This window comes from Glycomyces tenuis DSM 44171, from assembly GCF_000427885.1.
In the GTDB taxonomy this organism is placed as follows: Bacteria; Actinomycetota; Actinomycetes; order Mycobacteriales; family Micromonosporaceae; genus Glycomyces; species Glycomyces tenuis.
In genome coordinates, this window is sequence record NZ_KE386602.1 from 56400 (window position 1) to 114070 (window position 57671).

Sequence of the window (57671 nt, forward strand, 5' to 3'; positions counted from 1 at the left end):
CGCACCTGGCGCGGCTGGCCCGCCTCGAAGTCACCGACGACGAGCTCGACGCCTTCGCCGGGCAGCTCGACGTCATCCTCGAATCGATGAAGACCCTCGGCGAGGTCGACACCGACGGCGTCCAGCCGACCTCGCACGCGGTGCCGCTGGTGAACGTGTTCCGGGAAGACCGGCCCCAGCCCTCGCTGCCCCGCGACGCCGTCCTCGCGGGCGGCCCCGACACCGCCGAGGACCGCTTCCGCGTCCCCCGCATCCTGGACGAGGAGGCCTAGCCCGTGAGCGACCGCATCATCGACAAGTACGCCGTCGAGCTCGCCGCCGACATCCGCGAAGGCCGCCTGTCCGCCGTCGAGGTCACCACCGCGTTCCTCGACCGCATCGCCGCCGTCGACGGCACCGTCAAGGCGTTCCTCCACGTCGACCGCGAAGGCGCGCTCGCCACCGCGGCCGAGGTCGACGCCGCCCGCGCCGCGGGCGAGGAGCTCGGCCCGCTCGCCGGAGTCCCCATCGCCGTCAAGGACGTCGTGGTCACCAAGGGCCTGCCCACCACGGCCGCCTCCAAGATCCTCGAAGGCTGGATCCCGCCCTACGACGCGACCATCGTCGAGCGCCTCAAGGCCGCGAAGATGCCGATCCTCGGCAAGACCAACCTCGACGAGTTCGCCATGGGCTCCTCGACCGAGTACTCGGCCTACCAGCAGACCGCCAACCCCTGGGACACCGGGCGCATCCCCGGCGGCTCCGGCGGCGGCTCCGCCGCCGCGGTCGCCGCGAAGATGGCCCCGCTCGCCATCGGCACCGACACCGGCGGCTCCATCCGCCAGCCCGGAGCCGTCACCGGCACCTTCGGCGGCAAGCCCACCTACGGCTCGAACTCCCGCTACGGGCTCATCGCGTTCTCCTCCTCGCTCGACACGCCCGGTCCGGTGTCCCGCACCGCCGTCGACGGCGCGCTGCTGCACGAGGTCATCTCAGGGCACGACCCGCGCGACTCGACCTCCATCGACGCGCCCGTCCCGCCGGTCTTCGAGGCCGCCAGGCTCGGCGCCAGAGGAGACCTCTCGGGCGTCAAGCTCGGCGTCGTCAAAGAGTTCGCCGAAGGCACCGACGCGGCCGAGCCCGGCGTCGTCGCCGCCTACGAAGCCGGCGTGGAGCAGCTCGTGAAGCTCGGCGCGGAGATCATCGAGGTCTCCTGCCCTTCCTTCACCTACGCGCTGCCGACCTACTACCTCATCGCCCCCTCCGAGGCCTCCTCGAACCTCGCCCGCTACGACGGCGTCCGCTACGGCCTCCGCACCGGCGACGACGGCGAGCGCGGCCTCGAGGAGGTCATGAGCCTGACCCGCGAGGCCGGCTTCGGCCCGGAGGTCAAGCGCCGCATCATCCTCGGCACCTACGCGCTCTCCGCCGGGTACGTGGACGCGTTCTACGGCAAGGCCCAGAAGGTCCGCACCCTCATCAAGCAGGACTTCGAGAAGGCCTTCGAGCAGGTCGACGCCCTCATCAGCCCGACCACGCCGTTCACCGCCTTCAAGTTCGGCGAGCGCACCGGCGACCCGTACCAGATGTACCTGGCCGACCTCTACACCATCCCGTCCAACCTCTACGGCGGACCGGGTGTCTCGGTCCCGGTCGGGCTCTCCGAAGGCATGCCCGTCGGACTCCAGGTCATGGGGCCTGTCATGGGCGACGACATCACCTACCGCGTCGCGGCGGCCCTCGAAACCACGCAGGAGCCCCTGCTGGCCGACACCGCGCCCGACATCCATGCAAATGTACGCTTCACTTCGTTCAGCGAGGGTGGGAAGTAGCCGAGATGACGAAACTCAACACCTACGAGGCGGCCCTCGCCGCCTACGAGCCCGTCCTCGGCCTCGAGACCCACATCGAGCTCGACACGGCCACGAAGATGTTCTGCGGCTGCGCGACGACGTTCGGCGCCGAGCCCAACGCACAGGTCTGCCCGGTCTGCCTGGCCCTGCCCGGCGCGCTGCCGGTCGCCAACAAGGCCGCCGTCGAGGCCACCATGAAGATCGGCCTGGCCCTGAACTGCCGCATCGCCGAGTGGACCCGCTTCGCCCGGAAGAACTACTTCTACCCGGACATGCCGAAGAACTTCCAGACCAGCCAGTACGAGGAGCCGCTCTGCGAGGACGGCTACGTCGACGTCGTCGTCGACGGCGAGTCCTACCGCGTCGAGATCGAACGCGTCCACCTCGAAGAGGACACCGGCAAGACCCTCCACGTCGGCGGCGCCACCGGGCGCATCCACGGCGCCACCGAGTCCCTGGTCGACTACAACCGGGCCGGGATCCCCCTGGTCGAGATCGTCACCAAGCCCGTCCCGGGCACCGGCGCGCTCGCCCCCGAGGTCGCGCGCGCCTACGCCACCGAGCTGCGCGACATCGTCCGCTCCCTGGGCGTCTCCGACGTCCGCATGGAGCAGGGGTCCATGCGCTGCGACGTCAACGTCTCCCTGAACCGGCCCGGCGACGAGTGGGGCACGCGCACCGAGACCAAGAACGTCAACTCGCTGCGCAGCGTCGAACGCGCCGTGCGCTACGAGATCCGCCGCCAGTCCGCGCTGCTGGACTCCGGCGACAAGATCCTCCAGGAGACCCGCCACTTCCACGAGACCACCGGCGAGACCAGCCCGGGACGATCCAAAGAGGAGGCCACCGACTACCGGTACTTCCCCGAGCCCGACCTGGCCGTCATGGAGCCTTCGAAGGAGTGGGTCGAAGCGCTGCGCGCGAGCCTGCCCGAGCCGCCCCGCAAGCGCCGCGAGCGACTCCAGGCCGACTGGGGCCTGGGGGACAAGGAGATGCAGTCGGTGGTCAACGCCGACGCCGTGGAGCTCATCGAGGCCACCATCGCCGCCGGCGCCGGCGCGTCCGGCGCCGTCAAGTGGTGGCTCGGCGAACTCTCACGGCGCGCCAACGAGACCGGCGCCGAACTCGGAGCCCTGGCCATCACCCCGGCCCAGGTCGCCGAGCTCCAGGGCATGGTCGAGGACGGCCGGCTCAACGACAAGCTCGCCCGCCAGGTCATCGACGGCGTCCTCGCCGGCGAAGGCGGCCCGGCCGAGGTCGCCGCCGCCCGCGGCCTGGAGGTCGTCTCCGACACCGGCGCGCTCGAGGCCGCCGTCGACGAGGCGATCGCCGCCAACCCCGCTGTGGCCGAGAAGATCCGCGGCGGCAAGCACGCCGCCGCCGGCGCCCTCATCGGCGCGGTCATGAAGGCCACCAAGGGACAGGCCGACGCCGGGACGGTCCGCCAGATCATCCTGGACAAGCTCTCCTAGCCGCACCCGAGCACGCGAACGGCGCCGGTCCCGAGTCGAGAGGTCGGCGCCGTTCGTCATCCGTTGGTGTGAGCCGCGATTCCCCGATGTGTCGAATCCGGATGTCGTCCACGCGGCCTTGCTACGCTGGACCGGTCGGCACCGCCGCGTTCGGGGTGCGCCGGCTTCACCGCTGAGGGCCCGTCCGCGGCCCCGAGCATCGCCGAGACGGCGAACGGCCAGAGGAGGTGAGAGTCAAATGGGCGATGATCCCAGTTCTAGTCGAGATACGAACGTTTTTTCCCATTTTGCTTCCACCGTGCTCTGTGTCCGGTCTACAGCGAGGCGTGCCGCCTGATCCTGTGATCGAGCGCTGAGAGCGCGGCCGTCTCTCGTGCTAGGAGGTGGTCCCGGTGCCGAACCAGACCATCCAACCCATTTCCCCCGCGGCCATGGACTCCCTCGCCGCACTCCGCGCCGACCTCGCCGAGGCCTCGGTCGTCGAACTCGCCGAAGAGCTCCCGCGCATGGAACTGGCCGACCAGGCCGTGCGTTTCCGCCTGCTCCCCAAGGACCGCGCGCTGGCCGTCTTCGAAGAGCTCGACACCGTCCACCAGCAGGAACTGCTCGACGCGCTCAAGACCGAGACCGTCCGCGACCTGCTCGACTCCATGGAGGCCGACGACCGGGCGAAGCTCTTCGACGAGATGCCCGCCGTCGTCGCCACCCGCCTCCAAGAGCAGCTGAGTCCGGCCGAGCGCCGCTCGACCGCGCAGCTGCTCGGCTACGACCCCGAGTCGGCCGGGCGCATCATGACCCCCGACTACGTGTCGCTGCGGGCCTCCATGAACGCCGCCGCGGCGATCGAACGCATCCGCCACCTGCGCTCGCGCCCCCGGCATCTGGACATCCTGCCGGTCACCGACGGGCACCGCAAGCTCATCGGCACCGTCGCCCTGCCCGACCTGGTCGCCGCCGACCCCGACGCGATCGTCGCCGACCTCATGGCCGAGGACCACCACGTGGTCGTCACCGACACCGACCAGGAGGAGGCCGCGCGCCTCGTCCAGGAGGCCAACCTGGCCGCGCTGCCCGTCGTCGACCACGAGGACCGGCTCGTCGGGCTCATCACCTTCGACGACGCGATGGAGATCCTCGAAGCCGAGGACACCGAGGACGCCGCCCGGTACGGCTCGGCCGAGCCGCTGGAGCGGCCCTACCTGTCGGCGGGCGTGTTCATGCTCGCCCGCAAGCGCGCGTTCTGGCTGCTCATCCTCGCCATCGCCGGGACGCTCACCGTCTCGGTCCTCGACCACTACGAGGCCGAGCTGAGCAACGCGACCGTCCTGGCCCTGTTCGTCCCGCTGCTGACCGGCGCGGGCGGCAACTCGGGCTCGCAGGCCTCGGCGATGATCATCCGCGCCATGGCGGTCGGCGAGGTCCGCTTCTCGGACTTCTTCAAGATCGTCTGGCGCGAGGGCCGTGTCGGGATCCTGCTCGGCGCGATGCTCGGCCTCATCGGCGGCCCGGTCGTCGGCTTCATGTACGGGCCGAAGATCGGCGTCATCATCGCGGTGACCCTGCTGCTGATCTGCACCTGGTCGACACTGGCCGGCTCGTTCCTGCCGCTCGTCGCCAAGAAGGTCGGCGTCGACCCGGCCGTGGTCTCGGCGCCGATGATCTCGACCCTGTGCGACGCGACGGGCCTGATCATCTACTTCTCGATCGCGACGCTGGTGCTCGGCCCGATGATGTGAGCCCTGGCGGGCGCCGCCGGGGCGCTCAGTCCCCCGGCGGCGTAGGCGAGGCGGTGGCCCCGTCCTCGAGCTCGGCCGCCTGCTCGTCGACGGGGATGACGGTGCGCTCCAGCGTGATGTCGGATTCGCCGACGGTGCCGACCGAGATCGAGTCGTACGCCGTCAGCGCCTTGGTGTCGGGGTCGAAGTAGAGCACGTCGAGCTCCATCTTCAGCGGCTCCTCGGTGTCGAAGAGCCGCAGCCCGGACGCGCCGGTCGAGCCCTCGACCATGAGCGTCGTCCCCTCGCCGAGGTCCTGGACGGCCCGCTCGTGCGTGTGCCCGGCCAGCACCAGCGGCACGACGCCGGTGAGCGGCAGCGACATCGGCGGCTCGTGGACCATCGCCACGTCGGCCCCGCCGGCGTCCTCGATCGCCTCTCTGAGCCGCTCGCCGGACTGCGTCAGCATCTGCTGGGCGTACTCGCTGGACGGCTGGTTGCCCTTGTCGGGGGTGAAGCGCGGATCCGCGACGCCGGCGAACCGGAGCCCTTCGACCTCCTGCACCTCGCCGTCCAGGATCACCACGTTGTCGTAGGCGGCGAGCGCCGCGACCGTGGTCGCCGAGTCGTGGTTGCCCTTGACGAACACGTACGGCACGCTGATCTGGGCGACCCCGCGCGAGAAGATGTCGGCCTCCTGCTCAGAGCCCCAGTCGTTCATGTCGCCGGTGTCGGCGACGACGTCGATGTTGAACTGCTCGACGATCGTCTCCATGAGATGCCAGGACGAGGGGTTGAGGTGGAGGTCGGAGACGTGCATGACCCGGATCGTGTCGTCGTCGACGCCGATCTGCGGCATGTTCGTGGCGAGCGCGTAGAACCCGGAGATGTTCGTGACGAACTTCTGGAGGTTCGCGACGTACTCCTCGTAGTTCTCGGCGATGTCCTCGGCGTCGCCGACCACCGAAGGGGCGTAGGACAGCAGGCCCTCGTAGCGCGGCTGCGAGATCGACTCCGGCTGGAGCGTCGAGGCGGCGTAGCCCATGAGCGCGGCGGTCATCGACAGCGACGCCAGCCCCGTCAGCAGGGTGCGCCGCATGGTGCGGAAGGTGAGCGCGCCGACGAGCAGCCCGCACAGCGTCACGATCGCCAGCGCCTCGACGGCGACGCGCACCACCGCGTCGGTGACCTCGGAGGCCAGGTTCTCGGAGGCGGTGGTGACCCCGTCGGGGGTGTTGATGATGGCCTGGGCCTCTTCGGGGTCGACCGAGTCCAGACGCAGGTTCATCCCGATGGGGCCGTCGTGGCTGTCGAAGACCACCTGCCCCAGCGGCGGGACGGTCACGATCGTCTCGCCGTGGATGTCGGGGTGCAGCGCCATGGTCGTGTGGAACGGCCCGATGTGGGCGCTCGTGTCGCCCACCAGGATCAGCCCGCCCGCGGCCGCGGCGGTGCCGACGACGAGGACCGCCGCGGCGGTCGCGAGGCGCCGCGCGGCCCGGGAGGCCCGCAGGCGCCGCCACCGCGATCGCGTCGCCCGCCCGGCACGGCCCACGCCTCGCCCCATCGCCTGCGCGCCGCGGCGGACGGGGCGGGCGGCGGACTTCAGACGCTGGGTGACCGAGACGTGCCGGTCGGGCATAAGACTCTTCCTTCGACGGCGTATGAGGTGGAGAACCGGAGGACGCGGTCGTCGGCCTCGTCGATGACGCATCCGCTGGCCTCTTCGCAGCGGTCGTCGCGGTTCGACGTGGTGACCCACAGCATCCCGTCGGGGCCCATGGCGATCGATCGTAGCCGACCGAACTCGTTCACGAGGGTGGCTTGCGGCTCGCCGACGAGCTCGCCGTTCTCGTCGAACTCGACGATCCACAGCCGCTGGCCGCGCAGGCACGCGGTGATGAGGGTCTGCTCGACGAAGACCGCGTCGGCGCAGGAGGACTCGAACGGCTCCCAGGTGACCACCGGATCGATGTAGTCGGGTTCGCCGCCGGGACCCTCGTACAGCGGCCAGCCGTAGTTGCCGCCGGCCTCGATGCGGTTGATCTCGTCGGCGAGGTCGTCGCCGAACTCGGTGGCGTACAAGTCGCCCGATCCGTTCCAGGCCAGCCCTTCGACGTTGCGGTGGCCCATGGAGTAGACCGGCGAGGCGGGGTCGGGGTTGTCCGGCGCGGGCTCGCCGGAGGTGTCGAGGCGCAGGATCTTGCCGCCGAGGGAGTCCTCGTTCTGGGCGTGGTCGCCGTTGCCGGCGTCGCCGGTGGCGGCCCACAGGTAGCCGTCGGGGCCGAAGGCGAGCGCGCCGCCGTTGTGGTTGGAGGCCGTGGGGATCCCGGTGAGGATCGGCTCCGGAGCCGCGTCGGAGGAGAGGTCGAGCGTGGCGATCCGGTTGTCCTCCTCGGTGGTGTAGTAGAGGAAGAGCGTCGAGTCCTGCTCGAAGTCGGGGGAGACGGCCAGGCCGAGCAGGCCGCCCTCGCCGTTCGCGTCGACCTCGACGGTGCCGATCTCCTCGGGGGCGGCGGGGGTGCCGTCCTCGCCGATGGCGATCGAGAGGATCCGGCCCGATTCGCGCTCGCCGACGACGGCGGTGCCGTCGGGCAGGAACGCCAGGCCCCACGGCACTTCGAGGCCCTCGGCGACGACGTCCATGAACGTCGCGGGCTCCTCGGGCGGGCCCCCCGAGGGCGTGGGCAGGTTCGGCGGCTCGCCCCCCTCCGGCTCGGGCGGCTCACCGAAGGAGCACGAAGCGAGCGTGAACATGACCGCGGCCGTCACAGCCGCCGATACCGATCGGCGCATGGCCCCAGCCTATAGGCGGCGCCTGACGGCTCAGGCCGGGCGTTATCCGGCCTGATCCGTCAGGTGCATTAGGCTTTCCCGAGTGAAGGTATGGATCGCTCATGAGGAAGGCCGCGAGCATCTCGGGCCGCTGCCCGACGGCGTCGACGTCGAGGTGTACACCGGCCGGGGCGGCTACCCCTCGGACCCGGCCGCGGTCGAGTTCTGGGTGCCGCCGTTCCTGGCCGAGTCCAAGGTCACCGCGCCGCTCGAGGACATGACGTCGCTGCGGGCGATTCAGCTGCTCAGCGCGGGCGCCGAGGTGTGGGCCCCGGTGACGCCCGACGGCGTGACCCTGTGCGACGCCCGCGGCGTCCACACGGGAGTGACGGCCGAGTGGACGATCGGCGCGATCCTCGCGTCCATGCGCGGCTTCGACGTCTTCGCCCGCCGCCAGGAGCACCACGAGTGGCGGGTCCGGTGGCAGACCACGGTGTGCGACAAGCGCGCCCTCATCGTCGGCGCGGGCGACATCGGTGAGAAGGTCGCCGAGGTCCTCACCGTCCTGGGCACGGAGGTGACGAAGGTGGCCCGGCGCGCCCGGCCCGGCGTCCACGCCGTCGAGGAGCTCGACGAGCTGCTGCCCGAGGCCGATGTCGTCGTCCTCATCCTGCCGCTGACCGAGGCGACGCGCGGCCTGGTCGACGCGAAGTTCCTCGCGGCCATGAAGGACGGCGCGCTGCTGGTGAACGCCGCCAGGGGCCCGATCGTGGACACCGACGCGCTGGTCGCCGAGGTCGCCTCCGGCCGCCTGCGCTGCGCGATCGACGTGGTCGAGCCCGAGCCGCTCCCGGCCGGGCACCCGCTGTGGGACCTGGAGGGCGCCCTGATCACCCCGCACGTGGGCGCCTCCGTCGACGGGATGGTGGAGCGCGCCTACCGGCCCGTGGGGCCGCAGATCCGCCGCTTCGCGGCCGGCGAGCCGCTCGAGAACGTCGTGTCCGAGGGCTACTGACGCTCGTCGTCGGGAGTGTCGTCCCGGAGCTCCTGGCCGCCGATCTCGAGGACCCGCGGGAGGTTCTCCGCGCGCAGGGGCTTGAGGCGCACCTGGGACTGGTCGTCCAGTATCGCGGCCACGCCGTCGCTGTCGGTGACGAAGCCGTCGATGTGGCGCCACTCGATCAGGCGCTGGGAGAACATGCTCTTGACCGTGACGCCCTCGCGCGTCACGTCCACCCCCGAGCGCCATGCCCAGGCCGAGACGCCGATCGGGGCCGCCAGCATGGCCACGCCGAGCACGACCGAGAACCATCCCCACAGGGGCTGCTCGGCGATCATCGCCAGTGACAGCGGGCCGACGGCCAGCCAGGCGACGAATGCGGCCACGGTGATCGCCGCGGAGCGGCGGATGCGCAGGCGAGGCGAGGAGGCGGGTTCGTGCGGTGCCACTGTGCCGCTCCCGGGGCCGCCGTCAGTTGTCATGGTCCGATCCTGACATACGGGGCGCCCGGCCCTGTCTCCAGTGTGGTCCGTTTTATATGGGATTGCCGCTTGTCACACCCTTGTCGAGCGGGGTGGACGGCGCCGCGGGGGCGGCGCCGGGGCGCAGGCTGCGAAGATCACATCCGCCCCTCGCCGGGGGAGGCGTTCCGGGCGCGGTTCCGGAGCGCCGAGCGGCGATCGGAAAATACCGAAAGTTTCGGTCTTGACCGATCGATGATCACTGGAATACGATTGCCATTCGTGATCGTATCGTAATGGCGGCTGCGACTCACCTGCCTTGACGCTGTTTTGGTGTTGCCGTAGTCTCACCGATGTCACCGAAAGTTTTCGGAGAAGTTCCGGAAACGAAGTAAGCGCTTTCGGTGACTGGGGGCCGAGTCGGACCCCCATGGTGAAGCTCGCGAGCCGGAGATTTGGACATCTGCCGGCGCTGGCGATCCATAAATTTATATAGCCCTACCCCTTGGCCGCCCCACGGCCGCGACCGACCTCGGAAGGAGCGCTCGCCGATGAGCACTCACAACCCCCAGTCCAGTCTGTTCGAGAAACGACCTCGATCCGTCCGGTGGCCGGACCCCTCCCTCTCCCGGCGCAGCCTGGTCGTCTCGGGCGCCACCGCACTGACCGCGTCCGCCGCCGGGTGCGGCTTCTTCTCCACTGAATCCGACGCCGACGGCGGAGGCGGCGGCGACAAGGGCCCAGAGGCGCCGATGCTCGCCGAGCGAGTCGAGGCCGGCGACCTCCCGCCGGTCGAGGAGCGCCTCCCCAAGGAACCCGTCGTCATCAAGGCCACCGACTCGATCGGCGTCTACGGCGGCACTTGGAACACCGCCATCACCGGTGCCTCCGACGGCCCCTGGCTGTGGCGCACCCTCGCCTATGAGCCGCTGCTCAAGCGGAGCCGCGACTGGCAGACGGCCGAACTCAACCTCGCCTCGGCCTTCGAGTCCAACGCGGACGCCTCGGAGTTCACCATCACCCTTCGGGAGGGCGTCAAGTGGTCCGACGGCGAGCCGTTCACCACGGCCGACGTCGAGTTCGCCTACAACGACGTCAACCTCAACGCCGAGCTCACCCAGGGCATCCCGCCCGAGCTGGCCGGTCCCGACGGGCAGCCCGGCGAGCTCGAGATCGTCGACGACTACACCTTCATCTACCGCTTCTCCGGCCCCAAGCCGCTGTTCGAGGAGGACATGTCCCGCGGCACCTCAGGCCAGCGGTTCACCTTCTACCCCCGCCACTACCTCGAGCAGTTCCACATCGACTACAACGAGGCCGCCGAGGACGAGGCGATCGCCGAGGGCTACGACGGCTGGGTCTCCCGGTTCACCGCCCTGGGCAACCTCTGGAACTTCATGTGGGAGAACCCGGACCTGCCGACGCTCCTGGCCTGGGTCTGCAAGCAGCCGGTCTCCGACGCCGGCGAGGCGGTGTTCGAGCGGAACCCGTACTACTACAAGGTGGACGAGGAGGGCAGCCAGCTGCCCTATATCGACGAGGTTCGCTACGCCATCGTCGGCGACGTCGAGACCATGTTCGCCCACGCCATCAACGGCGACTACGACTTCCACTCGCGGCACTTCAACGACAACGCCCACCGCGCCGACGCCGTCGACAACGAGGCGGCCGGGGGCTACACCGTCGTGGACCTGGAGTCCACCTACTCCAGCGACATGAACATCGCCTTCAACATGAACCACGAGGACGCCGCCGTCCGCGAGGTCTTCCAGGACAAGCAGTTCCGCATCGCCATGTCGCACGCGATCAACCGCCAGGAGCTCATCGACGTCCTGTGGAACCGCGTCGGCGAACCGGCCCAGGCCGCGCCGATGCCCGACTCCCGCTTCTACGACGAGGAGTTCGCCACCCAGTACACCGAGTTCGACCTCGACACGGCGAATCAGCTCCTCGACGACGCCGGCTACACGGCCGGATCCGACGGCATCCGCACCGCCGCGAACGGCACCCGGCTCGAGTTCACCGTCCTGGTCGCCGACGACGCCCTGCTGGGGTCGACCTGGGTCAACGCCATGGACATGATCAAGGACATGTGGGCGGAGGCCGGCCTCGAACTGCACGTCAACTCCCAACCCCGCGAGAACTGGCAGAGCGCCCTCGACGAGAACGACTTCCAGATCGTCGTGTGGACCGGCGACGGCGGCAGCATCGACGAGACCATCGCCACGCAGTGGTACATGGCCGGCGGTCAGGCCGGCGGGGCGATGTTCGCCCGACAGTGGTCGGCGCACTACATCCAGCGCGGCGCCCAGGACGAGGAGATGCACGAGCCCCCGAGCGAGCCGATCGCGCAGCAGCACGACCTCTACGACCAGTTCCTGGCCGAGCCCGACCCGGACGCCCGCGACGAGATCTTCCGGCAGATCCTGGGCATCGCCAAGGAGGAGTTCTACGCCATCGGCACCGTCCGCGGCCCCGCCCCCTGGGCGATCGTCTCCGACCAGCTCCACAACGTCGGCGGGTCCATGCCGGAGAACCCGACCTACGGCACGCCGTGCCCGGCGAAGCCCGAGCAGTGGTACATCTCCGAGGAATAGGCTGAGGAAGAAACAGTGCTCAAATACCTGGGTCGCCGTGCCATCTACATAGCGGCGACACTTCTGGCGATCTCGCTGGTGGTCTTCGTCATCATCAACCTGCCGCCGGGAGACTACGTGACCGCCCTGCGGGCCCGATACGCCGTGCAGGGTCAGGGACTGACCGACGCCGACGTGGAGGCCCTCCGGGTCCGGTACGGCCTGGACGGCAACCTCCTCCAGCAGTACTGGAACTGGCTCACGCAGATCGTCCTGCACGGCGACCTGGGCATGTCCTTCGAGCACCAGAAACCCGTCTCCGAGGTCATCGGCGCGCGCCTCGGCGCGACGCTCGGCATCTCGATCGGCACCCTCCTCGTCACCTGGGCGCTGGCCTTCCCCATCGGCGTCTACTCGGCGGTCAAGCAGCACTCGATCGGCGACTACACCGTCACCACCATCGGCTTCCTCGGCCTGGCCACCCCGAACTTCCTGATCGCGCTGATCTTCATCTACTTCAGCGTGACCTGGTTCGGGTCGGTGCCGTCCGGGCTGTGCTCACCCGAGTGGTGCGACGCCTCATGGAACCTCGGGAAGCTGCTCGACCTGATCGGCCACCTGTGGATTCCGATGATCGTCATCGGCACCGCCGGCGTGGCAGGACTGGTGCGCGTCATCAGGAACAACCTGCTCGACGAGCTCCAGCGCCCCTACGTCACCGCGGCCCGCGCCCGCGGCGTCCCCGAAGGGCGGCTGCTGCGCCGCTACCCGCTGCGGGTGGCGCTCAACCCCTTCGTCTCCACGATCGGGTGGATCCTGCCCCTGCTGCTGGTCGGCGACATCGTCGTCGGCCAGATCCTGGGCCTGCCGACGCTCGGCCCGATCATGCTGGGGGCGCTCAAAGCCCAGGACATGTACCTGGCCGGCTCGATCATCATGGTCCTCAGCGTCGTCACCGTCATCGGCACCCTGATCTCGGACCTGCTGCTCGGCTGGCTCGACCCCCGCATCCGACTCGGACACCAGAGGTGAGAAGGCCGATGACCGTCAAGGAGACCGAAGCCAGCCCCGAATCGGCCGGTGCCGAGGGCAACGGCAGGCGCGCCACAGCCTCTCAGCGGCAGCTGGTGTGGTGGTCGTTCAAGAAGCACCGGCTCGCGCTCGTCTCGGCGTGGGTCCTCGGCTTCATGCTCGTAGTGATCGCCTTCTGCGAGTTCTTCGCCCCGTTCGACGACCGCCACCGCGACTCCGAGTACACCACCGCCCCGCCGCAGGTCCTCAAGCTGTGGGACACCGACGGCCCCGACGGCTTCCAATGGGGCCTCCACGTCGACGGCTACACCTCCGAGCAGGACCCGAGGAGCCTCAGGATCACCTACGAGGCAAATCCGGAGGACCGGGTCGACGTCGGCTTCTTCGTCAAGGGCGAGGAGTACGAGCTCTTCGGCCTCATCCCCTGGGACCGGCACCTCATCGGCCCCGAGGACCCGGAGGACCCGATGTACTTGCTGGGCACCACCACCGACGGCCAGGACCTGCTCAGCCAGCTCGTCTACGCCACCCGTGTCTCGGCGTCCGTCGGCGTCATCGGCGTGCTGCTGGCGTTCGCGCTCGGCATCGTGCTCGGGGCGATCTCCGGTTATTTCGGCGGATGGATCGACAACGTCATCCAGCGCGTGATCGAGCTGTTCATGGCGGTGCCGTCGATCCCCCTGTGGCTCGGGCTCGCCGCGGCGCTGCCAGCCGATATGAGCCCGGTGACCAGGTACTTCATCATCACCACCATCCTCGCGCTGGTCGCGTGGACCGGCCTGGCCAGAGAGGTGCGAGGCCGCTTCCTCGCGCTGCGGGGCGAGGAGTTCGTGACCTCGGCGCTCCTGGACGGATCCAGCCGCCGCCGCGTCATGTTCCGGCACATGCTGCCCTCGTTCTCCTCCCACATCATCGCCGCGCTGAGCCTGTCGATCCCGAGCATGATCCTGGCCGAGACGGCGCTGTCGTGGCTCGGCCTGGGCCTGCGCCCGCCGGCGGTCTCCTGGGGCGTGCAGCTCCAGGACGCGAGCAAGTGGAGCGTCCTCTCGGGCGCGCCGTGGCTGCTCATCCCCGGCCTGGTCGTGGTGATCGTGGTGTTGGCGTTCAACTTCGTCGGCGACGGCATGCGCGACGCCGCCGACCCGTACAAGCATTAGGTGAGCGATGTCTGAACCACACAGTGCACAGCCGCTGCTCGAGATCTCGGGGCTCAAGACCGGCTTCGACACCTACGACGGGAAGGTCCCGGCCGTCGACGGGGTCGACCTCACCGTCCACGCGGGCAAGACCCTCTGCGTCGTCGGCGAATCGGGCTGCGGCAAGTCGGTCACGGCCCGCTCCATCCTGCGGCTGGTCGACGCGCCGGGCCGGATCGAGGGCGGCACCATCACCTGGCACGGCGACGACGAGCCGTTCGACGTGCTCTCGCTGAACCACGACGACAAGCGGCTCCAGCGGCTGCGCGGCGGCGACATCGGCATGATCTTCCAGGAGCCGGTCGCCTCGCTGCTGCCCCTGCGCACCGTCGGGGCGCAGCTCGTCGAGGTCATCCGCATCCACACCGGCATGGACAAGCAGGCCGCCAGGAAGCGGGCGATCGAACTGCTCGACGAGGTCGGCATTCCCAAGCCGGAGGAGCGCGTCGACGCCTACCCCTTCCAGCTGTCCGGCGGCATGTGCCAGCGCGTCATGATCGCGATCGCCCTGTGCGCCAATCCGTCCCTGCTCATCGCCGACGAGCCGACGACGGCGCTCGACGTCACCACCCAGGCCCGCATCCTCGACCTGATCCGGCGCCTCCAGGCCGAGCACCACATGGCGGTCATGTTCATCACCCACGACCTCGGGGTCGTGGCCGAACTCGCCGACGAGGTCGCCGTCATGTACCTCGGCAAGGTCGTCGAGCGCGCCGGCGTCGAGGAGATCTTCGCCGACCCCAAGCACCCCTACACGAGGCAGCTGCTCGAGTCGGTGCCGGTCCTCGGCCGCGACCGGGGCCGGGACCTCCCCACCATCCCCGGGACGGTGCCGAACCCGCTGCACCGGCCGAAGGGCTGCTCGTTCCACCCGCGCTGCTCCGAGGCCATCGCCGGCCGCTGCGACATCGACGAGCCGCCCGAAGTGGTCTTCGACGGCGGCCGCACCGCCCAATGCGTCCTCTACGACGACCAGACCGAAGGAGACCGGGCATGAGCGAGACCGCGTCGAGCGAACCGATGCTCGAGATCAACGACCTCCACATCCGCTTCCCGGTGCGGCGCAACATGCTCGGCCGCGTCACCGTCGAGAACCACGCCGTCTCCGGCGTCGACCTGACGCTCATGCCGGGCGAGACCCTCGGCCTGGTCGGCGAGTCCGGCTGCGGCAAGACGACCCTCGGGCGGACCATCGTCGGCGCCCAGCAGGCCACGAGCGGCTCGATCGTCTACGACGGCCGCGACCTCACGCAGTTGAAGAACCGCGAGAAGGGCCGCTACCGGCGCCAGATCCGCATGGTCTTCCAGGACCCGTTCTCCTCGCTCAACCCGCGCATGACGCTGCGCCAGATCATCGGCGACCCGCTCGTCGCCACCGGCGAGGCCAAGGGCGCCGAGCTGGAGGACCGGGTCGCCGAGATGATGCGCAAGGTCGGGCTCTCCCCGGACTACATGGACCGGTACCCGCACGCCTTCTCCGGCGGGCAGCGCCAGCGGGTCAACATCGCCCGCGCGCTCATCGTGGGCCCCAAGCTCGTCGTCGCCGACGAGCCGGTCAGCGCCCTGGACGTGTCGGTGCGGGCCCAGATCCTCAACCTGCTGCGCGAGCTCCAGGCCGAGTTCGGGCTGACGTACCTGTTCATCTCGCACGACCTCTCGGTGGTGGAGAACATCGCCGACCGCGTCGCCGTCATGTACTTCGGGAAGATCGTCGAGCTGGCCGACACCGCCGAGCTCTACGAGAAGCCCTCGCACCCGTACACCGAGGCGCTCATGTCGGCCGTGCCGATCCCCGACCCGAGCCGCCGCGGCCGGACCGGCCGGGTGCTGCTGCCCGACGACCTGCCCGACCCGACGAAGCCGCCGCCGGGCTGCGCCTTCGCGAGCCGCTGCCGGTACGCCGAGGCCGGACGGTGCGACACCGGCGAGGTCGACTTCGTGGACGGCGTGCGCTGCGTCCGCAGCGAGGAGCTCGAACTCCAGGGCATCGCCAAGACCGACGCGCAGTGAGCGATTGCGGCCCGGGCGCGCCGCCTATATGCTGAGCCCCGGTGTGCAAGCGCTGTCCAGCAGTGTCGCCGAACAGCCGAGGCGCGGACCGAGGGCCGCGCGAGAGGGAACCGCAGATGACCGACATCGTGCCCACCGTCGAAGGCCTGGCCTTCGGCGGCGACTACAACCCCGAGCAGTGGCCCAGGGAGGTGTGGGACGAGGACATCGCGCTCATGCGCGAGGCCGGCGTGAACATCGTGACCGTCAACGTCTTCTCATGGGCGGGCGTCAATCCCGCCGCGGACGTGTGGGAGTTCGGGACGCTCGACGACATCATGGACCTCCTCGCCGACGGCGGCGTCAAGGCCGACCTGGCCACCTCGACCGCCTCGCCGCCGCCGTGGTTCTCGCAGCGCCACCCCGACACCCTCCCGGTCGATCCCGAAGGGCGGCGCCTGAACTACGGCGCCCGCGCCGAGTACTGCCCGCATGCGCCGGCCTTTCAGGAGGCCGTCGTCGAGATGGCCTCCAAACTGGCCGAACGCTACGCCGGCCACCCGGCGCTCGCCATGTGGCACATCGGCAACGAGTACTACCGGTCCTGCTACTGCGACCACGCCGCCGCGGCCTTCCGCGCCTGGCTGCGCGAGCGCCACGGCGACCTCGACGCCCTCAACCACGCCTGGGGCACCACCTTCTGGTCGCAGACCTTCACCGACTGGGAGCAGGTGCTCCCGCCGCGGATCTCCGCCGAGACCCCGAATCCGGGGCACGTGCTCGACTTCAAGCGGTTCAGCTCCGACGCGCTGCTGAAGCTCTTCCGCTCCGAGGCCGAAGCGGTGGAACGCCACTCGCCCGGCGTCCCGATCACGACGAACCTCATGGTCACCGGCGATTTCTCCGGCATCGACTACCACAAGTGGGGCGAGCACCTCAACCGCGAGGACCGGCTGGTCGCCACCGACCACTACCTCATCCCCGAGGGCCCGATCGAAGCCGAGGCGCAGGTCGCCTTCGGGGCCGACGCCTCCCGCGGGCTGGCCCGCGGCGGCCCGTGGCTGCTGATGGAGCAGGCCGCGAACTCCTCGGCCTGGCGCGGCGGCTACTTCGCGAAGAAGCCGGGGGAGCAGCTGCGCCACTCCCTGTCCTATGTGGCACACGGCTCCGAGGGCGCGATGTTCTTCCAGTGGCGCGCCTCGCGGTACGGCGCCGAACGCTGGCACTCGGCGATGCTCCCTCACGGCGGCCCCGAGTCCAAGACCTTCCGCGAGGTCAAGACCCTCGGCGACTGGCTCGGCAGGCTCGCCGAGGTCAAGGGCTCGGTCGTCCAGTCGAAGGCGGCGATCCTGCTCGACTTCGAGTCGGTCTGGGCCTCGGCGACCCCCGGGCAGCCCTCCGGGCACATGGCGCCCTACCCGGAGCTGCGGCGCTGGCACGCGGCCCTGTGGCGCCGCGGCGTCACCTGCGACCTCGCGGGTCCCGCATGGGACCTGTCGCGCTACGACGTGGTCTTCGCCCCGTCGCTGTACCTGCTCGACGACGACGCGAACCTGCGCCGCTTCGTCGAGGGCGGCGGCACGCTCGTCGTCGGCCCCTACTCGGGGATCGTCGACCGCAACGACCACGTCCACCCCGGCCTGCCGGGCGCGCTCCGCGAGCTGCTCGGCGTCCGCGTCGAGGAGTTCGTGCCGCTGCGCGAAGGCCAGACCGTCGCCCTCGACGACGGCACCGAGGGCCACGCCTGGTCCGAGATCGTCCGCGCGGAGGACGCCGAGGCCGTCGTCGGCTACACCGACTACCCCGGCGGCCCGGCGATCTTCCGCCGCTCGCTCGGCGAAGGGCTGGTCTGGTACCTCTCGACCCGCCCGACGGACCTGAACCCGCTCTTCGACCGCCTCGACCTCCACGGCGAGTTCCCCGGCCTCCCCGAAGGCGTGGAGACGGTCCGCCGGACCCACGAGGACGGCCGCACCTACCTCTTCGCGATCAACCACACCGAGCGGCCGAGCCTGATCCCGATCAAGGGCACCGACCTGCTGACGGGGGCGAGCTGGACGCCGAGGACCCACCTCCACGCCAACTCGGCCGCCGTCATCCGCGAGACTCAATAGCCACGCCGCCTGAGCTCCTCGAGGATGTGGCGGTCCTTGGGACGGTTCAGGCGACGCTTGTACGCCGCGACATCGGCGAGGCTGAGAAATCTCAGCCCGCCGATGACATCGGCGTCATCTATGAGCCTGTCCGGCTCTTTGTCGATGCCGACCCAGCGTTGACTGACTTCGACCCTGCCGCCGTAGAGCTGGGCGGTCTTGTCCCCGGTGATCTTTCCGACGGCTAGACCGTTGTGTCCCTCCCTGAAGGCAAGTTCGAAAGCCGCCTCCAGGGTCTGGCCGCGGGCGACGATATCGATGTCGTTGATCTCGTCGATCCAGCCCTCGACCAGGACTCTCGCGCTGCCCGCAATGAGAAAGTCGCGTGTGTGGAAACCGCGCTGAATCATTTGTTGCGTCAGATGTACGAGCTGCGTAAGGCGAAGAAATGTCATGAGGAAAGATCGTAGACGTTCCATCGCTCTTCGTGGGGGCGCGCTCACGACCAAAACCCAACTGCCCCAACGGTGTCACTTGGTCTGAGACTCCCGGTCGCCTGGTGTGGTCTCCATGGTGTGCAGGGCGCGTAGGATTTCAGCCCGCTCATCGGGCGCCGATTGCGAGAGCGCTCGCCGCATTCGCTCAGTCCTGGCGCGCTCCCGGACGACGGTGCTGCGGTGCAGGAACCACGCACGGGCCACCACCGCGATCGGGGTCGCGATGAGCACGAACGCGGTGAAGGGAAGAAGTTCGGACGGGATCATTGCGGCACATCACGATCACAGATTTCCGTCCCCGTTCCCGGGGAGCCGTTTCACGGCGTCCAGATCGTGTATCACCAGCCGTCCGCGGCCGGTCGTCACGAGACGCTCCCTTCTCATTCGCCGGAGTGCGATGGCCACCGATTCCCGAGAGATCCCGCTGAATGCCCCCAGCTCCCTCTGCGTGATACCCGGAATCAAGTAGCCGTCCACCACTTTTCTGCCATAGCCCGACTCGACCAGACGAAGCAGTCCGCGCACCAGTCGAGCTTCGCTGTTCTGCGCATGATTCGCCTGCGAAATGTCGGCCGCGATGACGCGGGAGGCAAGATTCCTCAACATGGCGATATTCGCTCTCGGCTCGTTCCTGATGAATTCGAGCCATACCTTCCCTGTGAGCAGACATGCCTCGACATCCGACAGTGCGATGATGTCGGCGCTGCGCACACGGCCTGTCAGAACCGCGAGTTCACCGATGATCGATCCAGGCATATAGATCTGAGTGAACCCTTCAGGGTGTACGGTCACCGCCTTGACATGGCCGGAGAGAAGGTAGAAGACATGATCGGAGTGATCGCCTTCGTGAATCAAGACGGACCCTGCGGAATAAATGGTCCGGTGTCCACGGGAAAGCAGCCGCTCCAGCTCGTCGGGAGTGAGCAGTGAATTCGGGACCGTGTCGACTGCCATGCCTTAAGTGTATTGATACACATAAGTGATCATGGTCGTGTACCCGCCTTTTGTCGCCAAGCCGACTGTTCGAACGGCGAGTTGGCACAAAGATCGATCATGCCCCGACCGGAGGCGGTTGCGCGATTCGATGTTAATTTCTGTTGTGGTGCAACAGGGTGCCGGAGGCCGGGGTGGTCCTTCGGGAGGGCCGCCTTCATCACCGCTCCCGAGATCACGAGGCACAGGACCAGCAGGGGCCAGGACAGGAGCACCTGTGCCACGCCGCCGCCCACCACCGCCAGGTCCTCCTGCTCGGCGCTCCAGAACGGGGTCAGGACCGCCACGCGGAGGGTGTACATCGCCACCCACACCCATGAGGCCGCTCCATAGGCGCGCAGCAGCTCGGGATCGGCGCGCCAGCGCGTCCGCTGGCCCAGCAGCGCCCCGACGACCAGGCCCAGCAGCGGCCGGCGGAAGACGATCGAGCCGGCCCACACCAGGGCGCTCGCGGCGTTCGAGAGGATGCGGGGGAGGAGGATGTCCGCCGCCCGCCCCGTGTAGAGGACGATGATCCCCGCGACGCACACGCTCAGCAGCCCGAGGAGCACGGCCCGCGGCCGGGTCCGCCGGCGGAGCCGCACGGCCGCGATCACCGCCGCCGAGACGAGCGACGCTCCCACGCCCCAGGCGATCGAGTGCCCCGTGGCGATCCAGGTGAGGATGAACACCACGAGGGGGGCGGTGGCGTCGAACGCGCCGCGCCTGCCGCCTAGTAGGCTGACAAGCGTGTCTTGCCGCACAGTATCGGACGCTGTAGACAACCTGCCAACCCTTACCCTCTAGGACCCGCTACAACAGGCAAGGCTACCCTAACCAGAGCGAGCCGCTGGGTGGACGCCCAGCTCGGCCCCACCCACGGATGGATTGGCGCAGTACCTGATGCTCGGCACACACCGGATCAGCGAATCGCAACTCGTTGAACTCCTCCGCCGTGCCCGACAGACCGACTTCGGGCGCTGGAGCAAGGCCGACCTGCAACGGGCCATGACGAACCTGGGATGGCAGGTCCGCTCCGCCGAGGTCGACATCGGCATGTGGCGCGCCGAGACCGGCTACGACACCGGCAACGCCATCGCCGACTCCGTCCCGCCCCAGACGCCCCTGTCCGGCCGCGCCGACTTCTACTCCATCGAGGTCATGGTCCTCAGGTCCGCCGAGCGCGGCCGCCAAGGAGAGAACCACCGCACCATCGTCTTCCGCGAAGTGCTGCGGACGATGATGAACGAGCTCGGCGCGCCCGAAGTGCGCGGCGGCGACGGCGGCCCCTGGATCCGCTGGTACCGGGACGGCCTGATCTTCGAGCTCCACCTGCGCCGCTTCCACGGCGGCGTCACCCTCCGCCTGCTCTCCCCGCAGCTGTTCGAGCAGCTGGAGGCGCACTCGGTCGGCAGAGGCGACGTCTCCGGCTGGCAGGCCTTCGCCCGCAAGGGCGAGCGCCCGCCCGAACCGGCCTGCCACGACATGGGCGAGTTCACCGAGCGGCTCTCCTCTCTCCTGGGCGACATGGCCGCCGACGTCCCGACCATCGACACCGCCGGGACCGTCCTGCTGCGCACCGGCGACTGGTCGGCCAGGTACGTCGCCGCCTTCGTCGACGGCGGGCTGCGGGTCGAGGCCTCGGCCGCCGTCAAGGGCAACTGGCGCGCCGGCCTGTCGAACCTGCCGAACATGGGCTTCCGCGCCCCCAGCGGCGGCCAGCCGAACTGGTCCCGCACCTTCCCGTCGACCGACCGGGCCGCCACCACGCAGGCCGCCCACATGATGGTCGACGCCCTCCGGGCCTTCGGCATCCAGGACCTGTTCGACATCGTCTACGACGGCTTCACCGCCGACGGCGAGCGCATGTACCTGCCGGTCCTCGGCATCGGCAACGGCGACAACCCGTACTGACCGCCCGCGGGCCCCGCCGAGTAGGGTCTGGGCATGATCGTCGATCTGCGCTCGGACACCGTGACCCGCCCAGGCCCCGCCATGCTCGAGGCCATGGCGAACGCCGAGGTCGGCGACGACGTCTACGGCGAGGACCCGGCCGTGAACGCCCTCGAGGCCGAGGCCGCCGCGCTGCTGGGGCACGAGGCCGCCGTCTTCACGCCCACCGGCTCCATGGCCAACCAGATCGCCCTGCAACTGCTCGTCCCGCCCGGCCAGGAGCTGCTGTGCGACGCCAAGGCCCACGTCGTCAACTTCGAGATGGGCGCCGCCGCCGCGCTCGGCGGCATCTCGACGCGCACCTGGCACGTCCCGAACGGGCGCCTCGACGTCTCGCTCGTCGAGCCGATGATCAACCTCCCGCACCCGTACGCCACCACCACGCGCGCCGTCGCCGTCGAGAACACCCACAACATCGGCGGCGGCACCGTGCAGCCCCTCGCCGAGCTGCGGGCGCTGCGCGAGCTCGCCGACGCCTACGGGCTCGCCGTCCACCTGGACGGGGCGCGGATCTGGAACGCGCACGTCGCCACCGGCGTCCCGCTCCACGAGTACGGCCGCCTGTTCGACACCGTCTCAGTGTGCCTCTCCAAGGGACTCGGCGCGCCGGTCGGCTCGCTGCTCGTCACCGACGCCGAGCGCGCCGCGCGCGGCCGCGTTCTCCGCAAGCGCCTCGGCGGCGGCATGCGGCAGGTCGGCTACCTCGCCGAGGCCGGCCGCTTCGCCCTCGCCAACAACATCGGGCGCCTCGCCGAGGACCACGCCCGCGCCAGGCGCCTCGCCGAGGCGCTCCAGCCCTACGGCGTCTGCGACGCCGCCCAGGTCGAGACGAACGTGGTCCTGCTGCGGATCCCCGAGATCGCGAAGACGGCCGCCGCCGCGGCCGAGCAGGGCGTCCGCATCTCGGCGCTCGGGCCCGACTGGGGCCGCCTGCTCACCCACCTCGATGTCGACGACGCCGGGATCGAGCACGCCGTCAAGGTCCTCACCGAGCTCGTCCGCGACGGCCGCGCCTGAGGCGGCCCCCTTTGACACGGCACTGTTCGAAGAAGCACTGTCCGATAGGCCGGGATCGTCCCGACCGATCGGATGTTGCCGACCGGCCGGGAATCCGGGTAGCTTAGGCATGCCTTCATTAGCCAAGCCTAAGTTCCCGGAGGTCTCGGGATGTACGCCTGTATCTGCCACGGAGTCCAGGACCACGAGGTCCACGACTGCATCCGTGCCGGCGCGCATACCGAAGAGGCGATCGGCGACGCCTGCGACGCGGGCACCGGCTGCGGCAACTGCCACGAGCGCCTGGCCGACATGATCGAGAGCTATTTCGCGAACGAGTCCGTCCCGGCCGCCTGAGCGGCGATCGACGCCTTCCGCGCGTCCGTGTCGCTACCCGGAGTTAGGCTAGCTTGTCCTATTTTAGGCATTCCTGACTGGAAAACCGCCCTCATCCCGGCATAGTCTGGGCCCGCCGGTCCCGTGGACCGGCCTCCGACGACCTGGGAAGGACGCAGCGACATGCAGGGCGACAAGCGAGTCATCGAATTCCTCAATGAGCAGCTGAGCGCCGAGCTCACCGCCATCAACCAGTACTTCCTGCACGCCAAGATGCAGGAGAACTGGGGGTACACCAAGCTGGCGAAGTACACCCGGGCCGAGTCCCTCGACGAGATGCGCCACGCCGAGATCCTCACCGACCGCATCCTCTTCCTCGATGGCCTGCCGAACTACCAGCGGCTCTTTCCGCTGCGGATCGGGCAGAGCGTCCCGGAGATCTTCCGGTGCGACCGCGAGATCGAGGTCGAGGCCATCGATCGGCTCAAGCGCGGCATCGAGTACATGGAGTCGGTCAAGGACTACGTCTCGCGGGACCTCTTCGAGGGCATCCTGAAGGACGAGGAGCACCACATCGACTACCTCGACACGCAGCTCGACATCGTCGAGAAGATCGGCGAGGAGCTGTACATCCAGTCGCTCATCGAGCAGCCCAGCGAGTGACCGCCCCCGAAGCGGGGGCTCGGCCGTGCGGTGCCGCCCGCCGCTGACGGCCGTCCGAGAGTTCCGGGACGGGCGCCGGTCGCTCGGCCGCCATGACGGCGCCGAATCGAGAGGCGTCCCGGCAGCCGCCCGCCGCCCGTGGCTTCGGCGCCGCGGATCGGTATCCGACCTGGTCGGCGCCGTGTTCGAGCAGGGCAGAGGGGGCCGGCGAAAGCCGGCCCCCTCTGCTGTTGCGGTAGAGCCCCTCACATCTCCACCACAGTGGTATGCCGCCGCTGGTCTTGACAGCGTCGACCAGGGGATCGTAACATATCGATACTTTGAATGAAAGTTTCGCGAAACTTTCAGTTCGAACTTGGGACGGCGGCATCGTCTCCCGGCGGCATGCCCGCCGGGCGCGGCCGTGTCCGATCGACCTGACGCAAGAGGGATAGCGGGGCGGAGCGCGAGCCGGGCGCTCCGCCCCTTCCGCTACCGGCCGCGCCGCAGCATCGGGACGTGCGGGATGCCGTCCTCCAGGAACTCCTCGCCGTGCTCGACGAAGCCGTGCCTGCGGTAGAAGCCGGCGGCGTAGGTCTGGGCGTCGAGCACGATGTCGGTCCCGGCCCCGGCCTCCTCCACGGCGGCGGCCATGAGCGCCCCGCTCAGACCCTGCCCGCGCTCGGCCTCGGCGCAGCAGACCCGGCCGATCCGCCGGCCCTCGCCGTCGCGCAGCATCCGCAGGCAGGCGACGACGTCGAGGCCCTCGCCGATCCAGAAATGGACGGTCTCCGGCTCGGTGTCGCGGTCGTCGAGGTCCGGGTAGGCGCACTCCTGCTCGACGACGAACACCGCCTGCCTGAGCCGCGCCAGACCGAACACCGTCGCGCCGTCCAGCTCGCCGAACCGGCCGTGTCGTATTTCGCGCATGCCCGCCATTAGAGCAGCGGCGCGCGGCGCCGCCGCGGCACGCGCCCCCGATGTGGCCTTGAGCCGCGGCCGGCCGGCGCCGCCACCATTCGATCGTCTCGGCGAGCGCGTCCGGAGGAAACCCGTACGGCCTCAGGCGTACTCGTCGGCGATCTCCCGCGCCCGGTCCCGGGCGGCCTCGACCGCGTCGGTCACCGCCGAGCGCACCCGGTGCTTGTCCAGCTGGCGCACCGCGCTGATGGTCGTCCCGGCCGGGGACTCCACCGCCTCGCGCAGCTCGGCGGGGGAGGCGTCGGCCTCGCTGACCATCCGCGCCGCGCCGAGCGCCGTCTGCGCCACCAGCTCGCAGGCCACCGCCCGCGGCAGCCCCATGAGGACGCTCGCCTCGGTCATCGCCTCGGCCAGGTAGTAGAAGTAGGCCGGGCCCGAGCCCGAGATCGCGGTGACCGCGTCCTGGTGCTTCTCCTCGACGACGAGCGTGCGGCCCAGCGGCTTGAACAGCTCCTCGACCGCGGCCAGGCAGTCCTCGTCGGTGTGGGTGCCCGGCGAGAGCACCGTCATCGCCTCGTCGACCAGCGCCGGCGTGTTCGGCATCGCCCGCACCACCGGCGTCGAATCGGGCAGGCGCTTCTCGAAGAAGGCGGTCGGGAGCCCTGCGCAGATGCTCACCACGGGCACGCCCGCGGTGAAGACGCCGTGCAGCTCCTCCAGGAGCGCCGCGGCGTCCTGCGGCTTGACCGCCACCACGACCACGTCGGCCCGCCGCACCGCCTCGGCGTTCGGCTCCACGGCCACGCCGTAGGCCTCGCGCAGCTCGGCGGCGCGTTCGGCGCTGCGCGCCGTGCCCACCACCGAGTCCCGCTCCCAGCCCGCGCGCAGCAGGCCCGACAGGATCGCCTGCCCCATCTTCCCGGCTCCAAGTACCGCCACCGTTCGCATGACCGGCCCCTCTCGAAATCGATTGCCTCACCGATTGTGCCCCCTCGGCAGCCCACCGCACCTCGTCCGAGGTCCGCATCCCACGGCTCGGACGGCCCGATCGGAGCGAGGCCCGCGCATCCGGCGCGAGTTCGTTAGGCTCGGTGCGTGACCCGATCCCCCGAATCCCGCACGGGACCGGACGACAGCGTCGCCGACGTGGTGCTCTTCCTGGCGTTCATCGCCGTCGTCGTGTCCTTCATCGCCCCGTGGGCCGGCCTGTACGTGGCGGCCGTATGCCTGAGCATCATCGGCGTCGGGCTCAAGATCGCCGCCGCGATCCGCCACGCCGGTCAGCGGCCCCCCGCCTGAGCGCCCGGTGTGTAGACTCCGTCCTCGGCGGTACCCACCGACAACAGTGGTCACCACCGAGCGCCGCCCGACCGGGCGCGCCGCTCCTGACACATCCGTTGAGGCATAGAGCAGTGAACGAATCTGCGCCAGGGGCCCGACCCCCCAAGTCCGGGCAGCGCTGGCCCGAGGGCTGGACGAAGCTCCACGTCTACCTCACCGACCTCGACGAGGTCAAAACCGTCGCCGACTCCTACCGGCCGGTCATCGAGCAGGTCGTCGACGAGGTGACCGTGCCCCATCAGTGGCTCCACGCCACGATCGCCTCGATCGAGTGCGACGCCGCCGACATCGGGCTCGAGACCCGCCACCGGCTCGTCGAGCGGCTCCGCGAGCGCGTCGGGCGCCAGGAGGCCTTCGACATCACGGTCGGACCGGCGCTGGCCGCCACCGGCGCGGTCATGCTCGACACCAGTCCCGACGCCGACTTCCAGCGGCTCGTGGCCACCTGCGTCGAAGTCATCGACGAGGTCGTCGAAGGCGGCCACGCCCGCCCCTGCGGCGGACCGGGCCACGTGTCGCTGTCCTACCGCCCCGACTCCGTCGGCGTCGACCCCCGCCGGGGCGCCATCCAGAACCGCCTGCGCGACGTCAGGCCCGGTAGGGCTGAAATCACAGTGAGCGGAGTGGAACTCGTCCGGGTCTTCCAATCCGAGGACGCCTCCACCTACACCTGGGAGACCATCGCCCGAATCCCTTTGGGGTAGAACAGCTCTCGCGTTTCACCGAATATCAACCCGAGGTGAACTCTCGATCTGTTGACGCTTCGGACGCTTTTCTGACACTATTTCGTCACCGAGCCGTGGCCTACTGTTGAACATGTGTCAATGTCCGGCCACGTGGACCTCGAGCGTGGCCGATGACGATCCCGCTTTCCCACAGTGCCGATTGGAGTCTCCGGTCAGCCGGAGCGGCAGCTTGCCGTGAGTCAGGAGGTGTCGATGTTCGCAGATTACGAGCGCCGTATCGCAACCCGAACGAGCCGTTCGGCTTCCCCGCTGCAAGAAGCGGTGGACCCGACTATGACCCGTCCCGTCGATCCGCCCCCGGTCGGCAGCGACGTCACCGAGCCCTACCGCTTCTTCACCGACCTCGCCTCGAGCCACATGCTCCACGAGCTCCAGATCCGCCCCGCCTACGCGCTCGCGGGCCCCACCCCGCTCGAAGTGTGGCGGCGCAACATGGAGATCGTCTCGGCCCTGCTGACCGCCATCGGCGTCGACTTCTTCGCCGTGCCCGGCTTCAGCCTCACCCGCCCCGTCCTCGGCGTCGCCGAGATCGACCGGCAGCGGGTCATCGCGGCGCTCGCGATGCTGTGCGACACCACCGGCGGGCGACTCTCGGTCCCCGAACCGGCCTACCGCGAGTCCGAGTCGGCCCTCGACAAGCCGGTGTGGCCCCACCGCCCGGACATGGGCGACGTCCCGATCGTCCGCGCCGACTGGCTGTGGACCGAACCCACCCGCAGCCTCGTCTTCGGCGCCGACCACGGCTGCGACGTCGAGTTCTGGGCCGACACCGGCGACGGCCGCCTGCTCGCGCCCCGCCACAACCGCGTCGGCCCCCTCGTCCGCCGCGACGGCCCGCCCGTCGCCGCCCCCGAGCGGCTGTTCACCGCGCTCGCGAACGGCCGGGCGGACGTCGTCACGCGGCCCGAGTTCACCGTGCCCGGACCGGACCACATCGACTTCCCGATCGACGTCGTCTACACCTGGGTCGACGGCGCCGACCACGTCTGGCGCCGCCGCCGCGCCGAGGCCGAGCAGTCCCCGTACCACGCCGAGTCGAACAACGAGGCGCGCTACATCGACCGCGAGGAGCTGCGGTACTCGCTGCGCTCGCTGCACCTGAACGCGCCGTGGGTGCGCGACGTCTACCTGGTGACCGACCGCCAGCGCCCGCACTGGCTCGACGCCGAGGCCCCCGGCCTGATCGTCGTCGACCACCGGGAGCTGTTCGACGACCCCGAATGCCTGCCCACCTTCAACTCGCACGCGATCGAGACGCAGCTGCACCGCATCGAGGGCCTCTCGGAGCACTTCCTGTACTTCAACGACGACATGTTCGTCGGCCGCCCGATCGCGCCGCGGATGTTCTTCGAACCGAACGGGCTCGCCCGCTTCTTCCCGGCCGAGACGTTCATCGGCTTCGACCCGGTCGGCCCACTGGACTCGCCCCCGAACGCGGCGTTCAAGAACGACCGGGCTCTGGTCGAGCGGGCCTTCGGGCGCACGATCTCCAGGATGATGAAGCACGTGCCGTACCCGATGCGGCGCAGCGTGCTGGCCGAGGTCGAGAAGGAGTTCCACGAGGCCCACGTCCGGACCGCGGGCAGCGCGTTCAGGAACGTCTCGGACGTCTCGACGGTGACCTTGCAGCACTACTACGCGTACCTGACCGGCCGGGCGGTGACCGGGACGGCCCGCGACTCCTATCTGGAACTCGGCAGGCCCGACCTCGCCGAGCGCCTGGCCGAGCTGCTGGAGCGCCGCGACCGCGAGACGTTCTGCGTCAACGACGCCGGGCTCGCACCCGAGCTGGCCGACGAGCGCTCGGCGATGCTGCGGGCCTTCCTGGAGGCCTACTTCCCGGTGCCCTCGCCGTTCGAGCGGCCGATGGCGATCTGACCGAACGCGACGGCCCCGGTCCGGGAGCGGATGGACCGGGGCCGTCGCGTATGCGGGACACCCTGCGATGGCGACCTCGCCGCGGGGCTCACTTCAGGCCGCGGCGCTCCAGCAGCGGCTCGATCTCGGCGTCGCGCCCGCGGAAGCGCCGGTAGGACTCCATCGGGTCGATCGAGCCGCCCTTGCTGAGCAGGAACTCGCGGAAGTGGTCGCCGTTCTCGCGCGTCAGCCCGCCGTGCTCCTTGAACCACTCCACAGTGTCGGCGTCGAGGATCTCCGACCAGATGTAGGAGTAGTACCCGGCCGAGTACCCGCCCGCGAAGATGTGCGCGAAGTAGCCCGAGCGGTAGCGCGAGGCGATCTCCGCCATCGCGATCCCGGCGTCTTCGAGGGCCCTCCGCTCGAAGGCCTCCACGGCCGCGGCGGCGTCGCCGCCGGCCTCCGGCACGTCCTCGGGCGCGAGCCGGTGCCACGCCTGGTCGAGGATCGCGGCCGCCAGGTACTCGGTCGAGGAGAAGCCCTCGCCGAACCGCCCCGACGCCTCCCACTGCTCCAGCAGCTCCTCGGGGGCGGCCTCGCCGGTGACGTGGTGGCGCGCGTAGTTCGCCACGACCTCCGGCCACAGGATCCACATCTCGTTGACCTGCGAGGGGTACTCGACGAAGTCGCGCGGCGTCGAGGTCATCGACGTCTTCGGATAGCGGCAGGCCGACAGCAGCCCGTGCAGGGCGTGCCCGAACTCGTGGAACATCGTCCGCGCGTTGTCGACGCTGATCAGCGCCGGCTCGCCCTCGGAGGGCTTCACGATGTTGAGGTTGTTGACCACCACCGGCCGCTCGCCGGTCAGCTCCGACTGGACGACCAGCGCGTTCATCCACGCGCCGCCCTTCTTGGAGTCGCGCGTGAAGAAGTCGGCCAGGAACAGCCCCAGCGGCTCCCCGCCCGAGTCGAAGACCTCGAAGACCCGGACCTCGGGGTGGTAGCCGACGAGGTCGTCCCGCTCGGTGAAGCTCAGCCCGAACTCCCGCTCGGCGGCCCAGAAGACGCCGTCGAACAGGACCCGGTCGAGCTCGAGGTACGGACGGAGCGCGTCGGCGTCGAAGCCGTACTTGGCCCGGCGGACCTTCGCGGCGTAATGGGACCAGTCCCAGGCGGCGAGCGCGAAGCCGCCGCCCTCGGCGTCGACGACCTCCTGGAGCTCGGCGGCCTCGGCGCGGGCGTTGCGCACCGACGCGGCGGCCAGCCCGGCGAGGCGCTCGGCGATGACCCCGGCGTCGCCGGCGGTCTGGTCGGCGGCGATGTAGTCGGCGTGGTGCTCGAAGCCGAGCAGCCGGGCCTTCTCGGCGCGCAGGCGCACCATCGCGAGCAGCGTGTCGGCGTTCGCGGCGCCGCGGGACGTCGAGGCCCGCCACACGCGCTCGCGCAGGCCGCGGTCGTTCAGCTGCTCGAGCAGCGGGTGATTGCTGTACAGCTGCTGGGTGATCAGGTAGCCGTCGAGTCCGCGGTCGGCCGCCGCCGCTTCGGCGGCCTTGACGGACGCCTCGCCCAGCCCGTCGAGTTCGGCGAGGTCGGTGACGTGGACGGCCGCGTCGTTGATGTCGGCCAGCACCTGCTGGTTGAACTTCGCCGACAGCTCGGCCAGCTCGGTGTTGATCCGCGACAGGCGCGCCTTGCCGTCCTCGTCGAGCGCGGCGCCGCCGCGGACGAACTCGGAGTGGTAGCGCTCGAGGAGCCGCTCGTCCTGCTCGTCGAGGCCGAGCTCCTCACGGCGCCGCCACAGCGCGTCGACGCGGGCGAACAGCGCGGCGTCGAGGAGGATCCTGTCGCCGTGCTCGGCGAGCCGGGGGCTGATCTCGGTCTCGATGGCCTGGAGCTCTGCGTCCGTGTCCGAGGAGTTCTTGTTGAAGAACACTCTGCTGACGCGGGCGAGGACGCCTCCGCAGGCCCGTTCGAGGGCCACGATGGTGTTCTCGAAGCTCGGCTCCTCGTCCTGAGCGGCGATGGCCGCGACGGCGGCGAGCTCCTCTTCCATGCCCGCCTCGAAGGCGTCCCGGTAGTGCCGGGCGTCGACGGCCTCGAAGCGGGGGAGACGGTAGGGCAGGTCGGAGACGGTCAGAAACGGGTTGTCGGTCACGGAGTTCCCTCTCGACGAAGCGTGCCAGGGCCTGGCGGTGGCCGAATCCTATTCCCGCCGCTGGCCGCCCGGCAAGTTCATTGCCGGAACGCCCCGCGCCGATCGGATTCGGCACCGACAACGTCACCCCGTGCTGCCGTGCCGCATTACTATCGAGGCCATGTCTGATTCGAGCCCGCTGTTCGTGGCCAGTGACGTCCATGGCCACTACGACGCGCTCGTCGAGGCGCTGCGCGAGCGCGGGCTGGTCGGCGAGGAAGCCGAATGGACCGGCGGCGACGCTCGGCTGTGGATTCTCGGCGACCTGTTCGACCGCGGCCAGGAGGGCGTGAAGGTGGTGCGGCTGCTGCGGCGGCTCGCCGAGGAGGCCGCCGACGAGGGCGGGTCCGCCGACACCCTCATCGGCAATCACGAGGTCCTCCTGCTGGGCTCCAAGGAGTTCGGCGCCGGCCGCTTCACCGACGTCGACGGCCAGGAGCGGCAGTTCCTGCACTGGTGGGTCCTCAACGGCGGCTTCGAAGACGATCTGGGGAAACTGAGCGACGACGAGGTCGAGTGGCTGCGGACGCGCCGGGTGATCCACCTGGCCGACCGCTCGCTGCTGATGCACTCCGACACCGAGTCCTACCTGGGGTACGGGCGCAGCGAGGAGGCGGTGAACACGGCGGCGCGGGCAGTGCTCTCCTCGGACGAGCCCGAGGAGTGGTGGCAGCTGTTCCGGGAGCTGACGCGCCGCCACGAGTTCATGGGCCAGGACGGCCCGGCACGGGTGCGCGGGCTGCTCCGCTCCTTCGGCGGCGAGGAGCTCGTCCACGGCCACTCGACGATCCCCGACACCACCGAGCTGAGGCCGAGCGAGGTGACCGAGGCGCGCCGCTACTGCGACGGAATGGTGCTCAATGTGGACGGCGGAGTCTACCAAGGCGGCCCGTGCCTGGTGGTCCGATTGAACTTATTCCCGTGGCGCCGCCGCACCCATTCGCTTCGCCGAGGCGATTGTCCGCACAGGACCGTCCAGCGGCCATTGGCGCGCTTTTCCGGAGCCGCCCGAGCTCCCCGCTCGGCGGCCACCGGGCCCCATCGCCGAGCGTGGAGCGGGCGGGCCGGCGCAAGTCCCGGCGGTACGGTCAGGGCGCCCGCCGCAGGCGCGCGACGGCGGCGCCGAGGCCCGCGGTCGCCCATCCGGCGAGCGTCGAGAAGGCGAGCAGGCGGCCCAGGCCCGCAACCGCTCCCGCCGCCACGGCCGCGCCCGCGAGGGGCGCGCGGAGGCCGCGGCGCCGGGGCGCACTCGCGGTCCGCGGTTCCGTCGCGTCGGCGGTCCGCACGTCCCGCTGGGCGGGCACGCGGGGCGGTGCCGAGCGTCGCGGGCTCGACTCATGGCCGGCTCGCGAGCGTCGCCCAGGCGGCTCCTCCGCCTCGTCGGGAAGCGGTTGCGGGGCGCCGGAACCGCGCTGCCGCGGCGGTCGAACTCCTTTGTGTCGCATATCCGACACAACGAGTCAGTGCCCTGAAGAGGCACGTTGCATGTGCAGTTTTCCCGCCTTCGGGGGTCGCAAACACGCCATACCGGCATATAGAACTCCAGCTCAGAGGGCAAGAGGGAAATACTGTGAGGGACCTCGAGCCGAGCGTCACAACGCCCGCTCATGGCCGTTGTGCTGAAGGCGAAAAGCATGTAGACACATAGTTGGCCGGAGACGGACCGAAGCGGCGCATGCGGGTGCGCTCGAAGGCTTTCGACCGCTTCGGGAGACGGCCCCGGCAGAGGGCGGCGGCCGCGGCCGTCTGGCCGCGGAAGCGGCCGCCGCCGCCGACGCACGAGGAACCGAGCGACCAACTGAACAACGAATTCCCGATGAATTGCGTTTAACTCCTATAAGGACGGTGGGGTCTGATGGAGTCCGAAACACAGCCCATGGGGCGGCGAGTGGCGTACTGGCGCCAACGCCGCGGCATGTCGCAACAAGTATTCGCCGATCGAATCGGCAAGTCCAAGAGCTGGGTCGACAAGATCGAGCGAGGCGTCAGACGCCTCGACAAGTACTCGGTCATCACCGAGCTCGCCGAAGCCCTCAGCATCGACGCCGGCCAACTCCTCGGCCGCGAACCGAAACGCCGACCGGGCCTCGGCGGCTGCCTCGACCAAGTGGAGGTCGAGTCCATCCGCCAGTCCCTCGAACGATATGAACGACTCGGGCGCTTCCTCGAAGCCGCCCCGATCGAACCGACACCGATACCCGAACTCCGCGGCGCCGTCACCTACGCGTGGCTCGCCTTCGAGAAGGGCCACTACCCGGTCGTCGCCCGCTCGCTCATCCAGCTCCTGCGCGACACTCCCGTCGCCGAGGAGAACCCGATCGGCGGGACCAGCGCCGACGCCGCCGAGCTGCTGACCCAGGTCTACCAGATCGCCTCGACGGTGCTGCGCAAGCTCGGCGAGGCCCAACTCGCCTGGCTCGCCGCCGACCGCGCCATCAGCGCCGCCCAGCGCGGCAACGACCCGCTCCTGGCGGGCATCGCCACCACCAGGGTCGCCAACGCCCTCCGGGCGCTCGGCCGCTACCAGGCCGCGCTCGACCTGAACGTGCAGGTCGCCCACGGGCTCATCAGCGGCACCGGCGGCGAGTCCGCGGGCCCGGAGGCCATCAGCGTCTACGGAGCGCTCCTGCTCCAGGGCGCCATGGCCGCCGCCCTCGCGGGCGAGAGCGCGACCTGCTCGGACCTGCTCGACAGCGCCGACCGCGCCGCCGCCATCCTCGGCCGCGACGCCAACCACTACTACACCTCGTTCGGCCCGACGAACGTCCTGCTGCACCGCGCCGCCGCGCTCGTCGAGCTCGGCGAGGGCGCCGACGCCCTCGCCGTCCACGACGGCATCGACCGCGCCGCCCTCGGCGACCTCGTCGCCGAGCGGCGGGCGCACCACTACCTCGACATGGCGCGGGCCTGCATCCAGGTCGGCGACATCGAGCGGGCCGGCAGGGCCCTGACCGCCGCGGAGCGCACCGCCCCGGCCGAGATCCGCTGCCGCCCGATCGCCGTCGAGCTCATGGACCAGATCCTGCACCGCGCCAAGGGACAGCCGACACCCGAAGTGCGGCGCCTGGCCGAACAGATGGGAGCTCTGAACTGAGGGTGCGCCCGGAGCCAGGCTGCTCGGCTCCGGGCACACCCGTCCCGTCCCCCGGCGGCGGCCAATAGACTCGACGGCATGCCGACGCTGAGCGAAGTGACCGCCGCACTGGACCGGATCTACCCGCGGCACTGGGCTGAAGACTGGGACCGCGTCGGCGTGGTCTGCGGCAGGCCCGACATCACCGTGCGGCGCGTCCTGTGCGTCGTCGACGTCGTCCCCGAGACCGTCATCGAAGCCAACGAACGCGACTGCGACCTCATCGTGGCGCACCACCCCCTGCTGCTGCGCGGCGTCTCCAGCCTCGACCCCGCCGCCGACTACAAGGGCGACCTCGTCCACACCCTCATCGAGCAGAACATCGGCCTCTACGTCGCGCACACCAACGCCGACGTCGCCGCCCCCGGTGTCTCCGACGCGCTGGCCGAGCGGCTCGGCCTGACCGGCCTGCGCCCGCTGCGCCCGCTCGAAGGGCCCGAGCACGAGGGCTCCGGCAGAGGCATCGGCCGCATCGGCGACCTCCCCGAGACCACCTTCGCCTCGCTCCTGGAACACGCCGCGAAGGTCCTGCCGCCCACCGCCTGGGGCGTGCGCGGCGCGGGCGACCCCGAGCGGACCGTGCGCTCCGTGGCCGTGTGCGGCGGCGCGGGCGACTCCCACCTCGCGGACGCGGTCGCCGCCGGAGCCGACGTCTTCCTCACCGCCGACCTCAGGCACCATCCCGTCAGCGAGCACCTCGCCCGCGGCGGCCCCGCCCTCATCGACGCCGCCCACTGGGCGACCGAGCGGCCCTGGCTCGATACTGTTGCGGGACAACTGTCGGATCTCGTGGACGACGCAGTCGTCTCCGACATCGACACCGATCCGTGGACGATCCATCAGAATTCCGGGGTGAACCGAGTTGAAAGCTGACCTGTTCGATCAGCGCCGACTGCTCGACCTGCAAGCCGTCGACACCACCCTCACCCAGCTGGAACAGCGGCGCCGAAAACTCGACGCCGACACGACGCTCGCCGACGCCCGGCGGCGCCTCCAGGCCCTGACCGACCGCGCCGCGTCCCTCACCGCCGACATCGCCGACCTCGACCGCGACATCAAGCGGATCGAGCAGGAGGTCGAGCTGGTGACCAAGCGCGCCGCCGCCGACCGCGACCGCATGGCCTCCGGCGCCGCCAGCGCCAAGGAGCTCGAAGGGCTCCAGAGCGAACTCGAATCGCTCGCGCGCCGCCAAGGCACCCTCGAGGACGACGAGCTCGAGTTCATGGAGCGCCGCGAAGGGCTCGAAGCCGAGCTCGAGGCCTCCCGCGCCCAGACCGTCGAGGCCCAGAACGCCCTCGACGACGCCGAGTCCGCCCGGGAGCGGGCACTCGCCGGGATCGACGCCGAGACCGCCGAGGCCGAATCCGACCGCACCGCCCTGACCGTCTCGATCCCCGACCGGCTCGTCGAGCTCTACGAGCGCATCCACGCCAAACAGCCGATCGCCGCCGCCGAACTGGTCGGGCGGCGCTGCGGCTCGTGCCGCATCGAGAAGTCGCCGGCCGACATGATCCCCATCCGCGAGGCCCCCATCGACGAGGTCCTGCGCTGCGAGGAGTGCGGCTGCGTCCTCATCCGCACCGAACTGCCCTCGTCCGGCTCGACCCCCGACGCCTCCGAAGAAGAGCTGAAGAAGTACACCTGAGCCTTGTACGGCGAGGGGGCGGACCGAACGGTCCGCCCCCTCGCCGCATGCCTTGAGCGGCGTCAGTCCTCGCCGAGCCGGCTGCTGAACTGCGCCCAGCGCTCGACCAAGGTCGTCGCCGCGCCCTCGTCGACCGCCTTCGCGGCCTTCTTCAGGCCCGCTTCGAGCATCGCCCGCCTGCGGGCCACGTCGTGCAGGTCAGCGCCTTCGATCAGCGCCTCCCGCGAGGCCAGGGCGGCGGCGGCGTTGACCAGGACCGCGTCCCTGACGGGCCCGGCCTTCCCGGCGAACACGTCCCTCGCCACCTTCGTGTTGTATTCGATGTCGCCGCCCCGCAGCGCCTCGGAATCAGCCTTGACCAGGCCGAACTCCTCGATGTCGATCGTGCCCTCGGAGACGCGGCCGCCCGAGACGATCCACTCGGTGGTCGTCGACATCGTCGAGATCTCGTCCAGGCCGTCGTCGCCGCGAACGACGAACAGCGAGGCGCCGCGCTGGGCGAACACCTCGGCCATCAGCGGCGCCATGCGCGGGTCGGCGCAGCCGATCAGGCCCGATTTGGGCTGGCCCGGATTCGTCAGCGGGCCGAGCACGTTGAACACCGTCGGGATGCCCAAGGCGGACCGCACGGGCCCGGCGTGGCGCATCCCGGGGTGGAAGGTGCGGGCGAAGCAGAAGCCGATGCCCACCTCGCGGACCGAGGCCTCGACGCGCTCGGCCTCGGCCTCCAGGTCCACGCCCAGCGCCTCGAGCAGGTCGGCCGAGCCGACACTGGAGGAGGCCGAGCGGTTGCCGTGCTTGATCACCGGCACGCCCGCCGCGGCCACGATGATCGCCGCCATGGTGGAGATGTTGACGCTGTTCGAACCGTCGCCGCCGGTGCCGACGATGTCGACGGCCACGCCCAGGTCCGAGACGTCGATGCGGGTGGTCTCGGCCAGCATGCGGCCGGCGATCGCGGCGATCTCCTCGGCCGTCTCGCCCTTCGTGCGCAGCAGCACCGCGAACGCCGCCAACTGGGCCGGATCGGCCTTGCCGGCCATGATCTGCGCCATCGCCCAGTCGGCGCTGGCCTCGTCGAGGTGGTCGCCGCCGGACAGGCGCGCGAGGACGTCAGGCCAGGTCGTGTCAGTCATGAAGACTCCAAGAGCTCATGCTCGGCCAACAGGGGTTCACCGAGGTCGAAAGCGGGGCTCAGGCGGCGCGCTGCTCGGGCAGTGCCGCTGAGCGGCGGTTGACCAGCAAGTCTACTACCGTCTGTCCGGTCGTGACGGGATTGAGCGGGTGGGTCAGGACGGCGTCGGCCCGCGACCAGGCGGCGAGCCAGCGGTCGGCGGCGCGGGCCACCACCACCGCGAGGGTCGGCGGCTCGTCGAATTCGTCGCGGAGCTGGCGGGCGATGCCGAGTCCGCCGGCGGGCTGCGCCTCGCCGTCGAGCAGGACCAGGTCGATCTCGTAGCGGTCGATCAGGGCCACCGCGTCGTCGTAGTCGCCGGACACGGCGTACTCGATCTTGACGCCTTCGACGGGCTCGTCCCCGATGGCAGAGCGCATCTGCTCGATCACGGAGGGTTCATGGCTGTAGAGCAGCACTGCGTACTCGGTCGTTGAGGTACTCACGCCTCGCATATTAAACCGGCCACACTGAAATGGGAAGACCGGCGCGGCCACTTCCGCTCCCCAATCCGCCTACAGTGGCCAAACCGGTGGTGACCTGCGGACTCTATGGGAAGATCGCCGAAGCCTACCGTCGGCCGACACGCGCGAAAAACACACCCCATGCACGGCTGGCGAGTGCCGAGCCGTAATAATGTGCCCGTGACTGCCGCCGAAGCAACAATCGACCCCAGCCGAATCCACTCACTGACAAGGCCCAATGTCGTCAGTGTCGGCACCATCGTGTGGTTGAGCAGCGAACTGATGTTCTTTGCCGGCCTGTTCGCGATGTACTTCTCCATCCGCGCCGCCGCTCCGGAACTGTGGGCCGAAGCGACCCCGCACCTGGAGATCCCCTACGCGCTGGTGTTCACCGTGATCCTGGTGGCCTCTTCGATCACCTGCCAGCTCGGCGTCTTCGCCGCCGAGCGGGGCAATGTCTACAAACTGCGCAAGTGGTTCACGATCACCTTCATCATGGGGCTCGTCTTCATGCTCGGCCAGGTCAACGAGTACCGCAACCTCGTCGCCGAAGGGCACACCATCGCCAGCGACGGCTACTGGACGATGTTCTACCTGACCACCGGCTTCCACGGCCTGCACGTGACCGGCGGCCTCGTCGCGTTCGTCATCTTCCTCATCCGCACGACGATGGGACGATTCACTCCCGCTCAGGCCACCGCCTCCATCGTGGTGTCCTACTACTGGCACTTCGTCGACGTGGTGTGGATCGCGCTGTTCGCGATGATCTACTTCCTCCAGTAACGAGGCGGGCCGAAGGCGACCACCGTCTCCTCCGGCCGAAACACAGTCAAGCCGCGGCCCCGCGCCGCGGCCGATATCCGAGAAGGCGACGGCCGTCCCCCGGAGACGGCCGCCCGACCGGACGAGGACGCACAGCCCCCGCCGGTCTGAGAGCTAGATAAAGGTGAGGCAACAACCGTGGCTGCATCAGCGAAACGCCGCCGAGGCTGGCGCAAGCGCCTCGGCGCGCTGGCCAGGTTCACCGGCGCGTTGGTCATCGTCGGCGGGCTCTACTCGGTGTTCTCACCGAGTCTCTACGCCCAGGAACCCGACGACACCGCCAACGCCGTCGATTCGGAGGTCGTCAAAGGCCAAGAGCTCTACGACACCAGCTGCATCAGCTGCCACGGCGACAACGGTGAGGGCATCGACGGCCGCGGCCCGAGCCTCATCGGCGTCGGCTCGGCGTCGGTGGAGTTCCAGGTGAACACCGGCCGCATGCCGCTGGCCGCCCAGGGCGCCCAGGCGCCGGCCGGCCAGCCCTCCTTCACCGAGGAGGAGGCCGAGTGGCTCGGCGCCTACGTCGAGTACCTCGGCGGCGGCTCCTCCGTGCCCGACGACCTGGCCGCGATGGTCGAGGACGCCGACTCGGCCGCGGGCGGCGACCTGTACCGCGTCAACTGCTCCTCCTGCCACGGCTACGCCGGCGGCGGCGGCGCCCTCTCATCGGGCGCGCACGCCCCCTCCCTCGACGGCGTCACCGACGAGGAGCTCTACCAGGCGATGCTCACCGGCCCGCAGAACATGCCGGTCTTCGCCGACAACCAGCTCACCCCCGAGGAGAAGGCCGACCTCATCGCCTACGTCCAGTACATCGTCAACGATGACAAGGACCCGGGCGGCGTCTTCTCCCTCGGACGCTTCGGCCCATCGACCGAAGGACTCGCCATCTTCCTGGTCGGCATCACCTCACTGCTGCTGGCCACGCTCTGGATTGCAGGTAAATCGTGAGTGCCCACAACGATGACCGCCAGCCCGACGACGAGGTCGACCTGAGCGACCCGAAGCTCTCGCGCTTCGACGTCTACCGTGAGGGTCTGCGCCGCGACGGCATCGAGATCATCCACTACGAGCCGCGCTACGCCAAGCCCGGGACGAAGGTCGAGAAGCGCATGGAGCGCATCGTCGCCTCGATGTTCCTCGGCTCCGGCCTGTTCGCGACGCTGTTCGTGGCCGCCTACATCTTCTGGCCCTGGGAGTACGAGGGCGCCGCCACCTGGCGCGACCCGCAGACCTGGTACACGCCGATCCTCGGCATCACCCTCGGTCTGTCGCTGCTCCTGATCGCCCTCGCCGTCCTGACCTGGGCCAAGAAGCTGCTGCCCGTCGAGGAGCTCGTCCAGGACCGCCACGACGGCGGCTCCGCCAAGGACGACCGCCGCGTCGCCGAGTCGACCGTCGACACGGTCGTGGACGACATGGGCCTCAAGCGCCGCCCGTTCCTGGTCAAGGCCGCCCTGCTCGGTGCCGCCCCGCTCGGCCTCGCCGCGATCGCGCCGCTCGGCGGGCTCATCAAGGACCCCGCTGACATGCTCACCGTCACCGGGTGGAACGCCGAGAAGCACAACAACGGCGAGCCCGTCCGCGTGATGCTGAAGGACGGCGCGCTCGTGCGCCCGGACATGGTCGCGACCGGCGGCCAGATCACGGTCTTCCCGGCCATCGAGGGCGGCGCCAGCAACGAGCACGCCCTGGCGCCGGTGCTGCTCATCCGCCTGCGCGCACAGGACGCGGAGGCACTCCGCGCGAACCTGTATCCTATGTACCAGGACGCCGAGGCCATGTGGGGCGACTTCGTCGCTTACTCCAAGATCTGCACGCACGTCGGCTGCCCGGCCAGCCTCTACGAGCAGCAGAGCCAGCGCTTGCTGTGCCCCTGCCACCAGTCGCAGTTCAACGTGATCGACAATGCGGCCCCCATCTTCGGACCGGCGACGCGGCACCTGCCGATGCTGCCGCTCGGCGTCGACGAGGAGGGCGTCTTCTACGCCAAGTCGGACTTCCTGGTACCCCCAGGACCGGCGTTCTGGAACCGCCCGTCCCTCCCAGAGGAGGATGAACAGTGAAGCGCCGCAAAGGTACAAGCGAAAGCCTGATGACCAAGGCGGGCGGAGAGCTCGACGACCGCTTCAAGCTCGCCGGACCGGCCCGGGTCCTCATGAACAAGGTCTTCCCCGACCACTGGTCCTTCCTGCTGGGCGAGATCGCCCTGTTCTCGTTCATCCTGCTGCTGCTGACCGGCACCTTCCTGGCGCTGTTCTTCGAGCCGTCCATGACCCACGTGGTCTACGAAGGCTCGTACGTGCCGCTCCAGGGCGTGGGCATGTCGGCGGCATACGAGTCGACCCTGAACCTCTCCTTCGAGGTCCGCGGCGGGCTCGTCATGCGGCAGATGCACCACTGGTCGTCGCTGCTGTTCATGGCGGCGATCCTCGTCCACATGCTGCGGATCTTCTTCACCGGTGCGTTCCGCGCGCCGCGCGAGCTCAACTGGGTCATCGGCATCGTGATGTTCTGGATCGGCTTCTTCAACGGCTTCACCGGCTACTCGCTGCCCGACGACGGCCTGTCCGGCACCGGCCTGCGCATCGCCGAGGGCATGACCGAGTCGGTCCCGTTCATCGGGCCGTGGGCGTCCGCCGCGCTGTTCGGCGGCGCCTTCCCCGGCGACTCGGTCATCTCGCTGTTCTACATCCTCCACGTGTTCGTGCTGCCGCTCGCCCTGCTCGCGCTCATCACCGTCCACGTCGGGCTGGTGTTCGTGCAGAAGCACACCCAGTGGCCCGGACCGGGGCGCACCGAGCACAACGTGGTCGGCTTCCGCATGTTCCCGAACTACATCATGAAGCAGGTCGGCTTCATGCTGCTGATCTGGGGCGTGATCGCGGCGATGGGCGGCCTGTTCCAGATCAACCCGGTCTGGCTGTTCGGGCCGTACGAGGCGTCGGTGGTGTCGTCGGGTTCCCAGCCCGACTTCTACGTCATGTTCCTCGACGGCCTCATCCGGCTCTTCCCGGCCTGGGAGTTCCGCGTGCCGCCGTACTTCACGCTGCCCGCCGTGTTCTGGCCGGGCGTCGTGGGCATGGGCCTGTCGGTGCTGCTGCCGCTGGCCTACCCGCTGCTGGAGCGCCGCTTCGTCAAGGACCGCGCGCACCACAACCTGCTCCAGCGCCCGCGCGACGTGCCCGGCCGCACCGGTCTCGGCGTCATGGTGGTGGTCTTCTGGCTCATCGCCGTCATCACCGGCGGCAACGACGTGTTCGCCGAGACCTTCCACATCAGCCTGAACGCGATGACCTGGGCCGGACGCATCGGGATCGTCGTCCTGCCGATCATCGCGTACTACCTGACCTACCGGATCTGCCTGGGCCTTCAGCAGCACGACCGCGAGGTTCTGGCGCACGGCCTGGAGACCGGCATCCTCATGCGCGACCCGGAGGGCCGCTTCTACGAGGTGCACCAGCCGCTGGCCGAGCCCGACGAGCACGGCCACACCGAGCTGGAGTACTCCGGCGCGGTGGTGCCGAAGAAGATGAACCGGATCGGGGCCCTGGAGCCGACCGACAGGGGCTTCTTCAAGTCCATCGAAGAACCGGACCCGAACGGCTCCGGCAACGGCTCTCGCGCCGTCGGCGGCGAACGCCGCGACGAGATCGAGGCCGGCAAGAAGCACTAGCCGAGACGACGAACGGCGGGGCCGCACTTCGGTGCGGCCCCGCCGTTCGCGTGTCCCGGGCGGACCGGCGACTCAGAAGCGGTCGACGGTGGTGATGAGCTTCTCCGCCAGCTCGTCGGGGTCGAGCTTCTCCCTGGCCAGCGCCAGGTACAGCGAGTCGAGGTCGGGAAAGCCCAGCGAGGACGCCACGCCGTGCAGCGGCTGGTCCCCGGCCAGCCCCCGGCCGCGGGCGATCAGCGAGCGCCACAGCCGGTTCTTCCCGGCCTTCAGCTCGTCCTCGAACCGCTGCATCGGGATGATCGGGAGCTCGCCGGTGCTCTCGAGGTCGTCGACGCCCTGCGAGTCGAACCAGCCGTTGATGTGCAGCTGCGCCTCGGGCGTCTTGGCGTGCTCCAGCCACTGCTTCGAGGGCCCGTACGGCTGCTCGTTGGTCAGGACCAGCTCCACCGAGTCGCCGTCGCGCAGCCGCTGCGACAGCGGCGCGATCTCACCGTTGACGTAGGCCGCGATGAGCCGGTGGCCCTTGGCCGGCCCCGCGGAGTAGGCGACGTCGACCGGCGTCGACGCCCGCGGCACCATGACCTGCTCGCCGTGCCCGGTGAACACCAGGATGTCCTGGTCGGCCAGGTCGCAGCGCAGCGAGTCGAGGAACTGCCCGGAGTCGGCGATCTCGTTCTGCCATTCGAGCAGGCGCCGCAGCCACGGCAGCTGCACCTGGGCCGGGTCCGAGCCGGCCTCGCCGAGCCCGGCGACGATGCCGATCTCGGCGGTCTGGTGCATCTCCCTGGTGCGGATGAGGAACTCGACCGGCACGCCGCCCGGCCCGTTCACCGCGGTGTGCAGCGACTGGTACAGGTTGAACTTCTTGGCGGCGATGAGGTCCCTGAACTTGCCGCCGATCGGCTTCCACAGCTGGTGGACCGCCCCGAGGGCCGCATAGCACTCGGTGGCGGGGCCGTCGACGACGACGACCAGCCGCGGCGGGTCGCTCGGGCCGGTCCCCGGATGCTTCTGCATCTCCCGGTAGACCGAGTACGGGTGCCGCGGCCGGTCGAGCAGCTTGGCCGCCACCTTGTAGCCGCGCAGCGCCCGCCGCACCTGCGGGACGATCGCGGCGACCTGCCGCTTGCGGTCGGTGTCGGAGCCGAGGTGCTCCTTGATGTGCCGGAAGACCTCGGGTTCGAGGGTCTCCAGGACGATGTCCTCGAGCTCCCGCTTGATGATGTAGAGGCCGAGCCGGTCGGCCAGCGGGATGAGGACGTCCTTGGTGGCCTCGGCGATGCGGATCTGGGAGGGGCGCTTCTTGAACTTGATGGTCCGCATGTTGTGCAGCCGGTCGGCCAGCTTGATGACCATGACGCGGATGTCGCGCCCGGCGGTGAGCACGAGCTTGCGGAACGTCTCGGCCTCGGCGGCGGAGCCGAGGTGGATCTTGTCGAGCTTGGTGACGCCGTCGACCATGACCGCGATCTCGGAGCCGAAGTCCGAGCGGAGCGCCTCGAGCGAGTAGCTGGTGTCCTCCACGGTGTCGTGCAGGAGCCCGGCGGCGATGGTGGCGGTGTCGACGCCCAGCTCGGCCAGGATCGTGGCCACGGCGATCGGATGGGTGATGTAGGGCTCGCCGGACTTGCGGGCCTGGCCGCGGTGCATCTGCTCGGCGATCCGGTAGGCCCGCCTGACCAGGAGGAGGTCGGGCTGCTCGCAGTGCGCGCGGTGGGCCGCCTCGAGCTGCGCGACGCGCCCCGCCAGATCCCACGGGTCGTCCTGTTTCGCAGACCGAGTAGTAGCCGAAAGCAATGCGCGCAACATGAAAGCCTCCGATGCCCAAGGTTGATCGCATTCTAGATGTACAACGAACGGCCGTGAGAATCGACACTAACGACTGTCGGATTTCAGCATCGGGACGGTCCCGGTCCACCGTTCGGCGCCGTCGACCGGGCACGACCACTCCGATTCGACGGACACGAGCCGCACCTCCGGCCTCGCCAGCCATTCGAGCAGCAGCCTGGCCTCGGCGGCGTGCGCGGCGTCGACGACGTCCGAGGACGGCTCGACGGCGCGGGCGGTCGCCTTGAGCCGGTCGATGTACGGCATGGGGTCGGCGCGCGGCGGCGTGCGGACGGCCCCCGCCAGCAGCCCGTGGCGGATCACGGCGACCTCCCAGCCGCCGCCCTTGGCCCGGCCCGCGGCGACGATCTCCCCGGCTCCCACGAGGCCTCTGAGGCGCTGCGTCGAGGCCGCGAGCGCCAGGAAGGCGCCGAGCTCGTCGCGCTTGGCCGCGGCCGCCTCGAACCGCTCGCTCTCGGACAGCTCGGCGAGCCGTCCGGCGACGGCCTCGGCCACCGGTGTCGGGTCGCCGTCCATGGCCGCCGCGGTCTCGCGCGCGATCCGCGCGTACTCCTCGACGCCGACGGCGTGGCGGCACGGCTCGGGGCAGCGGCCGATCTCCCCGAGGATGCACGAGGGGGAGGTCCGCTTCGGGGAGAGCCTCGTGCGGCACTGCCGGATCGGCATGGCCTCCTCGATCGCGCCGATCGCGGCCTGCGCCTGCGTGCCCGAGGCCGGGCCGAGCCTGGGCTCGCCGGGCTCGGGCGGTCTGCGGGTGACCGACAGGCGCGGGTACGGCTCGTCGGTCAGCCGCACCCAGCTGCGGTGCTCGGGGAACTTCGCGGCCCGGTTGTAGGGCGGCTTGCCGCCGCTGATGAGCCGCAGCTCGGCCACGCCGGCCTCGAGGCGGTGCGCGCACTCGATGACCTCGACGCGCTCGGCGGAGGCGATCATGTCCCGCAGCCGCCGCCGCTGCTCGGCCGCCGAGAAGTAGCTGCGCACCCGGGCGGCGACGTCGACCGAGACGCCGATGTACAGGGCCCGGTCGTCGGCGTCGCGGAAGATGTAGACGCCCGGCACGTGCGGCAGGCCGTCGGCGAGGTGGCGCTTGCGCCGCTGGAGCTCGGAGGGGATCGCCCGGCAGAACTCGGCCAGCTCGGCGTCGGTGGTGACCCCGTGGCCGGTGGCCCGCTCGATGAGGCCGTGCAGGACGGTCACGGTGGCGCGGGCGTCGTCCAGGGCCCGGTGGTTCGGCGTCACCGGCGAGCCGAAGAACCGCGCCAGGGTGCCCAGGCGCCGGTTGGGGATCTCGCTCTTCTCGGTGAGGCGGCGGGCCAGGACCACCGTGTCGACGACCGGCGGGCGCGGCCAGCGTGTGTCGCACAGCTCGCAGGCGTGGCGCAGGAAGCCGATGTCGAAGCCGGCGTTGTGCGCCACCAGCGTCGTCCCCGAGGCGAACTCCAGGAACGAGGGCAGCACGGCCCCGATCTGGGGGGCGTCGGCGACCATGTCGTCGGTGATGCCGGTCAGCCGCGTCACGCGCGGGTCGATCGGCTCGCCCGGGTCGACCAGGGTGGCGAATTCGCCGACGACCTTGCCGCCCTTGACCTTCACCGCACCGATCTCGGTGATCCCGCACGCGTCGGCCGCCAGGCCGGTGGTCTCCAGGTCCACCACGCAGAACGTCACCTCGGACAGGGGGGTTCCGAGGCTGTCGAGCGTGGGCTGCGAGTAGCCCCCGCTCATTCCGTTCGCATACACGGTGAACAGATTACGGGCGTCCTGTGACAGCCTCGTCGCCGCCGCTGTTCGAACGGCGCGGCCAGGGGGCCTTGGCGCGCAGCTCGGTCAGCCGCGTCGACGCGCGCCCGCGCTGCTCGGCGAAGCGGGCCGCGAGCGACGCCGGCCAGAGGATCGCCCCGAACCGCAGCCGGGGTTCGGCGTTCTTGTCCAGCGTGATGCGCAGGTCCTTCACGGCGGCGGGCAGTGCGGCGGCGTCGGCGCCCCTGGGGGAGTAGCGGTGGTGCTCCACCGCGGACGCCAGCGCCTCGGACGCCTCGCGCGCGTCGGGCACGGCCTGCGCGAGCGCGGCGGCCGTCTGCCGCGGAGTGAACGAGGCGCGCAGTTCGATCCCGTAGTCGACGGCGAGGTCGCGGGTCTCGTCCCACGCGGTCTGCGCGTTGAGCCGTCGCGGGCTCAGCCGGGAGCGCCGCAGCGCGGAGCGCCACAGCGCCGGGATGAACGGGACCGCCAGCAGCAGCAGGAGCGCCAGCCACGCCGGACTGGCCCCGCCGCCGGTCTCGCCCGCCGCGCTCTGCTCCCCGGGCTGTTCCTGGGCGCCCGTGGCGAGTTCTTCGGGCAAGGTCGGCGCCTCGGTCGGCGCAGTGGTGGTGGGCTCCTCGCCCGGGGCCGCGCCTCCCTGGTCGGCCGGGTCGGTGGCCTCTGACGGCTCGGTGGCCCACGGGAAGCTCACCGAGTCCGACACGCCCGAGGACGGCGTCGGGTCGAAGTCGATCCAGCCGAGCCCCTCGTAGTACACCTCGACCCAGGCGTGGAAGTTGTCGCTGCTGATCGTCCAGACGCCCTCGGAGTAGGAGCCCTTGGTCAGGCCGATGGCGACGCGGGCCGGCACGTCGGCCTCCCGCAGCATCCAGGCCATGGACGCGGCGTACTGCTGGCAGTAGCCCTCCTTGGTGTCCAGGAAGTCGAGGATGGCCTCCTCGTTGCCCGCGTCGGTGGTCTCCAGGCTGTAGGTGAAGCCGTTCGCGGGCGAGAGGTAGTCGAGGACCGCGAGCGTCTTCTCGTGGACGGTCACGGCCCCGGCCTCGGTCATGAGCTGCTCGACGATCCCGCTCAGCTCCGGGACGTCCGGGTGGTCCGTGTTGCGCTCGAACACCGCCGAGTCGGTGGGCGTCGGGTCCGCGGCGGCCAGTGTGGCCGCGTCCCAGTCGGGGTCGGTGTACTGGACGGTGTACTCGTCGACGTCCTCCATGCTCGAGTCCTCGCTGGCGATGACGTCGGTGTTCGGTTCGACGCCCCATTCGTCCTCGTCGAGGTCGACGGCGGCGGGCCGCCCGTAGACGGGCGCCACCTGGTCGACCAGTTCGAGGTTCTCCACCTGGGCCGTGAAGACCTCGCCGCCTCCGCTCAGCGAGTCGAGCGGTTCGAGCTCGTCGTAGGGGCTGGGGTGGAATCCCGAGTCGGTGAGCACGTCGGCGACGTGCATCCGCAGGTAGCGCGGCGACGGGTCGTCGGTGGTGACGCGCATGACGTCGACCGGGTCGGGCCGGTTGAGCGAGCCCGACAACTGCGCCCACGGGTCGAGGCTGCCCAGGTCGCCCCCGCCCGGGCCCTCCCCGTCGCCGTAGCCCTGGGCGACCTGGTCGACCAGGCCGGAGGTGTTGGTGGGGATCACCGCGAGCAGGATCAGCGTCAGCGTGACGAACACGGCCCCGGCCATGCGCGCGGTGGCCGCCAGCGGGGAGGGGAACCGCGGCCCGACCAGCTGGCCCGAGCCGGTGAAGCGGTGCCCGAAGCGCGAGACGCGCCGCAGGTTGTCGTCGGCGAGGACCCACAGGTAGGCCACGGCCGGGAGGATGAACCAGAACCAGGCCGTCGCGTCGGGCGCGACCGACACCGGCACCAGGTACATCGTCAGCAGCGTCAGCCCGGCCAGCGCCGGCGTGCGCAGCCCCACGACGAACATGTCGTGCAGGATCGCGACGACGCCCACGCCCATCATCGTCATGAACAGGATCCCGCCCTCGGGCGCGACCGGCGGTGCCATCACGATGATGTCGTTGATGCCCTGGCCGACGAGGTTCAGCCAGTGCGAGAACGTGTCCGGTGTGGGGATGATGAGGGCGATCGCGGTGCCGCCGTTGAACATCATGGTCATGAGCACCGTCAGGGCGCCGACCATCGCGAGCGTCTGGAGGCCCTGGCCGCGGCCCGCCGAGCGCACCAGCGACCCGGCCGTGGCGATGACCGCGACCATCAGCAGCACCGGGATCGCCCACCCCAGGCCCTCGAAGATCCCGGCCAGCGGCGTCAACGTCAGGCTCAGACTCGCCGCCGCGACCATCGTCGCGTGCCGCTGACTGTTCATACTCCGGCCGCCTTCCACATGCCCAGGCCCGTCCACACCCGCCGCAGTTCGACACCCGAGACCACCGGGATGACCTGCCAGCCGGCGCCGAGCAGTGCCGCCGCGGCCGCCCGGTGCTGGACGGCGAAGGCCTGCTCACGGGGGTCGTGATGATGGTTCGAGCCGTGGTGGGGCGCCCATCGCGTCGGGTCCAGCAGCAGCGCCGTGCAGTGGCCGCCGCGCCGCGCCAGGCGGCCGAGCGATCCGGCCTCCTCCGGCGTCAGATGCCCCAGCAGCGCCACGATCGCCGAGACCGACCTGGCCCGCTGCGTCTTCTCGACCACCCCCGACAGCTGCGCGCCCGAGGTGGCCGACACCGTCGCCAGGTACCGCATCGTCTCGGTGTAGTCGCCGCGGCGGCACTCGAACTCGGCGTGCGCGGTCACCAGCCGCGGGGCCATGCCGTCGCGCGCCAGCCGCACCGTCGCCGAGGCCGCGGCGTTCACCATCCACTCGAAGCTCGAGTGGTCGCCTTCACCGCGGTGGGCGCCGCGGCGCACGTCGAGCAGGATCGCCGCCGAGTTCTCCCACGGCTGCTCCTCGCGCCGCACCATCAGTTCGCCGCGGTGCGCGCTGGCCTTCCAGTGGACGCGCCGCAGGTCGTCGCCGTGGCGGTACTCGCGCACCGCGATGTCGTCGTTGCCGGTGATCGCCACGGCCTGCGCCTGGGAGTCGCCGGAGGACAGGCCGGCCCCGCCGGGCAGGCGCAGCGTCGGCAGCGGCTCGATGCGCGGGGTGACGATCAGCTGCGTCGTCATGGGGAACTCCTGGTTGGACGCCGCCAGCCCGAACGGGTCCGAGCAGCGCACCCGCAGCGGCCCCAGCTCGTAGGCGCCGCGCGCGCTGGGCACGATCGTGTAGTTCACGACGCTGCGCGCGCCGGGCGCGAGCCGTTCGAGGACCAGCCGCGGGCGGTTGCCCAGCCGGTAGGGGATCCGGTCCTCCAGCATCAGCGCCGGCGGGCGCCGTCGGCCGGTGTTCTGGATGCCGAGCCGCACCTGCGTGGACTGGCCGGCCTCGACCTGCGCGGGGTTGAGCACCCGGTTCGACTCCAGGGACGGGCGCGTCCACGACAGCAGGGCCAGGCCGCCCAGCGGCGCGATCGCCGCGAGCACCGCCGCCCGCAGCAGGTCGCCCTCGCCCACGAGGAGGGCGGTGAGGCCGACCGCGGCGCTCACCGCCAGCAGCGTCTTGCCGCGTCCGGTGAGCTCCACGACTAGTACCTTCCCGGCTGCGACACCACCGGGACGTGCCGCATGATGTCGGCCACGATCGAGCCGGTGTCGCCGCCGCCCATCGTGGTCTCGGTGGTGGGGATGAGCCGGTGGGCCAGGACCGGCACCGCCAGCTGCTGCACGTCGTCGGGCAGGGCGAAGTCGCGTCCGTCCATGGCCGCCAGCACTCGCGCGCACCGCAGCAGCTGGAGGGTCGCGCGCGGGCTCGCGCCGAGCCGCACCTGCGCGGTCGTGCGCGTCGCGGCCACGATGTCGACGGCGTAGCGCTTGAGCTCCGGCGCCAGGTGCACCGCGCGGGCCGTGGCGATCATCCGAGTGATCGTCTCCCCGTCGCACACCGGTTTGAGCGCCTCGAGCGGGTTGAACTCGCCGCGGTGGTCCAGCATCGCCAGTTCGGCGTTCACGTCCGGGTAGCCGATCGCCAGGCGGGCGGTGAACCGGTCCCGCTGCGCCTCGGGCAGCGGGTAGGTCCCCTCCATCTCGACCGGGTTCTGCGTCGCGATGACCATGAACGGGCTGCGCAGCTTGTACGTGTTCCCGTCGATGGTGACCTGGCGCTCCTCCATGCACTCCAGGAGCGCCGCCTGCGTCTTCGGGCTCGCCCGGTTGATCTCGTCGCCCAGGATCAGGTTCCCGAAGACCGCGCCCGGCTTGAAGACGAAGTCGCGCTTCTCGGGGTCGAAGATGCTCACGCCGGTCACGTCGGAGGGCAGCAGGTCCGGAGTGAACTGGATGCGGCGCACCGAGCAGTCGACCGAGCGCGCCAGCGCCTTGGCCAGCTGGGTCTTGCCCACCCCGGGCACGTCCTCGAGCAGCAGGTGGCCCTCGGCGAGCATGACCGCCAGCGCCAGGCGGATCGTGTGAGACTTCCCCTCGATGACCCATTCGACGTTGGTCAGGATCGCCTCCGCGGTCGCCTTGAACTCCTGAGGGCTCAACGGCGACGGCGGTTGCTGTTGCACCGGCCGCGCTGGGGATGACTCGAACGCCAATGGTCCTCCCGAGGGAAATCAGTGGGGGTGGATTCGTCGGCCGTGACCGCCGCTTGCCCGCAATCCTACTCGGAGGCGCCCAGTGTCGGCGCCTCGCCGAATGGGTAGCGCCACCTGCGGACGCATCGGCTACACTGAACCCATGTCTCGACGTTTCGAGCTTCTGCTTACGTAGCCGTGCGGGTCCGATCCCCCCGCGCGGCGCCCCTGCATCCGTCATGGTCAGGGGTTTTTTGCTGTCCGGGGGTCTGTACCCGCGAAACGCCGATCGAATCCCGCCGAGCACCGAATCCACAGGACTACCCATGAGTGAACCGAATTTCCGTTACGACGCACGCCTGGCGAACGAGATCGAGCCGCGCTGGCAGGAGCGCTGGGCCGCCGAGCAGACCTTCCGCGCCCCGAACCCGGCCGGCGCGCTCGCGGAACCCGACCACCCGCGAGCGGGCGCGCCGAAGCGGTTCGTCATGGACATGTTCCCCTACCCCTCGGGAGCCGGGCTGCACGTCGGGCACCCACTGGGCTACATCGCCACGGACGTGTACTCGCGCTACCTGCGCATGGCCGGATTCAACGTGCTGCACCCGATGGGCTTCGACGCCTTCGGCCTGCCCACCGAGCAGTACGCGATCGCGACCGGCCGCCAGCCCGCCGAGATCACCGCGGAGAACATCGACCGCTACCGCGACCAGCTGCGCCGCCTGGGCATGGGCTACGACGCGCGCCGGGAGTTCGCCACCACCGACCCGGACTTCTTCAAGTGGACGCAGTGGATCTTCCTGCAGATCTTCAACTCCTACTACGACACCGAGGCCGACCGGGCCAGGCCGATCGCCGAACTGGTCGCCGCGTTCGAGTCCGGAGAGCGTGAGACGCCCGACGGCCGCCCCTGGGCCGAGCTGAGCGACGTCGAGCGCCGCCGCGTCGTCGACGGCCACCGCCTGGCCTACGTCACCGAGGCGCCCGTGAACTGGTGCCCCGGCCTGGGCACGGTGCTGTCCAACGAGGAGGTCACCTCCGAGGGCCGATCCGAGCGGGGCAACTTCCCGGTCTACACGCGCACCCTGAAGCAGTGGATGCTGCGCATCACCGCCTACGCCGATCGGCTGCTGCGCGACCTGGACGAGCTGGACTGGACCGACTCGCTGAAGACCATGCAGCGCAACTGGATCGGCAAGTCGACCGGCGCGTACGCCGACTTCGCGACGTACGCGGGGGACATCCGGGTGTTCACCACCCGCCCCGACACGCTGTTCGGCGCCACCTACATGGTGCTGGCCCCCGAGCACGAGCTGGTCGACGCGCTGACCGCCGAGACGTGGCCGGCCGAGGTCCCCGGGTCCTGGACCGGCGGCCACGACACCCCGGCCGGGGCCGTCGCCGCCTACCGCGCCGAGGCCGCCGCCAAGACGGATGTGGAGCGCCAGGCCGACGCGAAGGTCAAGACCGGCGTGTTCACCGGCGGCTACGCCACCAACCCGGTCAACGGCGAGAGCATCCCGGTCTTCATCGCCGACTACGTCCTGGCCGGCTACGGCACCGGCGCGATCATGGCCGTCCCCGCCCACGACGAGCGCGACTTCGCCTTCGCCAAGGCCTTCGACATCCCGATCCGCCAGGTCGTCGCGGGCGAGGAGGAATGGGACGGCGAGGCCGCGTACACGGACAACGTCAAGGGCCGCTGCGTCAACTCCGAGTTCCTGGACGGGCTGACCGTCCCCGAGGCGAAGGAGCGGATCGCCGCCTGGCTGGTCGAGCACCGCCGCGGCGAGGCCGCGACCACCTTCCGCCTGCGCGACTGGCTGTTCAGCCGCCAGCGCTACTGGGGCGAGCCGTTCCCCATCGTCTACGACGAGACCGGCCTGCCCGTCGCGCTGCCCGAGGACCAGCTGCCGGTGGAGCTGCCGGAGATGGAGGACTTCTCGCCGAAGACCTTCGACCCCGACGACGCCGACACCGCGCCCGAGCCGCCCCTGGGCCGCGCCAAGGACTGGGTCGAGGTCGAGCTGGACCTGGGAGAGGGGCCCAAGACGTACCGCCGCGAGGTCAACACCATGCCCAACTGGGCCGGCTCCTCCTGGTACGAGCTGCGCTACACCGACCCGAAGTCCGCGGACCGGATCGTGGACGCGGGCAACGAGTCGTACTGGATGGGCCCGGCCGACGGGGACGACGTCGGCGGCGTCGACCTGTACATCGGCGGCGTCGAGCACGCCGTGCTGCACCTGCTGTACGCCCGCTTCTGGCAGAAGGTCCTGTTCGACCTGGGGCACGTCTCCAGCCGCGAGCCGTTCCGGCGCCTGTTCAACCAGGGCTACATCCAGGCGTGGGCCTACACCGACGAGCGGGGCGTCTACGTCCCGGCCGAGGAGGTCACCGAGGTCGAGGGCGTCTTCTACTACGAAGGGGAGAAGGTCGACCGCGAGTACGGCAAGATCGGCAAGTCGCTGAAGAACGTCGTCACTCCCGACGGGGTGTGCGCCGAGTACGGCGCCGACACCTTCCGCGTCTACGAGATGTCGATGGGCCCGCTGGCCGACTCCAAGCCGTGGGAGACCCGCGCCATCGTCGGCTCGCAGCGGTTCCTGCAGCGCCTGTGGCGCAACATCGTCGACGAGGAGACCGGCGAGGTCACCGTGGCGGACGTCCCGCCCGCCGAGGCGACGCTGAAGGAGCTGCACAAGACGATCGCGGGGGTCCGCGACGACTACGAGCACCTGCGGATGAACACGGCCGTGGCCAAGCTGATCACGCTGAACAACCACGTGACCGGCCTGGACGAGGTGCCGCGCGAGATCGCCGAGGCCCTGGTGCTGATGGTCGCCCCGGTCGCCCCGCACATCGCCGAGGAGCTGTGGGAGCGCCTGGGCCGCACCGGCGGCGTCGCCTACGTCGACTTCCCCGTCGCCGAGGACCGCTACCTGGTCGAGGCGACCGCGACGTACCCGGTGCAGGTCAACGGGAAGGTCCGCGGCCGCGTCGAGGTGGCGGCGGACGCGGGCGAGGAGGCCGTTCGCGAGGCCGCGCTGGCCGACGAGAAGGTCGCGGCGAACCTGGCCGGCAAGGACGTCAAGAAGGTCATCGTCGTCCCCGGCCGCATGGTCTCGATCGTCGCCAAGTAGCCGCGGGGGCGTGGGTCGCTCAGTCCCACGCCCCCCTCCGCCTCGGCCTGCCGCACCACTCCTTGGCGGTGGCCGAGATCAGCATCGCGTAGAGCACGCCGTACAGCGCCAGCGCGATCAGGCCCGCCGGGCCGACCGCGAGGCTGAAGAGCGCGCCGACGCAGCCCAGGGCGCTGAGGACCATGCCGACAACCCTCGCCCAGTTCTTCCGCAGTTGGAAGCCGGTGGCCGACGGCAGGGCCATGGCCATGACGATCATGGCGGAGAACGCGGTCAGCATGGCCGAGTCGGGATTCTGGTTGTGCTCGATCCGGGCGCCGTAGTCCTGCCATGCGAAGAAAGTGGCGAAGACGCTCAGCGCGGCGAGCAGCCACAGGAGGACCATCGCTATGACGACTTTGGGGCTCGCGGAGGGCCGCTCGGTGCTCATTTCGTCGATCTGCATGGCCGAAGCGTAGGGCCGCACGGGCGGGAGGGGTCCCGAGCGAAACTGTTTCGGCAACTCCGCTGCCATCATATTATTGACACACATCGATGAAACTATTAGGCTGTGTCCACCTATGGGAGCGCTTCGCTCCCTATTGATCAATGCCTCGTCCCCTCACGCGCGGCAGAAGCATGAGGAGCAAACGTGTTGCAAACTCGCACCCGCCGTAGAGCATGGATAGCGGGACTCGCCACCGTCGTCATGGCAGGCGCGGGATTCGCCCTGTCGACCCAGTTCGCCAACGCCCAGCAATCCACCCTCCGCAGCGGAGCCGACGCCCTCGGCATCGACATCGGCGTCGCCGTCAACGACAGCCTGCTGCAGAACGACTCGACCTACCGCAACACCATCGCCACCCAGTTCAACTCGGTGACCGCCGAGAACGGCATGAAGATGGAGGCGGTCCAGCCGTCCCAGGGCAGCTTCAACTTCTCGCAGGGCGACCGGCTGATCGCGTTCGCCCAGGAGAACGACATGTCGGTCCACGGCCACACCCTCGTCTGGCACAACCAGAGCCCCGGCTGGGTCCAGAACCTCTCCGGTGAGGCCCTGCGCCAGGCGATGGAGGACCACATCACGACCACGATGAACCACTGGGAGGGCGACGTCGCCACCTGGGACGTCGTCAACGAGGTCGTCGGCGACTCGAACGGCCAGCTGCGCGACTCGTTCTGGCTGCGCGGCCTGGGCGAGGGCTACATCCAGCAGGCTTTCGAGTACGCCCGAGCGGCCGACCCGAGCGCCGACCTCTACATGAACGACTACTCGATCGACGGCATCAACGCCAAGTCCGACACGTACTACCAGATGGCGCAGGACCTGGTCTCCCAGAACCTGCTCGACGGCATGGGCTTCCAGGCCCACCTGATCCTCGGCCAGGTGCCCGGCAACATGGAGCAGAACCTCCAGCGCTTCGCCGACCTCGGCCTCAAGGTCCGCATCACCGAGCTCGACGTCCGCATCCAGATGCCCGCCTCGCAGCAGGAACTCGAGCAGCAGGCCGAGGACTTCCGGCGCGTGGTCGACATCTGCACGAACATCGCCGACTGCTCGGGCGTGACCGTGTGGGGCCTGAGGGACGGCGACTCGTGGGTCCCGGACGTCTTCGAAGGCTACGGCGCCCCGCTGCTCTACAACGACGACTACACCACCAAGCCCGCCTACGACGCGGTCCTGGAGGTCCTCGGCGGCACCCCGCCCGACGACGACACGACGCCCCCGGACGACACCACGCCGCCTCCCACCGGCGACGGTGACTGCACCGCCGTGATCGACGTGGTCAACGACTGGGGTTCGGGCTGGCAGGGCAACGTCCTGATCACCGCGGGCGACAGCGCGGTGAGCGGATGGACCTTGAACTGGACGTGGCCTTCGGGCCAGTCGATCAGCAGTTCGTGGAACGCCGACATCAGCAGCTCCGGCTCCTCGGTGACGGCCAGCGACGTGGGCTGGAACGCCAATATCGCGGCCGGTCAGACGATGAACGCCTGGGGCTTCGTCGGCTCCGGCGCCAGCGCCTCGCCACAGGTCACCTGCACCGCGGGCTGATCATTCACAGCACAGCGTCGACCGGGCCGGGGACGAACGTCCCCGGCCCGGTCGACGCTGTGCGTCGTCTGCGGCCGGTCCCGGGCTCAGCCGAGCTCGGCCTGGAACATCCAGGACTGCTTCTCCAGCTCGGCGGTGATGCTGATGAGGATGTCCTGGGTGACCGGGTCGGCCGACTCGGTGGCGTCGATGCGTTCGCGCATGTTGCTGATGACCGCGGTGTAGGCCTCGATGAACAGCGTCACCACCTCGGTGTCGGCGATCTGCCCGGCCTCCACCTTCGGCACCGAGGACTCCGACGCGATCGTCGAGGCCCGCCCGTCGGCGCTCACGCCGATGGCGATGGCCCGCTCGGCCACGGTGTCGGCGGCGTTGCGCGCCGTGCTCACGACCTCGTCGAGCTGGAGGTGGAGTGATCTGAAGTGCTTGCCGTACACGTTCCAGTGGGCCTGCTTGCCGACGAGCGACAGGTCGAGCAGATCGACCAGCGCTCCCTGAAGCGCGCCGGCGGTGATGTCGCGGTTCTCGTCGGACAGAGTGGAGCGGACGGTCGACATGTCGATACCTCGCAAGGAACTCTCGTTTCTCTCAACGTCTCAGGTCAGCGTAATAGGCTCGTACCCGTGCGCGCCGAAAGTAAGCCAAAGCCCCGTGATGCAGTTTGTTGGATTAGTCGATAAACTAAAGATCGTCGTGCGCCCGCGCCGCCGCCCCGGCGGCGAGAGGCGCACGTCAAGCATGGAACATCCGAACCGCAGGAGTCACGAATGCCTTATCGCCCGCCTCTGGTCGCACGCGAGTTCTTCGTCGCCGACCCGCCGGAACTGCCGCAGCGCGCCGTCGGCGAGCAGGGCCTCTCGGCCGTCGAGTCCGCCGAGGTCGTCGAGCGGGGCGCCTCCTCGGTGACCCTCAAGGCCACCACCTCCGCCGGCGAGGAGCTGTACGTCGGCCTCGACGTCGCAGGCGAGGGCGTCATCCGCGCCCGCCTGTCCGCCGAGCCCGGCACCAGGCCCGCCGCCTCCAAGATCCTCGAGATGGTCGAGACCGGCTCCTTCGACGGGGCCCGGATCGCCGTCGACGGTGACACCCTCGTCGTCGACGCCGGCTCCGTGCGCGCCGTCGCCACCCTCGAGACCTGGTCGCTGCGCTACACCGACGCCGAAGGCCGGACCCTCGTCGCCCAGAACCCCGGCGAGCAGGACATCTCCGGGCGCCTGCGCACCCTCCCGTTCGGCCGCTCCCTCGTCGACGGCGAACCCGCCGCCTACCACGAGTCCTTCACCGCCGCCCCGGACGAGGCCTTCGCCGGCTTCGGCGAGCGCTTCGCCCCCCTCAACGCCCGCGGCCAGCGCCCGGTGATGTGGAACTTCGACGCCTTCGGCTCGGAGTCCATCCGCGCCTACAAGAACGTCCCGTTCTACATGTCCGACCGCGGCTACGGCATCCTCGTCAACTCCGGTTCGCCCGTCGAGTTCGACGTGGCCCAGCAGACCCACGCCGCCGTCGAGTTCCTCGTCCCCGACGACGTCCTCGAGTACTTCGTCATCGCCGGGCCCACTCCCGTCGAGATCCTCGACCGCTTCGACGGCCTGACCTCCCGTCCGGCGCTGCCTCCCAAGTGGGCCTTCGGCACCTGGATCTCCTCGGGCTTCTTCGTCGACAGCCACGAGCGCGTCATGGAGCGCGCCAAGAAGATCCGCGAGCGCGGCATCCCCTGCGACGTCCTCCACCTCGACACGTTCTGGCAGCACGAGCCGTACTGGTCCGACATGCAGTGGGACCCGGCCCAGTTCCCCGAGCCCGAGCGGATGCTCGCCGACCTCGCCGAGCAGGGCTTCCGCGTCTGCCTGTGGATGAACTCCTACATCTCGGCCAAGTCGCCGGTCTTCGCCGAGGGCGACGAGCGCGGCTACTTCCTCAAGGACGCCGCCGGCGAGACCTATGTCGCCGACGTCTGGAACGGCTCGCACGAGCCGAGCGGCATCGTCGACTTCACCAACCCCGACGCCGTCGAGTGGTGGAAGGAGCTGCTGCGCGGCCCGCTGCGGGCCGGCGCGGCGCTGTACAAGACCGACTTCGCCGAAGGCGTCCCGGCCGACGCCGTCGCCCACAACGGCATGAGCGGCACCGAGCTGCACAACGTCTACACGCTGCTGTACAACGACGCCGTCTGCGAGGTCACCCGCGAGATCAACGGCCACGAGCTGGTGTGGGCCCGCTCCTCGTTCCTCGGCGGCCAGCGCCACGCCGCCCAGTGGTCCGGCGACGTCCAGACCACCTGGTCGGGCCTCGGCAGCACCATCCGCGGCGGCCTGTCCCACGGCCTGTCCGGGGTGCCGTTCTGGTCCCACGACACCGGCGGCTTCAACGGCAGGCCCACCGACGACCTCTACATCCGCTGGGCCCAGTTCGGCGCGCTCTCCCCGCTCCTGCGCTACCACGGCACCACCACCCGCGAGCTGTGGGAGTTCTCCGAGGAGGCCGAGCGCCTCGCCACCGAGTCGCTCAAGCTGCGCTACTCCCTGATGTCGTACATCTACTCGGCGGCCGTGCACTCCTCGCGCACCGGCGAGCCGATGCTGCGCGCGCTCAGCGTCGACGACCCGCACGACCCGGTCGCCTGGAACGCCGACCAGGAGTACCGCTTCGGCAAGGACCTGCTCGTCGCCCCCGTCAACGACCCGTCCGGCCGGCGCAAGGTCTACCTGCCCGAGGGGCAGTGGATCGACTACTGGACCAAGGAGGTCGTCACCGGCGGGCGCTACATCGACACCGAGCACGGCCTGGAGACCTTCCCGCTGTT

At 70.0% G+C, this 57671-nt stretch carries 48 protein-coding genes (2 of these 48 cut by a window edge); 29 read left to right on the forward strand and 19 right to left on the reverse strand.

The window, feature by feature from the left end:
* From gatC to mgtE, 4 genes are all read left to right on the forward strand, one after another.
* Positions 1-272, forward strand: partial view of an Asp-tRNA(Asn)/Glu-tRNA(Gln) amidotransferase subunit GatC gene (gene gatC, locus YWW_RS0126385; protein ID WP_026932419.1) — the 3' portion only. The gene continues 28 nt to the left of window position 1, outside the view; 272 of the gene's 300 nt are visible here — the last part of the coding sequence; its start codon lies off the left edge, out of view; the stop codon is at positions 270-272.
* A gap of 15 nt (positions 273-287) precedes the next feature.
* Positions 288-1811, forward strand: coding sequence for an Asp-tRNA(Asn)/Glu-tRNA(Gln) amidotransferase subunit GatA (gene gatA / locus YWW_RS33315; RefSeq protein ID WP_342673598.1), 1524 nt, complete (start codon positions 288-290; stop codon positions 1809-1811).
* A 5-nt stretch (positions 1812-1816) separates the two neighbouring features.
* On the forward strand, positions 1817-3304 hold the full coding sequence (gene gatB, locus YWW_RS0126395; RefSeq protein ID WP_026932420.1) for an Asp-tRNA(Asn)/Glu-tRNA(Gln) amidotransferase subunit GatB: 1488 nt from the start codon (positions 1817-1819) through the stop codon (positions 3302-3304).
* A gap of 392 nt (positions 3305-3696) precedes the next feature.
* The gene (gene mgtE / locus YWW_RS0126400; protein WP_211228710.1) at positions 3697-5040 is read left to right on the forward strand and encodes a magnesium transporter; all 1344 of its coding nucleotides are present in this window, start codon (positions 3697-3699) and stop codon (positions 5038-5040) included.
* 25 nt (positions 5041-5065) lie between these two features.
* Here the strand turns inward: mgtE and YWW_RS33320 are convergent, their stop codons facing one another.
* Together YWW_RS33320 and YWW_RS33325 are read right to left on the reverse strand one after the other, a co-directional pair.
* On the reverse strand, positions 5066-6661 hold the full coding sequence (locus YWW_RS33320; protein ID WP_051326357.1) for a metallophosphoesterase family protein: 1596 nt from the start codon (positions 6659-6661) through the stop codon (positions 5066-5068).
* Positions 6625-7815, reverse strand: coding sequence for a PQQ-dependent sugar dehydrogenase (locus YWW_RS33325; protein ID WP_081687802.1), 1191 nt, complete (start codon positions 7813-7815; stop codon positions 6625-6627). Before YWW_RS33325 ends, YWW_RS33320 begins: the two co-directional genes overlap by 37 nt.
* An 82-nt stretch (positions 7816-7897) precedes the next feature.
* Between YWW_RS33325 and YWW_RS0126415 the strand changes: the two genes are divergently transcribed.
* Positions 7898-8809, forward strand: coding sequence for a 2-hydroxyacid dehydrogenase (locus YWW_RS0126415; RefSeq protein WP_026932422.1), 912 nt, complete (start codon positions 7898-7900; stop codon positions 8807-8809).
* Here the strand turns inward: YWW_RS0126415 and YWW_RS0126420 are convergent.
* Positions 8803-9276, reverse strand: a complete 474-nt coding sequence (locus YWW_RS0126420; RefSeq protein WP_155830423.1) for a PH domain-containing protein — start codon at positions 9274-9276, stop codon at positions 8803-8805. The genes YWW_RS0126415 and YWW_RS0126420 overlap by 7 nt on opposite strands.
* Positions 9277-9806: 530 nt before the next feature.
* On the opposite strand from YWW_RS0126420, the gene YWW_RS0126425 reads away from it, so the two are divergent.
* The 6 genes from YWW_RS0126425 (at position 9807) to YWW_RS33330 (ending at position 18162) form a co-directional block, all read left to right on the forward strand.
* A complete protein-coding gene (locus YWW_RS0126425) occupies positions 9807-11852 on the forward strand; it encodes an ABC transporter substrate-binding protein (RefSeq protein ID WP_051326358.1) in 2046 nt (681 codons plus the stop codon).
* A 15-nt stretch (positions 11853-11867) separates the two neighbouring features.
* Positions 11868-12863 carry an ABC transporter permease gene (locus YWW_RS0126430; protein ID WP_026932425.1) on the forward strand — a complete coding sequence of 332 codons (996 nt, stop codon included), beginning with the start codon at positions 11868-11870 and terminating at the stop codon, positions 12861-12863.
* Positions 12864-12871: 8 nt separating this feature from the next.
* Complete coding sequence (locus tag YWW_RS0126435; RefSeq protein WP_026932426.1) at positions 12872-14020, forward strand: ABC transporter permease; 1149 nt, start codon at positions 12872-12874, stop codon at positions 14018-14020.
* A 7-nt stretch (positions 14021-14027) separates the two neighbouring features.
* Positions 14028-15056 carry an ABC transporter ATP-binding protein gene (locus YWW_RS0126440; protein WP_026932427.1) on the forward strand — a complete coding sequence of 343 codons (1029 nt, stop codon included), beginning with the start codon at positions 14028-14030 and terminating at the stop codon, positions 15054-15056.
* Positions 15053-16069, forward strand: a complete 1017-nt coding sequence (locus YWW_RS0126445) for an ABC transporter ATP-binding protein (RefSeq protein ID WP_026932428.1) — start codon at positions 15053-15055, stop codon at positions 16067-16069. The genes YWW_RS0126440 and YWW_RS0126445 overlap by 4 nt, the downstream gene beginning before the upstream one ends.
* Positions 16070-16185: 116 nt before the next feature.
* Positions 16186-18162, forward strand: a complete 1977-nt coding sequence (locus tag YWW_RS33330; protein WP_035700605.1) for a beta-galactosidase — start codon at positions 16186-16188, stop codon at positions 18160-18162.
* Here YWW_RS33330 and YWW_RS0126455 read toward each other — a convergent pair.
* The 4 genes from YWW_RS0126455 to YWW_RS33335 form a co-directional block, all read right to left on the reverse strand.
* Positions 18156-18596 carry a hypothetical protein gene (locus YWW_RS0126455; RefSeq protein ID WP_026932429.1) on the reverse strand — a complete coding sequence of 147 codons (441 nt, stop codon included), beginning with the start codon at positions 18594-18596 and terminating at the stop codon, positions 18156-18158. The two genes, YWW_RS33330 and YWW_RS0126455, sit on opposite strands and share 7 nt — an antisense overlap.
* Positions 18597-18671: 75 nt before the next feature.
* Positions 18672-18905: a hypothetical protein gene (locus YWW_RS0126460; RefSeq protein ID WP_026932430.1), complete on the reverse strand. Its 234-nt coding sequence runs from the start codon at positions 18903-18905 to the stop codon at positions 18672-18674.
* A 15-nt stretch (positions 18906-18920) separates the two neighbouring features.
* Positions 18921-19592, reverse strand: coding sequence for a Crp/Fnr family transcriptional regulator (locus YWW_RS0126465; RefSeq protein ID WP_051326359.1), 672 nt, complete (start codon positions 19590-19592; stop codon positions 18921-18923).
* Between the two features lie 29 nt (positions 19593-19621).
* Positions 19622-20374, reverse strand: a complete 753-nt coding sequence (locus YWW_RS33335) for a DUF3159 domain-containing protein (RefSeq protein ID WP_245595509.1) — start codon at positions 20372-20374, stop codon at positions 19622-19624.
* A gap of 139 nt (positions 20375-20513) precedes the next feature.
* On the opposite strand from YWW_RS33335, the gene YWW_RS0126475 reads away from it, so the two are divergent.
* The 4 genes from YWW_RS0126475 (at position 20514) to bfr (ending at position 23558) form a co-directional block, all read left to right on the forward strand.
* Entirely contained in the window at positions 20514-21524 is a 1011-nt protein-coding gene (locus YWW_RS0126475) for a DUF6301 family protein (protein WP_026932432.1), read from the forward strand.
* Between the two features lie 36 nt (positions 21525-21560).
* Entirely contained in the window at positions 21561-22580 is a 1020-nt protein-coding gene (locus tag YWW_RS0126480; protein WP_026932433.1) for a GntG family PLP-dependent aldolase, read from the forward strand.
* 150 nt (positions 22581-22730) lie between these two features.
* Complete coding sequence (locus YWW_RS0126485) at positions 22731-22916, forward strand: (2Fe-2S)-binding protein (protein ID WP_026932434.1); 186 nt, start codon at positions 22731-22733, stop codon at positions 22914-22916.
* 162 nt (positions 22917-23078) lie between these two features.
* Entirely contained in the window at positions 23079-23558 is a 480-nt protein-coding gene (bfr, locus tag YWW_RS0126490) for a bacterioferritin (RefSeq protein WP_026932435.1), read from the forward strand.
* Between the two features lie 471 nt (positions 23559-24029).
* On the opposite strand, the gene YWW_RS0126495 is transcribed toward bfr, so the two are convergent.
* Both YWW_RS0126495 and proC read right to left on the reverse strand, forming a co-directional pair.
* A complete protein-coding gene (locus YWW_RS0126495) occupies positions 24030-24467 on the reverse strand; it encodes a GNAT family N-acetyltransferase (RefSeq protein WP_026932436.1) in 438 nt (145 codons plus the stop codon).
* Between the two features lie 132 nt (positions 24468-24599).
* On the reverse strand, positions 24600-25406 hold the full coding sequence (gene proC / locus YWW_RS0126500) for a pyrroline-5-carboxylate reductase (protein ID WP_026932437.1): 807 nt from the start codon (positions 25404-25406) through the stop codon (positions 24600-24602).
* A gap of 147 nt (positions 25407-25553) precedes the next feature.
* Here proC and YWW_RS0126505 point away from each other — a divergent pair, with 147 nt between their 5' ends.
* The 3 genes from YWW_RS0126505 to YWW_RS33340 all read left to right on the forward strand — a co-directional run bounded on the left by YWW_RS0126505 (position 25554) and on the right by YWW_RS33340 (position 28423).
* Positions 25554-25757: a hypothetical protein gene (locus YWW_RS0126505; RefSeq protein ID WP_026932438.1), complete on the forward strand. Its 204-nt coding sequence runs from the start codon at positions 25554-25556 to the stop codon at positions 25755-25757.
* A gap of 113 nt (positions 25758-25870) precedes the next feature.
* A complete protein-coding gene (locus YWW_RS0126510) occupies positions 25871-26503 on the forward strand; it encodes a heme oxygenase-like domain-containing protein (RefSeq protein ID WP_026932439.1) in 633 nt (210 codons plus the stop codon).
* A gap of 315 nt (positions 26504-26818) precedes the next feature.
* Positions 26819-28423, forward strand: a complete 1605-nt coding sequence (locus tag YWW_RS33340) for a stealth family protein (RefSeq protein WP_051326360.1) — start codon at positions 26819-26821, stop codon at positions 28421-28423.
* Positions 28424-28511: 88 nt separating this feature from the next.
* On the opposite strand, the gene YWW_RS0126520 is transcribed toward YWW_RS33340, so the two are convergent.
* A complete protein-coding gene (locus tag YWW_RS0126520; RefSeq protein ID WP_026932440.1) occupies positions 28512-30557 on the reverse strand; it encodes a M3 family metallopeptidase in 2046 nt (681 codons plus the stop codon).
* Between the two features lie 160 nt (positions 30558-30717).
* Between YWW_RS0126520 and YWW_RS34620 the strand changes: the two genes are divergently transcribed.
* From YWW_RS34620 to YWW_RS33350, 4 genes are all read left to right on the forward strand, one after another.
* Positions 30718-32244 carry a metallophosphoesterase gene (locus YWW_RS34620; protein ID WP_051326361.1) on the forward strand — a complete coding sequence of 509 codons (1527 nt, stop codon included), beginning with the start codon at positions 30718-30720 and terminating at the stop codon, positions 32242-32244.
* A gap of 207 nt (positions 32245-32451) precedes the next feature.
* Positions 32452-33690, forward strand: coding sequence for a helix-turn-helix domain-containing protein (locus YWW_RS0126535; protein WP_035705143.1), 1239 nt, complete (start codon positions 32452-32454; stop codon positions 33688-33690).
* A gap of 78 nt (positions 33691-33768) precedes the next feature.
* Positions 33769-34602: a Nif3-like dinuclear metal center hexameric protein gene (locus YWW_RS0126540; protein WP_026932442.1), complete on the forward strand. Its 834-nt coding sequence runs from the start codon at positions 33769-33771 to the stop codon at positions 34600-34602.
* Entirely contained in the window at positions 34592-35374 is a 783-nt protein-coding gene (locus YWW_RS33350) for a zinc ribbon domain-containing protein (protein WP_051326362.1), read from the forward strand. Before YWW_RS0126540 ends, YWW_RS33350 begins: the two co-directional genes overlap by 11 nt.
* A 62-nt stretch (positions 35375-35436) precedes the next feature.
* On the opposite strand, the gene trpD is transcribed toward YWW_RS33350, so the two are convergent.
* Positions 35437-36510, reverse strand: coding sequence for an anthranilate phosphoribosyltransferase (gene trpD / locus YWW_RS0126550; RefSeq protein ID WP_026932443.1), 1074 nt, complete (start codon positions 36508-36510; stop codon positions 35437-35439).
* Between the two features lie 58 nt (positions 36511-36568).
* A complete protein-coding gene (locus tag YWW_RS0126555) occupies positions 36569-36928 on the reverse strand; it encodes a response regulator (protein WP_342673599.1) in 360 nt (119 codons plus the stop codon).
* Between the two features lie 264 nt (positions 36929-37192).
* Here YWW_RS0126555 and ctaE point away from each other — a divergent pair, with 264 nt between their 5' ends.
* From ctaE to qcrB, 4 genes are all read left to right on the forward strand, one after another.
* Complete coding sequence (gene ctaE / locus YWW_RS0126560; RefSeq protein ID WP_026932445.1) at positions 37193-37795, forward strand: aa3-type cytochrome oxidase subunit III; 603 nt, start codon at positions 37193-37195, stop codon at positions 37793-37795.
* A 177-nt stretch (positions 37796-37972) separates the two neighbouring features.
* The gene (gene qcrC, locus YWW_RS0126565; protein WP_026932446.1) at positions 37973-38785 is read left to right on the forward strand and encodes a cytochrome bc1 complex diheme cytochrome c subunit; all 813 of its coding nucleotides are present in this window, start codon (positions 37973-37975) and stop codon (positions 38783-38785) included.
* Positions 38782-39900 (forward strand): cytochrome bc1 complex Rieske iron-sulfur subunit, encoded by a 1119-nt coding sequence (qcrA, locus tag YWW_RS0126570; protein ID WP_026932447.1) that lies wholly within the window; start codon positions 38782-38784, stop codon positions 39898-39900. Before qcrC ends, qcrA begins: the two co-directional genes overlap by 4 nt.
* Complete coding sequence (gene qcrB / locus YWW_RS0126575; RefSeq protein WP_026932448.1) at positions 39897-41510, forward strand: cytochrome bc1 complex cytochrome b subunit; 1614 nt, start codon at positions 39897-39899, stop codon at positions 41508-41510. The genes qcrA and qcrB overlap by 4 nt, the downstream gene beginning before the upstream one ends.
* A 72-nt stretch (positions 41511-41582) precedes the next feature.
* Here qcrB and YWW_RS0126580 read toward each other — a convergent pair whose 3' ends face one another.
* The 5 genes from YWW_RS0126580 to YWW_RS33360 form a co-directional block, all read right to left on the reverse strand.
* Positions 41583-43319 carry a RelA/SpoT family protein gene (locus tag YWW_RS0126580; protein ID WP_026932449.1) on the reverse strand — a complete coding sequence of 579 codons (1737 nt, stop codon included), beginning with the start codon at positions 43317-43319 and terminating at the stop codon, positions 41583-41585.
* Between the two features lie 66 nt (positions 43320-43385).
* The gene (locus tag YWW_RS33355) at positions 43386-45083 is read right to left on the reverse strand and encodes a DEDD exonuclease domain-containing protein (protein ID WP_051326364.1); all 1698 of its coding nucleotides are present in this window, start codon (positions 45081-45083) and stop codon (positions 43386-43388) included.
* Positions 45084-45108: 25 nt separating this feature from the next.
* A complete protein-coding gene (locus YWW_RS0126590) occupies positions 45109-47445 on the reverse strand; it encodes a transglutaminase TgpA family protein (RefSeq protein ID WP_026932450.1) in 2337 nt (778 codons plus the stop codon).
* A complete protein-coding gene (locus YWW_RS0126595; RefSeq protein ID WP_026932451.1) occupies positions 47442-48698 on the reverse strand; it encodes a DUF58 domain-containing protein in 1257 nt (418 codons plus the stop codon). Before YWW_RS0126595 ends, YWW_RS0126590 begins: the two co-directional genes overlap by 4 nt.
* Positions 48699-48700: 2 nt before the next feature.
* The gene (locus YWW_RS33360; RefSeq protein ID WP_051326365.1) at positions 48701-49681 is read right to left on the reverse strand and encodes an AAA family ATPase; all 981 of its coding nucleotides are present in this window, start codon (positions 49679-49681) and stop codon (positions 48701-48703) included.
* A 335-nt stretch (positions 49682-50016) separates the two neighbouring features.
* Between YWW_RS33360 and leuS the strand changes: the two genes are divergently transcribed.
* Positions 50017-52833 carry a leucine--tRNA ligase gene (gene leuS, locus YWW_RS0126605; protein WP_026932452.1) on the forward strand — a complete coding sequence of 939 codons (2817 nt, stop codon included), beginning with the start codon at positions 50017-50019 and terminating at the stop codon, positions 52831-52833.
* 19 nt (positions 52834-52852) lie between these two features.
* Here the strand turns inward: leuS and YWW_RS0126610 are convergent, their stop codons facing one another.
* A complete protein-coding gene (locus YWW_RS0126610) occupies positions 52853-53278 on the reverse strand; it encodes a hypothetical protein (protein WP_026932453.1) in 426 nt (141 codons plus the stop codon).
* Between the two features lie 186 nt (positions 53279-53464).
* Between YWW_RS0126610 and YWW_RS0126615 the strand changes: the two genes are divergently transcribed.
* Complete coding sequence (locus YWW_RS0126615) at positions 53465-54868, forward strand: endo-1,4-beta-xylanase (protein WP_026932454.1); 1404 nt, start codon at positions 53465-53467, stop codon at positions 54866-54868.
* An 86-nt stretch (positions 54869-54954) separates the two neighbouring features.
* Here YWW_RS0126615 and YWW_RS0126620 read toward each other — a convergent pair whose 3' ends face one another.
* On the reverse strand, positions 54955-55425 hold the full coding sequence (locus tag YWW_RS0126620) for a Dps family protein (RefSeq protein ID WP_026932455.1): 471 nt from the start codon (positions 55423-55425) through the stop codon (positions 54955-54957).
* Positions 55426-55635: 210 nt separating this feature from the next.
* Here YWW_RS0126620 and YWW_RS0126625 point away from each other — a divergent pair, with 210 nt between their 5' ends.
* On the forward strand, positions 55636-57671 hold the 5' portion of the coding sequence (locus tag YWW_RS0126625) for a TIM-barrel domain-containing protein (protein ID WP_026932456.1). 262 nt of this gene lie beyond the right edge of the window; 2036 of the gene's 2298 nt are visible here — the first part of the coding sequence; it begins with the start codon at positions 55636-55638; its stop codon lies off the right edge, out of view.

What these genes read in the sequence shown, in the direction of transcription:
- gatB (WP_026932420.1), top strand. Translation starts at nt 1,817, where the DNA reads ATGACGAAACTCAACACCTACGAGGCGGCCCTCGCCGCCTACGAGCCC.
- YWW_RS33320 (WP_051326357.1), bottom strand. Translation starts at nt 6,661, where the DNA reads ATGCCCGACCGGCACGTCTCGGTCACCCAGCGTCTGAAGTCCGCCGCC.
- YWW_RS33325 (WP_081687802.1), bottom strand. Translation starts at nt 7,815, where the DNA reads ATGCGCCGATCGGTATCGGCGGCTGTGACGGCCGCGGTCATGTTCACG.
- YWW_RS0126420 (WP_155830423.1), bottom strand. Translation starts at nt 9,276, where the DNA reads ATGACAACTGACGGCGGCCCCGGGAGCGGCACAGTGGCACCGCACGAA.
- YWW_RS0126425 (WP_051326358.1), top strand. Translation starts at nt 9,807, where the DNA reads ATGAGCACTCACAACCCCCAGTCCAGTCTGTTCGAGAAACGACCTCGA.
- YWW_RS0126435 (WP_026932426.1), top strand. Translation starts at nt 12,872, where the DNA reads ATGACCGTCAAGGAGACCGAAGCCAGCCCCGAATCGGCCGGTGCCGAG.
- YWW_RS0126440 (WP_026932427.1), top strand. Translation starts at nt 14,028, where the DNA reads ATGTCTGAACCACACAGTGCACAGCCGCTGCTCGAGATCTCGGGGCTC.
- YWW_RS0126445 (WP_026932428.1), top strand. Translation starts at nt 15,053, where the DNA reads ATGAGCGAGACCGCGTCGAGCGAACCGATGCTCGAGATCAACGACCTC.
- YWW_RS33330 (WP_035700605.1), top strand. Translation starts at nt 16,186, where the DNA reads ATGACCGACATCGTGCCCACCGTCGAAGGCCTGGCCTTCGGCGGCGAC.
- YWW_RS0126455 (WP_026932429.1), bottom strand. Translation starts at nt 18,596, where the DNA reads ATGACATTTCTTCGCCTTACGCAGCTCGTACATCTGACGCAACAAATG.
- YWW_RS0126460 (WP_026932430.1), bottom strand. Translation starts at nt 18,905, where the DNA reads ATGATCCCGTCCGAACTTCTTCCCTTCACCGCGTTCGTGCTCATCGCG.
- YWW_RS0126465 (WP_051326359.1), bottom strand. Translation starts at nt 19,592, where the DNA reads ATGGCAGTCGACACGGTCCCGAATTCACTGCTCACTCCCGACGAGCTG.
- YWW_RS0126475 (WP_026932432.1), top strand. Translation starts at nt 20,514, where the DNA reads ATGCTCGGCACACACCGGATCAGCGAATCGCAACTCGTTGAACTCCTC.
- YWW_RS0126485 (WP_026932434.1), top strand. Translation starts at nt 22,731, where the DNA reads ATGTACGCCTGTATCTGCCACGGAGTCCAGGACCACGAGGTCCACGAC.
- bfr (WP_026932435.1), top strand. Translation starts at nt 23,079, where the DNA reads ATGCAGGGCGACAAGCGAGTCATCGAATTCCTCAATGAGCAGCTGAGC.
- YWW_RS0126495 (WP_026932436.1), bottom strand. Translation starts at nt 24,467, where the DNA reads ATGCGCGAAATACGACACGGCCGGTTCGGCGAGCTGGACGGCGCGACG.
- proC (WP_026932437.1), bottom strand. Translation starts at nt 25,406, where the DNA reads ATGCGAACGGTGGCGGTACTTGGAGCCGGGAAGATGGGGCAGGCGATC.
- YWW_RS33340 (WP_051326360.1), top strand. Translation starts at nt 26,819, where the DNA reads ATGACCCGTCCCGTCGATCCGCCCCCGGTCGGCAGCGACGTCACCGAG.
- YWW_RS34620 (WP_051326361.1), top strand. Translation starts at nt 30,718, where the DNA reads ATGTCTGATTCGAGCCCGCTGTTCGTGGCCAGTGACGTCCATGGCCAC.
- YWW_RS0126535 (WP_035705143.1), top strand. Translation starts at nt 32,452, where the DNA reads ATGGAGTCCGAAACACAGCCCATGGGGCGGCGAGTGGCGTACTGGCGC.
- YWW_RS0126540 (WP_026932442.1), top strand. Translation starts at nt 33,769, where the DNA reads ATGCCGACGCTGAGCGAAGTGACCGCCGCACTGGACCGGATCTACCCG.
- trpD (WP_026932443.1), bottom strand. Translation starts at nt 36,510, where the DNA reads ATGACTGACACGACCTGGCCTGACGTCCTCGCGCGCCTGTCCGGCGGC.
- YWW_RS0126555 (WP_342673599.1), bottom strand. Translation starts at nt 36,928, where the DNA reads ATGCGCTCTGCCATCGGGGACGAGCCCGTCGAAGGCGTCAAGATCGAG.
- YWW_RS0126580 (WP_026932449.1), bottom strand. Translation starts at nt 43,319, where the DNA reads ATGTTGCGCGCATTGCTTTCGGCTACTACTCGGTCTGCGAAACAGGAC.
- YWW_RS33355 (WP_051326364.1), bottom strand. Translation starts at nt 45,083, where the DNA reads ATGAGCGGGGGCTACTCGCAGCCCACGCTCGACAGCCTCGGAACCCCC.
- YWW_RS0126590 (WP_026932450.1), bottom strand. Translation starts at nt 47,445, where the DNA reads ATGAACAGTCAGCGGCACGCGACGATGGTCGCGGCGGCGAGTCTGAGC.
- leuS (WP_026932452.1), top strand. Translation starts at nt 50,017, where the DNA reads ATGAGTGAACCGAATTTCCGTTACGACGCACGCCTGGCGAACGAGATC.
- YWW_RS0126610 (WP_026932453.1), bottom strand. Translation starts at nt 53,278, where the DNA reads ATGCAGATCGACGAAATGAGCACCGAGCGGCCCTCCGCGAGCCCCAAA.
- YWW_RS0126620 (WP_026932455.1), bottom strand. Translation starts at nt 55,425, where the DNA reads ATGTCGACCGTCCGCTCCACTCTGTCCGACGAGAACCGCGACATCACC.